Origin of the sequence: Paenibacillus sp. EKM212P, from assembly GCF_011066115.1 — a bacterium.
In the GTDB taxonomy this organism is placed as follows: domain Bacteria; phylum Bacillota; class Bacilli; order Paenibacillales; family Paenibacillaceae; genus Paenibacillus; species Paenibacillus polymyxa_B.
Genome location: NZ_JAAMNR010000001.1, coordinates 399,443 through 457,113, shown reverse-complemented (window position 1 = coordinate 457,113; position 57,671 = coordinate 399,443). Strand labels below are relative to the sequence as shown.

48 protein-coding genes and 2 pseudogenes (2 of these 50 running past the window's edge) are annotated in these 57,671 nt (G+C 45.6%); 33 read left to right on the top strand and 17 right to left on the bottom strand.

Annotation, left to right across the window (positions count from 1 at the left end; translation table 11 throughout):
- The 11 genes and pseudogenes from G9G54_RS02105 to G9G54_RS02055 all read left to right on the top strand — a co-directional run.
- Positions 1 to 704, top strand: the 3' portion of a protein-coding gene (locus G9G54_RS02105; protein WP_013309768.1) for a carbohydrate ABC transporter permease. The gene continues 187 nt to the left of window position 1, outside the view; the window shows 704 of its 891 coding nt (coding positions 188–891); its start codon lies beyond the left edge, outside the window; it ends in the stop codon at positions 702 to 704.
- 27 nt (positions 705 to 731) lie between these two features.
- Positions 732 to 1,574: a carbohydrate ABC transporter permease gene (locus tag G9G54_RS02100; RefSeq protein WP_025723511.1), complete on the top strand. Its 843-nt coding sequence runs from the start codon at positions 732 to 734 to the stop codon at positions 1,572 to 1,574.
- An 80-nt stretch (positions 1,575 to 1,654) separates the two neighbouring features.
- On the top strand, positions 1,655 to 3,040 hold the full coding sequence (locus tag G9G54_RS02095; RefSeq protein ID WP_165176707.1) for an arabinan endo-1,5-alpha-L-arabinosidase: 1,386 nt from the start codon (positions 1,655 to 1,657) through the stop codon (positions 3,038 to 3,040).
- 40 nt (positions 3,041 to 3,080) lie between these two features.
- Positions 3,081 to 4,052, top strand: a complete 972-nt coding sequence (locus G9G54_RS02090; protein WP_076264286.1) for a glycoside hydrolase family 43 protein — start codon at positions 3,081 to 3,083, stop codon at positions 4,050 to 4,052.
- 235 nt (positions 4,053 to 4,287) lie between these two features.
- A complete protein-coding gene (locus G9G54_RS02085) occupies positions 4,288 to 4,632 on the top strand; it encodes a DUF3024 domain-containing protein (RefSeq protein WP_238807630.1) in 345 nt (114 codons plus the stop codon).
- Positions 4,633 to 4,869: 237 nt separating this feature from the next.
- On the top strand, positions 4,870 to 6,402 hold the full coding sequence (locus G9G54_RS02080) for an NAD(P)H-binding protein (protein WP_342355945.1): 1,533 nt from the start codon (positions 4,870 to 4,872) through the stop codon (positions 6,400 to 6,402).
- A 122-nt stretch (positions 6,403 to 6,524) separates the two neighbouring features.
- A complete protein-coding gene (locus tag G9G54_RS02075; protein WP_165175787.1) occupies positions 6,525 to 8,633 on the top strand; it encodes a class I SAM-dependent methyltransferase in 2,109 nt (702 codons plus the stop codon).
- A gap of 90 nt (positions 8,634 to 8,723) precedes the next feature.
- Positions 8,724 to 8,954: pseudogene (locus G9G54_RS25330) on the top strand (GrpB family protein); the annotation flags it as partial.
- A 7-nt stretch (positions 8,955 to 8,961) separates the two neighbouring features.
- The gene (locus tag G9G54_RS02065) at positions 8,962 to 9,357 is read left to right on the top strand and encodes a VOC family protein (RefSeq protein ID WP_238807768.1); all 396 of its coding nucleotides are present in this window, start codon (positions 8,962 to 8,964) and stop codon (positions 9,355 to 9,357) included.
- Between the two features lie 231 nt (positions 9,358 to 9,588).
- On the top strand, positions 9,589 to 10,062 hold the full coding sequence (locus tag G9G54_RS02060; RefSeq protein ID WP_165175785.1) for a MarR family transcriptional regulator: 474 nt from the start codon (positions 9,589 to 9,591) through the stop codon (positions 10,060 to 10,062).
- A gap of 154 nt (positions 10,063 to 10,216) precedes the next feature.
- Positions 10,217 to 11,470: an MFS transporter gene (locus G9G54_RS02055; RefSeq protein ID WP_165175783.1), complete on the top strand. Its 1,254-nt coding sequence runs from the start codon at positions 10,217 to 10,219 to the stop codon at positions 11,468 to 11,470.
- 193 nt (positions 11,471 to 11,663) lie between these two features.
- Here the strand turns inward: G9G54_RS02055 and nrdF are convergent, their stop codons facing one another.
- The 3 genes from nrdF to nrdI all read right to left on the bottom strand — a co-directional run bounded on the left by nrdF (position 11,664) and on the right by nrdI (position 15,278).
- Positions 11,664 to 12,629, bottom strand: a complete 966-nt coding sequence (gene nrdF, locus G9G54_RS02050; RefSeq protein WP_029516760.1) for a class 1b ribonucleoside-diphosphate reductase subunit beta — start codon at positions 12,627 to 12,629, stop codon at positions 11,664 to 11,666.
- Positions 12,630 to 12,847: 218 nt separating this feature from the next.
- Positions 12,848 to 14,932 (bottom strand): class 1b ribonucleoside-diphosphate reductase subunit alpha, encoded by a 2,085-nt coding sequence (gene nrdE, locus G9G54_RS02045; protein WP_165175781.1) that lies wholly within the window; start codon positions 14,930 to 14,932, stop codon positions 12,848 to 12,850.
- Positions 14,919 to 15,278: a class Ib ribonucleoside-diphosphate reductase assembly flavoprotein NrdI gene (gene nrdI, locus G9G54_RS02040; RefSeq protein WP_016819181.1), complete on the bottom strand. Its 360-nt coding sequence runs from the start codon at positions 15,276 to 15,278 to the stop codon at positions 14,919 to 14,921. Before nrdI ends, nrdE begins: the two co-directional genes overlap by 14 nt.
- 366 nt (positions 15,279 to 15,644) lie before the next feature.
- On the opposite strand from nrdI, the gene G9G54_RS26185 reads away from it, so the two are divergent.
- The 3 genes from G9G54_RS26185 to G9G54_RS02030 are packed head-to-tail and all read left to right on the top strand — an operon-like array spanning position 15,645 to position 16,667.
- Positions 15,645 to 15,929, top strand: a complete 285-nt coding sequence (locus G9G54_RS26185) for a DUF2500 domain-containing protein (RefSeq protein ID WP_238807628.1) — start codon at positions 15,645 to 15,647, stop codon at positions 15,927 to 15,929.
- 4 nt (positions 15,930 to 15,933) lie between these two features.
- Entirely contained in the window at positions 15,934 to 16,047 is a 114-nt protein-coding gene (locus G9G54_RS26180) for a DUF2500 family protein (protein WP_238807626.1), read from the top strand.
- A 59-nt stretch (positions 16,048 to 16,106) separates the two neighbouring features.
- The gene (locus G9G54_RS02030; RefSeq protein ID WP_165175779.1) at positions 16,107 to 16,667 is read left to right on the top strand and encodes a GNAT family N-acetyltransferase; all 561 of its coding nucleotides are present in this window, start codon (positions 16,107 to 16,109) and stop codon (positions 16,665 to 16,667) included.
- Between the two features lie 253 nt (positions 16,668 to 16,920).
- On the opposite strand, the gene G9G54_RS02020 is transcribed toward G9G54_RS02030, so the two are convergent.
- Positions 16,921 to 18,612, bottom strand: coding sequence for an ABC transporter substrate-binding protein (locus G9G54_RS02020; protein WP_069080071.1), 1,692 nt, complete (start codon positions 18,610 to 18,612; stop codon positions 16,921 to 16,923).
- Positions 18,613 to 18,892: 280 nt separating this feature from the next.
- Between G9G54_RS02020 and G9G54_RS02015 the strand changes: the two genes are divergently transcribed.
- From G9G54_RS02015 to G9G54_RS01990, 6 genes and pseudogenes are all read left to right on the top strand, one after another.
- A complete protein-coding gene (locus G9G54_RS02015; protein WP_025723495.1) occupies positions 18,893 to 19,960 on the top strand; it encodes a LacI family DNA-binding transcriptional regulator in 1,068 nt (355 codons plus the stop codon).
- Between the two features lie 206 nt (positions 19,961 to 20,166).
- The gene (locus G9G54_RS02010) at positions 20,167 to 22,719 is read left to right on the top strand and encodes a beta-mannosidase (RefSeq protein ID WP_165175777.1); all 2,553 of its coding nucleotides are present in this window, start codon (positions 20,167 to 20,169) and stop codon (positions 22,717 to 22,719) included.
- A gap of 143 nt (positions 22,720 to 22,862) precedes the next feature.
- Positions 22,863 to 23,219 (top strand): annotated as a pseudogene (locus G9G54_RS02005) (sugar phosphate isomerase/epimerase); the annotation flags it as partial.
- Positions 23,220 to 23,532: 313 nt separating this feature from the next.
- Positions 23,533 to 24,273: a DUF1361 domain-containing protein gene (locus tag G9G54_RS02000; RefSeq protein ID WP_165175775.1), complete on the top strand. Its 741-nt coding sequence runs from the start codon at positions 23,533 to 23,535 to the stop codon at positions 24,271 to 24,273.
- A 63-nt stretch (positions 24,274 to 24,336) separates the two neighbouring features.
- Positions 24,337 to 24,540 (top strand): YwbE family protein, encoded by a 204-nt coding sequence (locus tag G9G54_RS01995; RefSeq protein ID WP_039270088.1) that lies wholly within the window; start codon positions 24,337 to 24,339, stop codon positions 24,538 to 24,540.
- Between the two features lie 24 nt (positions 24,541 to 24,564).
- Positions 24,565 to 25,197: a DUF2238 domain-containing protein gene (locus G9G54_RS01990; protein ID WP_165175773.1), complete on the top strand. Its 633-nt coding sequence runs from the start codon at positions 24,565 to 24,567 to the stop codon at positions 25,195 to 25,197.
- Between the two features lie 57 nt (positions 25,198 to 25,254).
- On the opposite strand, the gene G9G54_RS01985 is transcribed toward G9G54_RS01990, so the two are convergent.
- Positions 25,255 to 26,424 carry a glycosyltransferase family 4 protein gene (locus G9G54_RS01985; protein WP_165175771.1) on the bottom strand — a complete coding sequence of 390 codons (1,170 nt, stop codon included), beginning with the start codon at positions 26,422 to 26,424 and terminating at the stop codon, positions 25,255 to 25,257.
- Between the two features lie 93 nt (positions 26,425 to 26,517).
- Positions 26,518 to 27,840, bottom strand: a complete 1,323-nt coding sequence (locus tag G9G54_RS01980; RefSeq protein ID WP_446723011.1) for an MFS transporter — start codon at positions 27,838 to 27,840, stop codon at positions 26,518 to 26,520.
- A gap of 186 nt (positions 27,841 to 28,026) precedes the next feature.
- Between G9G54_RS01980 and G9G54_RS01975 the strand changes: the two genes are divergently transcribed.
- The 5 genes from G9G54_RS01975 to G9G54_RS01955 all read left to right on the top strand — a co-directional run bounded on the left by G9G54_RS01975 (position 28,027) and on the right by G9G54_RS01955 (position 34,918).
- Positions 28,027 to 29,058, top strand: coding sequence for an FUSC family protein (locus tag G9G54_RS01975; RefSeq protein ID WP_172828310.1), 1,032 nt, complete (start codon positions 28,027 to 28,029; stop codon positions 29,056 to 29,058).
- A 355-nt stretch (positions 29,059 to 29,413) separates the two neighbouring features.
- On the top strand, positions 29,414 to 31,792 hold the full coding sequence (gene helD, locus G9G54_RS01970) for an RNA polymerase recycling motor HelD (protein WP_238807622.1): 2,379 nt from the start codon (positions 29,414 to 29,416) through the stop codon (positions 31,790 to 31,792).
- Between the two features lie 153 nt (positions 31,793 to 31,945).
- Positions 31,946 to 33,787 carry an adenine deaminase gene (locus G9G54_RS01965; RefSeq protein ID WP_165175767.1) on the top strand — a complete coding sequence of 614 codons (1,842 nt, stop codon included), beginning with the start codon at positions 31,946 to 31,948 and terminating at the stop codon, positions 33,785 to 33,787.
- A 125-nt stretch (positions 33,788 to 33,912) separates the two neighbouring features.
- Entirely contained in the window at positions 33,913 to 34,494 is a 582-nt protein-coding gene (locus tag G9G54_RS01960; protein ID WP_165175765.1) for a Crp/Fnr family transcriptional regulator, read from the top strand.
- A gap of 82 nt (positions 34,495 to 34,576) precedes the next feature.
- Positions 34,577 to 34,918, top strand: a complete 342-nt coding sequence (locus tag G9G54_RS01955) for a darcynin family protein (protein ID WP_165175763.1) — start codon at positions 34,577 to 34,579, stop codon at positions 34,916 to 34,918.
- 183 nt (positions 34,919 to 35,101) lie between these two features.
- Here G9G54_RS01955 and G9G54_RS01950 read toward each other — a convergent pair whose 3' ends face one another.
- Positions 35,102 to 35,473: a stalk domain-containing protein gene (locus G9G54_RS01950; protein ID WP_165175761.1), complete on the bottom strand. Its 372-nt coding sequence runs from the start codon at positions 35,471 to 35,473 to the stop codon at positions 35,102 to 35,104.
- Positions 35,474 to 35,717: 244 nt separating this feature from the next.
- On the opposite strand from G9G54_RS01950, the gene G9G54_RS01945 reads away from it, so the two are divergent.
- Positions 35,718 to 36,992 carry an ABC transporter substrate-binding protein gene (locus G9G54_RS01945; protein WP_165175759.1) on the top strand — a complete coding sequence of 425 codons (1,275 nt, stop codon included), beginning with the start codon at positions 35,718 to 35,720 and terminating at the stop codon, positions 36,990 to 36,992.
- Between the two features lie 33 nt (positions 36,993 to 37,025).
- Positions 37,026 to 38,729 carry a methyl-accepting chemotaxis protein gene (locus tag G9G54_RS01940; protein ID WP_165175757.1) on the top strand — a complete coding sequence of 568 codons (1,704 nt, stop codon included), beginning with the start codon at positions 37,026 to 37,028 and terminating at the stop codon, positions 38,727 to 38,729.
- Positions 38,730 to 38,824: 95 nt separating this feature from the next.
- Here G9G54_RS01940 and G9G54_RS01935 read toward each other — a convergent pair whose 3' ends face one another.
- On the bottom strand, positions 38,825 to 40,099 hold the full coding sequence (locus G9G54_RS01935) for an oligosaccharide MFS transporter (protein ID WP_165175755.1): 1,275 nt from the start codon (positions 40,097 to 40,099) through the stop codon (positions 38,825 to 38,827).
- A gap of 483 nt (positions 40,100 to 40,582) precedes the next feature.
- Between G9G54_RS01935 and brnQ the strand changes: the two genes are divergently transcribed.
- Positions 40,583 to 41,941 (top strand): branched-chain amino acid transport system II carrier protein, encoded by a 1,359-nt coding sequence (gene brnQ / locus G9G54_RS01930; protein ID WP_165175753.1) that lies wholly within the window; start codon positions 40,583 to 40,585, stop codon positions 41,939 to 41,941.
- Positions 41,942 to 41,957: 16 nt separating this feature from the next.
- Here brnQ and G9G54_RS01925 read toward each other — a convergent pair whose 3' ends face one another.
- Positions 41,958 to 42,878 (bottom strand): AraC family transcriptional regulator, encoded by a 921-nt coding sequence (locus G9G54_RS01925; RefSeq protein WP_165175751.1) that lies wholly within the window; start codon positions 42,876 to 42,878, stop codon positions 41,958 to 41,960.
- 181 nt (positions 42,879 to 43,059) lie between these two features.
- On the opposite strand from G9G54_RS01925, the gene yicI reads away from it, so the two are divergent.
- A complete protein-coding gene (gene yicI / locus G9G54_RS01920) occupies positions 43,060 to 45,384 on the top strand; it encodes an alpha-xylosidase (protein WP_165175749.1) in 2,325 nt (774 codons plus the stop codon).
- Positions 45,385 to 45,528: 144 nt separating this feature from the next.
- Here the strand turns inward: yicI and G9G54_RS01915 are convergent, their stop codons facing one another.
- Entirely contained in the window at positions 45,529 to 46,482 is a 954-nt protein-coding gene (locus G9G54_RS01915; protein WP_165175747.1) for a serine hydrolase domain-containing protein, read from the bottom strand.
- Between the two features lie 271 nt (positions 46,483 to 46,753).
- On the opposite strand from G9G54_RS01915, the gene G9G54_RS01910 reads away from it, so the two are divergent.
- Both G9G54_RS01910 and G9G54_RS01905 read left to right on the top strand, forming a co-directional pair.
- The gene (locus G9G54_RS01910; protein WP_165175745.1) at positions 46,754 to 48,472 is read left to right on the top strand and encodes a methyl-accepting chemotaxis protein; all 1,719 of its coding nucleotides are present in this window, start codon (positions 46,754 to 46,756) and stop codon (positions 48,470 to 48,472) included.
- A 90-nt stretch (positions 48,473 to 48,562) separates the two neighbouring features.
- The gene (locus G9G54_RS01905; protein WP_165175743.1) at positions 48,563 to 49,873 is read left to right on the top strand and encodes an MFS transporter; all 1,311 of its coding nucleotides are present in this window, start codon (positions 48,563 to 48,565) and stop codon (positions 49,871 to 49,873) included.
- Between the two features lie 59 nt (positions 49,874 to 49,932).
- On the opposite strand, the gene G9G54_RS01900 is transcribed toward G9G54_RS01905, so the two are convergent.
- From G9G54_RS01900 to fsa, 5 genes are all read right to left on the bottom strand, one after another.
- Positions 49,933 to 50,817 (bottom strand): IS3 family transposase, encoded by an 885-nt coding sequence (locus G9G54_RS01900; RefSeq protein WP_165175741.1) that lies wholly within the window; start codon positions 50,815 to 50,817, stop codon positions 49,933 to 49,935.
- Entirely contained in the window at positions 50,772 to 51,086 is a 315-nt protein-coding gene (locus G9G54_RS01895) for a helix-turn-helix domain-containing protein (protein ID WP_238807613.1), read from the bottom strand. Before G9G54_RS01895 ends, G9G54_RS01900 begins: the two co-directional genes overlap by 46 nt.
- A gap of 151 nt (positions 51,087 to 51,237) precedes the next feature.
- Positions 51,238 to 52,437 carry an MFS transporter gene (locus tag G9G54_RS01890; protein WP_165175739.1) on the bottom strand — a complete coding sequence of 400 codons (1,200 nt, stop codon included), beginning with the start codon at positions 52,435 to 52,437 and terminating at the stop codon, positions 51,238 to 51,240.
- A gap of 1 nt (position 52,438) precedes the next feature.
- Positions 52,439 to 52,894, bottom strand: coding sequence for a MarR family winged helix-turn-helix transcriptional regulator (locus G9G54_RS01885; RefSeq protein ID WP_165175737.1), 456 nt, complete (start codon positions 52,892 to 52,894; stop codon positions 52,439 to 52,441).
- Positions 52,895 to 53,096: 202 nt separating this feature from the next.
- Entirely contained in the window at positions 53,097 to 53,744 is a 648-nt protein-coding gene (gene fsa / locus G9G54_RS01880) for a fructose-6-phosphate aldolase (RefSeq protein WP_165175735.1), read from the bottom strand.
- Between the two features lie 185 nt (positions 53,745 to 53,929).
- Here fsa and G9G54_RS01875 point away from each other — a divergent pair, with 185 nt between their 5' ends.
- On the top strand, positions 53,930 to 54,640 hold the full coding sequence (locus G9G54_RS01875) for a CBS domain-containing protein (protein ID WP_165175733.1): 711 nt from the start codon (positions 53,930 to 53,932) through the stop codon (positions 54,638 to 54,640).
- Positions 54,641 to 54,663: 23 nt separating this feature from the next.
- Entirely contained in the window at positions 54,664 to 55,284 is a 621-nt protein-coding gene (locus G9G54_RS01870; RefSeq protein WP_165175731.1) for a TraX family protein, read from the top strand.
- Between the two features lie 91 nt (positions 55,285 to 55,375).
- On the opposite strand, the gene G9G54_RS01865 is transcribed toward G9G54_RS01870, so the two are convergent.
- Both G9G54_RS01865 and G9G54_RS01860 read right to left on the bottom strand, forming a co-directional pair.
- Complete coding sequence (locus G9G54_RS01865) at positions 55,376 to 56,374, bottom strand: polysaccharide deacetylase family protein (protein WP_103047942.1); 999 nt, start codon at positions 56,372 to 56,374, stop codon at positions 55,376 to 55,378.
- A 119-nt stretch (positions 56,375 to 56,493) separates the two neighbouring features.
- Positions 56,494 to 57,671 carry the end of a non-ribosomal peptide synthetase family protein gene (locus G9G54_RS01860; protein WP_165175729.1) on the bottom strand. 2,518 nt of this gene lie beyond the right edge of the window, so 1,178 of the gene's 3,696 nt are visible here — the last part of the coding sequence; its start codon lies off the right edge, out of view; its stop codon occupies positions 56,494 to 56,496.

Below are 57,671 nucleotides of genomic sequence, written 5' to 3'. Positions count from 1 at the left end.
TTAGCGATGAGCTCTTTTATAAATCGATGTACAATACTCTTTTCTTAATGCTGGGTATTCCAATCGGTCTTGTACTAGCTTTACTGCTGGCACTAGGTTTGAATCGCAAGATTCCAGGTACGACAACATTTCGTGTGATTTACTATATCCCGGTTATTTCTTCATTGGCTGCCGTTTCTATTATGTGGAACTGGGCGTACAACGGAGATTACGGTTTGGTGAACCAATTCCTCGAAATATTCGGTATTAAGGGTCCTAACTGGCTGATGGATAAGGATACGGTCAAACCAGCCTTGATTCTCATGACCGTCTGGAAGGGTCTCGGATATACGATGTTGCTATATTTGGCAGCCCTGCAAAGCGTGTCTCGCTCTTATTATGAAGCAGCAGAGCTAGATGGAGCGAGCGGATTCCAGATGTTCCGCAATATTACATGGCCAATGGTGAAACCAGTAACCTTCTTCCTAGTCGTAACTAATATCATTGGTGGTTCGCAAATCTTTACTGAAATGAACATTATGACACCTACAGGGGGTCCGGAATACTCATCCGCCTCAATCGTCTTTTATATTTGGGATAAGGCATTTAAAAACCTGCAAATGGGATATGCCTCCGCGATGGCTATGATTCTCGGCATCTTCATTTTTATCGTAACTTTGATTCAATTTAAAATGAATGAAAAATCGTCCTTTGATGGGGATTGATTTTCGCGGAAAGGAGTGAGTCTGATTATGTCCCATAGTCAAAAAACGAAAGTTACCAATATCATTATCTTTATTGTACTAGCGATTGGAGCGATTGTGATGATCGCGCCGCTGCTTTGGATGCTGTCCACTTCGGTGAAAGAAAAGCAGGATGTCTTTGCTCTTCCACCAGTATGGATACCAGAGGTGTTCCAGTTTGGGAAATATAAAGAAATTTGGGAAGCAGGACCTTTGTTAAGCGGGATCAAGAACAGCGTGATTGTGGCTGTAAGTGTTACCGTTGTAGGTACCTTCACATCCAGTGTGGCCGCTTTTGCATTTGCAAAGCTGAGATTCCCTCATAAAAACAAACTGTTTTTGGCACTCATCGCATCTATGATGATTCCATACCCAACGGTTATGATTCCACAGTTTATGATGTTTTCCAAACTTGGCTGGGTCGATACACTTTTGCCTCTGATCGTTCCAGGTTTGTTCGGAAATGTAGTTATGATCTTTTTCCTGCGGCAGTACTTGCTTAGCGTACCGGATGCCATTATCGAAGCTGCGAAAATTGACGGAAGTTCTTATTTCCGACTCTATTCGTCGATTACATTCCCGCTCATTAAGCCGGCAGTTGCGGCACAGCTTATTTTATGGTTCATGGGGATTTGGAACGATTATTTGGCACCGATTATTTACTTGAACTCACCAGAAACGCAGACACTGCAACTGGTTATCGCGAATTTTAATGCGACTTACGCCATTCAGACGGACTATCCGCTTATAATGGCAGCATCCATTATAGCTTTGTTACCTGTACTGATTATATTCTTGATCTTCCAGAAACAAATTATTGAATCGGTTGCCATTTCGGGTGTCAAAGGTTAATTGACACTTGGAGGGTACGGATGAACGATGTAAGGCAGTCACAATATGTAATGGGTAAAGGAAGGAGGAGAATAACAGTTATGGTTATGCTGCTCATGCTGGGTCTATCCGGCTGTGGGGATAACACTCCGGACCCTGTGTATCCGCAGGCTCCGCCTCCCGATCAATTGTATGATCAAAGTACGATTAACGATGAACAGCGCTGGACCATTAACAATGCACATGACCCGGCGATTATCAAAACAGATCAAGGCTATTATGTCTACTCAACGGATGTAAAGACAGGTGGAGAATTGAGACCTGGTGTTATGGTACGCAAATCGACTGATCTGATTCACTGGAACTGGGTTCAGCATGCACTCCCCGGCATTCCAAAGGAAGCGGAGGCGTGGTCCTCAGCAACCAATCTGTGGGCACCGGACATCATCAAGATGGGTGATACCTATCGGATGTATTACTCCGCTTCTACCTTTGGCAGCACACGGTCTGCGATCGGATTGCAGACATCCAGCTCCCCAGAAGGCCCTTGGAAGGATGAGGGGCTGGTCGTTAAAACGGGAGAGGATGACAAGCTGAATGCGATTGATGCCAATCCGGTGCTGGATGCAGAGGGAAATCCATGGATGGTATACGGTTCTTTTTTCGGCGGTATTTATATTACACCGCTTGATCCCCAGACTGGAAAGCTCAAAGAATCTGGCTATGGTAAAAATATCGCTGCCAGAGATCGGGCAACTGAGGACGGTGCTGTAGAAGGGCCTTACATTGTGTACAATCCAATGTTCCGTAAATACTACTTGTTCGTCTCGTATGATTCTTTGTTCGAGGACTACAATGTTCGCGTTGCTCGCTCAGATTCTATCACAGGCCCTTATGTGGACATGAATGGACATGATATGGCAGATACCAGCTATTTGCCTCAATACGAGATCGGAAACAAGGTATTGGGCGGTTATCGGTTCAGCGAAGTAGAAGGCTGGGTTGCGCCAGGTCACAATTCTATCCTGAAGGACGGTGCGGATTATTATATTGTACATCATGCGCGGGGAGAAAGGGACAAGAGCTGGCCGTACCTGCATGTACGCAAAATATTATGGACGGCAGAGGGCTGGCCGGTCGTCTCTCCGGAGCGCTATGCGGGGGAAAAGGAGCAGGATATACCCAAAAGGCTATTATCCGGCAACTGGGAGCGCATCGTGATAAGGCAGGAAGTAGATGGTCAGGTGGAAGCTGAACCGCTCCGTTTGGAAGATGGAGGGCGGGCAACCAGTGGTTCTCTTGAAGGTCACTGGAGCTTTGATGGCAAGCGTACTCTAACAATGGATTGGAGCAATACATCCGAAGGAACAAAGGAAGAACTGTTATTGCTTCCTTCATGGGACTGGGAGCTCGGTCGCCATACTCTAATTTTCACGGGTATGAATGAAAAGGGAATTTCCATTTGGGGAAAGCGTATCAGCGATTAATTGTATGAACTACATACTACACATAGAGGAGAGAAAAACCATGAATCAATCTGTACCCTTTAATAATCCGGTCATTGAGCAACGGGCAGACCCTTGGATTTACAAGCATAGTGACGGATACTATTATTTCACCGGATCTGTGCCAGAGTATGACCGCATTGAGGTTCGACGAGCAAGTACTATTCAAGGCTTGAGTACAGCAGAGCCTGTCGCAGTGTGGCACAAATATGAAACGGGCCCGTTAAGTGCGAACATTTGGGCACCGGAAATTCATTATATTAACGACAAATGGTACATTTATTTTGCAGCAGCTCGTACAACGGAAACGAAGGAAGGCCTGTTCGACCACCGGATGTTCGTGCTGGAAAATGATTCAGCTAATCCTCTGGAAGGGGAATGGGTGGAGAAAGGACAGATCAAAACCCGTTGGGAGACGTTTGCTCTCGATGCGACAACCTTCCAGCATAATGGAGTTCTGTATTATGTGTGGGCTCAGAAGGACCCTGACATCGTCGGTAATTCCAATCTGTATATTTCTGAAATGAGCAATCCATGGACACTGCGCGGTGAGCAGGTCATGATCTCCACTCCTGAATATGATTGGGAAATCATCGGTTTTAAGGTGAATGAGGGAGCAGCAGTTCTAAAACGGAATGGGCGGATCTTTATCAGTTATTCAGCTAGTGCCACTGACCACAATTATTGCATGGGCCTGTTGACAGCAGATGAGAATGCGGATTTACTTGATCCGAAATCATGGACGAAATCACCTGAGCCGGTATTCTGCACCAATGAGGAAACAGGACAATTCGGGCCAGGTCATAACAGTTTTACGGTTGCTGCTGACGGTAGCGATGTAATCGTATATCACGCCCGGAATTACAAGGAAATTACAGGCGACCCGCTGTATGACCCGAATCGTCATACACGTGTTCAGCCGTTCAACTGGAAGGAAGATGGAACACCTGATTTTGGTATTCCAGTACCCGATGGCGTTTCTGTTGATAAATAAGCGAAATCTTTTATAGATGGTTGACGTGTTGCACAGCGGCACTGTAACTTTCTGGAGATCATAGGAAACCATGATTTTGATGCGTATAACAAGGGTAATAAGATATCTTCTGAGCCTTCAGGCTGGAGGATATCTTTTTGCTTTTGGGACGGCAAGGAGGATTCTTTTCAAAAACTTCGATTTCTGCTATATTTAAATCGTAATATTTACGAATTGATCAAGGGGTGGAAATCTCGTGAACGAGCGGATTGATCCGTTTACCGTTAAACAGGTTGAATACCTGCTGAATGGCTATATTGCGCTAAAGGTGCCAGGCTACGTGCGTTCTGACGTGCGGCTTATTTATCAAATAGAGGATAACTGTTTGATCTTGACGGAAGAAAGGCCTTCTAATGAAACTGAGTTGTGGGATCGCACGGATATTGTTCAATTTCGCTGGGAAGAAAATCATTGGCATGTATATGCCCGGCAAGAGGCTGAAAGCTGGCAGCGTGTAAAAGAGATTGCACCTAATCCGTGCTTTGAAGAACAGCTCGAACAGGTAGAAATAGATCCAGCAGGTATTTTTTGGACAGCTTAATGCAGTGCAGAATGATAAGTTCGGAAAATGGAGGTAGTGGGAGTCGATCCGTTAAACTGTATATGGAAGTAAACAGGCTGACCGTAATTCCTTATATGGAAGTTACGGTCATTTGTTTTGTCTGGGGTGGCACTGTCTAGTTTACGTTTCCATGTCTTGTCATGGGGCTTGTTACGGGTACTGTAAATCAGGGTATGTGAAACACAGAGCGTGATAACGAGTGGGGAGCGGTGTGTAGTGAATGAGCAGCAACGTAATGACAGACAAAGTCGTATAGATGAGCAGTATCGACCGGAACCTGAGATAAGACAAGTAGAGCGGGAGTGTGAAGCATTGTATCCAAAAGGCAGATCCCGAATTGCACTGACAGGCGCCAGTGGTTATATCGGGCATAATCTGCTGCAGAGGCTGACTGAGCATGCAGATGTCATTGCCTTATCCCGCAGTGGAGATCAGCGTAAAAATACAGAGCACGTGGAATGGTGCTCGTGTGATTTTTTTTCCATGGAGGATGCAAATCAAGGATTACATGGAGCGGATTATGCCGTATATCTCATTCATTCCATGCTGCCCTCAGCGAAGCTGACACAAGGAACATTTGAGGATATGGATGTGATTTTGGCAGAGCATTTTGCCCGGGCAGCGCGTAATAACGGGGTGAAGCAGATTGTATACTTGAGCGGTATCCTTCCCGAGCATACAAGTGAGGATGAACTATCCCGACATTTACGCAGCCGTCTGGAGGTTGAGCGTGTATTGAAGTCTTTTGGAGTACCTGTAACCACAATTCGTGCAGGCTTGATCGTCGGCCCACAGGGTTCATCGTTTCCAATTTTGGTCAAGCTCGTTCGCAGATTACCAGTCATGATTCTGCCTCGTTGGACCCGAACCAAGACCCACCCGATTGCATTGGAGGATATTTTGAATGCGCTGGATCGGAGCATTGGCAACCGTACTCTTGATGAACAAATTGTAGATGTAGGCGGGCCGGAGGTTATGACATATAGAGAAATGATGCAAAGAACAGCAGAAATAATGGATAAAAAGCGTCGTTTTTTTAATGTGCCGTTGCTGACGATCAAACTGTCCCGCCTTTGGGTTACGCTAGTGACTGGAGCCCCCAAAGAGATGGCTTATCCGCTGATCGAAAGCTTGGCTCATCCGATGGTGGCGCAACGAAAACATAAGGTTCAAGGCATCAGCGATGGGAAGATTTCCTTTGACAAGGCAGCTCGAATCTCACTCGAACAGGAAGAAGAATATCGGCATAAGAAGAATTCCCATAGCAAGTCCAAAAAGCCGTTAAAGTCAGCAATTCGATCATTAAAATCTGATGTACGCTCGGTGCAACGGATCAAACTCCCGCCTGGTAAGGATGCAACATGGGCCGGGGAGCGCTATTTGGCCTGGCTTCCGGTCTTTGCAAAACCTTGGGTGCGTGTCGAGACAGGGGGCGCGGATACCTATCAGTTGTATCTTTTGGGTAGTCGAAAGCCGTTGTTAGAAATGACTTATGACCGTGTGCAGAGCACCTCTGAGTTTGCACTCTATCGAATCACAGGAGGTACTTTTGCTACTGTAAGGGAAGACCATCACGGCAGGCTTGAGTTCCTGCAAATTCCCGGTACAAATATTTGCGTCGTAGCCATTCATGATTATGTGTCATCGCTGCCTTGGTTTATTTATAAATATACACAGGCCAAAGTGCACTTGGGGGTTATGTATGAGTTTGGAAAGTATGTCAAGCGGTTGATTGATACAAATGTTTAATATTTTCCACGAGATGGAAGCTGCAAATGTATGGTAAAGTGTAATATATACAAGGTTTAATCCAAATGTCTTATCCAAAGTCTCCTGTGCATACCGAATCCGAATCACACGAGGTGAGAAAAATGCTGCAATCGTTAAAAGCCATTGCTAATTACAGGAAAGAAAATGATCTGGCCTGGGATACACCGACTTGGTTAAAGCTGCTTGTTTCGGCTGAGGAGCGTATTGTAAATTTGGAACGCATTCGATCCATAGGTGAGTTAAAGGATGCCAATCCTGTATTGGATTACGTGGAGCGTACGTTGCTTATTTTGGACGGACTTCCATTGTCATTCTGGGTTAAAGAGCTACTGGAGGATGTATTGGTATGGTCTGAGACAGCCAAAGGAGGCACAGTCCGCGAACGGCTACGCTGGCAGCATGAGGGCATTAATTTATTTGTACATAATATTGGCTCCTCCCAACTGTATGTCAGACAGGCTCAAGCAGAATCCCCTGCTTACCCGCGCAACAGCATGACCCGGATCCTGATTGAAACGCATGGATTGATTGGGCAATATATACGGGGAGAAATTCCTTTTGCGGAAAATCGACTGCTGCTTGAAATTACTCGTAAGGGCTGGCTGAGCCCTGAGGAACTGGAGCTTGTTTTACGGGCTCTGAATGAGTGTATTATCGCCGGGGTAGAACCTGCATTATGGGACCAAGTACGCAGTGAAGTGGAGCAGCTGATCGGCTGGATTGCATGGGATAACGCACCTGTAGTCTGGAGTGTAAAGGAGCGACTGGAGAGATTACGGTCGGTTTCCATTCATGAAGGGGAGCCGTTCGAGCAGGCTTACGCAGAACTAGAGCGGGAGTTGAATGTAGAGAAGGCGCTGGCTCCCTTGGAGAATCGGACACTTTGGTATGTAGAATCAGCTTTGCAGGATTTTTCACTTCAAGAACTGGTAAAGGTATTTTTACTCACATTGAGGGATGGCACAGGGCAGGAACAGCCTGCAACCGTTCGCCATATCAGTTTCGAATCGCTCATGAATACGATGTATTATGACTATCGTGGTGTCAAGAAAATTAACGTATATAAAAAACGAATGATAGAAAAATATTTAAGTGCACTGTCTTGGCAGGACATCTCAAAAGGAAAACGGAAGCATAATCCTCACTTAAGTGTGATCGTGGAGCATAAAGAGGAGCTGCCGAGTACTGTATTTTTTAATTTTGTATTTTCATCTGCGGCTGAGAAACTAATCGATTTTTGTATTGAAGCAGAAAAAACGCCTCTGTATGACAAAGCAGTCCTGCTGCTGTTCGATCTGTTCGGATTACGGCGTGATGCTTATGATCGCTTTCACAATGAGGAAACGTATCTTACAGATATGAACCAGACCGTAGATTACAAAAGGGTCATTTTGGATTATGTGACTGGAACCCGTATACTGGATATTGGACCCGGCGGGGGCGTGCTGCTGGATCTGATCGAACAGGAAAGACCAGATGCGAAGCCATTAGGTCTTGATATTTCTGTGAATGTCATTGAGGCACTTAAACGTAAAAAGCAATTGGAGCGCCATCGTTGGGATGTCATCAAAGGAGATGCGCTTCGGTTGGAGGAATATGTGGAAACGGGGAGTATGGACACGGTTATATTCTCTTCGATTCTTCACGAGCTCTATTCCTACATCGAACGAGATGGAATTCGGTTCAATCCGCAAACGGTGGAGGCTGCTTTGCAGAGTGCCTATTGTGTGCTTGCACCCGGCGGGCGTATCATCATTCGTGACGGTATTATGACCGAACCAGTAGAGCAGCGCAGACGAATTCGATTCTTGGAGCCGGATGGAATGGAATGGCTGATGCGGTATGCGCAAGATTTTGCGGGCCGCCACATTGAAATAGAGCGTGTGGGGGAGCATGAGGCTGTTTTGCCAGTAAACGATGCGATGGAATTTCTATATACCTATACATGGGGGGCGGAAGCCTATGTGCATGAAGTGCAGGAGCAGTTTGGTTATTTTACCCCGTCACAGTATGAAGAGCGTATTCGTAACACACTTGGACCACAAGCGATTATCAGGGTGAGCCGCCACTATTTACAGGAGGGCTATGCCGAGGCGCTGTCCAGCCGTGTTGAGTTCATGGATGAGCAGGGCCAGCGGGTTCCTTTGCCAGACAGCACCTGTCTGATCGTGATTGAGAAGCCAAATGATAGGGCTGGAATTGCTGAATGATTTTTAATTTGAACAAGAGAATGCCTTCTGATTTGTGCCAAGCACGATTAGAAGGCATTTTTTAGAAAGCTAGTGGAGGTGTGTTCATGTATGTCCTCGCAGGTGGAAATATCCGGGTATGACCCGCAGTGGGCTGAAGAGTATATGCGAGAGAAAAGGAAAATTGTAGAGGCTCTCAGAGATGTATGTGTTGGCATAGAGCATATCGGTAGTACGTCCGTTCCCGATCTGGGAGCCAAGGCTATTATTGATATTATGGTTGGAGTGGAAGAGTTGGCAAGTCTTCAATCCGAACATCGAGAGCGTCTACAGGGTATTCAATATGAATATGTACATAAGCCTGATTTTCCAGAGAGAGCTTTCTTTCGCCGTGGAGAATGGGGAACTGCTTTTTATTCAAACCTTTGGGGAAATGCCGGAAAACCCCGATTTTCCCATTCCCGCAGAGGTCAAGGAACGTGTGGGACATGCTACCCTTAAAGTGGGTGAGACAGAGCTCATGTTTTCTGATACCTTTCCCGGATCACCGTTTAGCAGTGGGAATCAGGTGAGCATCTGTATTACAACCGATAGTGTGGAGCAAGCTCAAAAAATGTTTGATGCTCTACAGCAAGGAGGACAGGTGGGAATGCCTTTGCAGGAAACCCATTTTAGTCCAGCTTATGGGAATGTAACAGACAAGTTTGGTGTCACCTTTCAAATGTTCACAGAGGCTCGGTCTTAAGAAATGGAAAACGGCTTGATTCCGCTACTTTAGCGATCTGGCCGTTTTTTTGCGTGTATGTCCTCGTCTGAAGAATAAATATACATACAGCATGGGGAGTGATATCTTTTTTACCCTGCTTGCCGTTTAGTAGATTAGGTTTATTTACTGCATGCTTAGACGCTTGTTGAAATAGAAACAAAAATATATTATATTATGTTGTTAATGCACCAACGGGTGGGAGGACAGGCCATGAGCAAAGAAGAACAGGTCATAATGGGTTTCAGGGACTTATATAACAAGATGGTGTGGCTTAATAAGGATAAGATGGAAGACAGTCTTAAGGGTTATAAGTCTTCTGAAGTCCATTGCATCGAATACATTGAAAGAAATATAGATTCCAACGTGACAAAACTTGCGGAGTCCCTTTATATGACTAGCGGTGCCATAAGTAAAATAACTAAGAAGCTCATAAAAAAAGGCATTATCGAAAGCTACCAGAAGCCGGATAACAAGAAAGAAATCTATTTTCGGCTTACGGAGCAAGGGAAAGTAATTTATAAAATCCATCAGGACCTTCATAAAGAGTTTCAAGAGCGAGATAAAGCCGTGTTTGAACAGGTAACCGAGGAACAATTTGATAGTATGCTTAGCTTCGTGGAAAAGTATAATAGGCATTTGGATGCAGAAATAAAGAAACAGGGTATAGATATTAAGTCGGAATAAATCTGAATAATGAAAATCAAATCACAGGCAGCCAGGCTCTATTGAGAACAGGCTGCCTTTTTTTTCTATTATTTTGTTGCCGAGGAAGCAAAATTGTGATACGATATTTTTGCTTCCAAGGAAATAAAAACATAGCTTTTGAGGGGAGAATTTAATGTTCAAATTTAGATCACACAATGAACAGAACACAGAACAAACCGTAGATAAACACGCTTTAATATTCGGTCTTATCTCTGTGTTTCTTTGCGGAATAGGCTTCAGTATCATAGCACCTGTCGTCCCATTCTTAGTACAGCCTTATATAAGCAATCCGGGAGAACAAGCTATCGTTGTCACGCTGCTGACCTCTGTTTATGCCTTCTGCGTGTTTTTTGCGGCCCCCGTGCTTGGAGCTCTGAGTGACAAATATGGCCGTCGTCCATTGCTCTTAATATGCCTTTTGGGTTCCGCAATCGGGTACTTGGTTTTTGGCATGGGAGGAGCTCTATGGGTACTATTTGCGGGACGCATAATAGAGGGTATAACAGGTGGGAGCATAAGCACGATCTTCGCCTATTTTGCAGACATCATTCCTCCAGAACAGAGAACCAAATACTTTGGATGGGTGAGTGCGGTTGTAGGTGTAGGCACTGTCATTGGCCCAACTGTAAGCGGATTACTCGCCAAGTTTGGTTATTCTATACCCATGTATTTTGGAGCAATCATAACTTTAGTGAATGTTATATATGGGTTCTTTTTTATGCCTGAGAGCCTTGATAAGAAACATAGACTGAAAGAAATTACTTTTGTAAGACTTAATCCATTCATACAGCTTGCAAACCTGCTTTCCATGAAAAACTTAAACAGGCTACTTATTTCGGCGTTCTTACTTTGGATACCCAACGGATCTTTACAGGCCGTTTTTTCACAATTTACAATGGATACTTTTAGTTGGAAGCCTGCACTAATCGGACTTATGTTCTCAATTATGGGTGTCCAAGACATTATCTCACAAGGTTTCATCATGCCAAAGCTTTTGAGAAAACTTAGTGATAAACAGATAGCCATTCTTGGAATGGTTTCGGAGATTATAGGCTATAGTCTTATTGCAGCATCGGCTTTGTTCTCATTCTATCCTCTTTTTATCGCTGGAATGTTTATATTTGGTTTTGGTGATTCAGTCTTTGGGCCTTCATTCAATGGGATGCTCTCCAAGTCTGTTGATTCTAGTGAACAAGGAAGGATTCAAGGAGGTAGTCAATCTATTCAGGCTTTAGCAAGAATGATGGGGCCTATCATTGGAGGTCAAATCTATGTATCACTTGGTCATGCCGCACCCGCTTTTATGGGTATAATCCTTATAGCAGCGGCAATACCAGTTTTATATAAGCGAACGCAAGTAAATAAGGATTTTGCAAAAATCCCATAAGCGACTTCCAATGAATAAGATATAGATCGAAATGGTTTAGTTCGTCTATATCTTGCACTTCGGAGCGACTGGAATCGAATTTTGCAAAATCCTAAAATATGTATACTATCTACTTTGTTTACAGTCTGAGCCATCCGCATGCGGACGGCTCTTCATAGTATCACCTTGCTAAATTAATTTCACGTATTTGTACTTACACGCCAAAATTAAAATCATCATCTGTCAGCGGCTCTACATTCATCGCCCGCACATAGCCGTTTCCTTTTTTAGAAAAGAAATCATGTTGCTTAGTGTGAGTGCTGATGCCGTTGAATACAATGGGATTAACTTCCTCTTCTTCAAACAGTGGATCAAAGCCCAAGTTCATCATGGCCTTGTTGGCGTTGTAGCGCAAAAAGACTTTCACATCGTCTACGAGTCCAATAGGCGTGTAAATTTGCTCGGTGTATTGTTCCTCATTATTGTGCAAGTAGCGCAACAAGCCTACCAGCGTCTGGTAAAGATCACGTTGTTCTTCCTCATCCAATTCTGCATAAATCTCCTGTGCCAGTACACCTACGTACACACCGTGAATACTTTCGTCCCGTAGGATCAAATCGATAATTTCTCCACTGCATGTTAACTTGCCCTGGCCCGCCAGATAAAGAGGGTAGAAGAAGCCGCTATAAAATAAATAGCTTTCTAACAGCACCGACGCTGCCATCGCGAGATACAGGTCTTTCGGTGTGTGGATATTCATATAATACTGACGAATGGTTTCTGCCTTGGTTTGGAGATGTGGATTTTCTTCCACCCAGCGGAATACACCGTCAATTTCTTCGGTCGAAGCTAGCGTTGTAAAGATGCTACTGTACGACTTGGCATGAATTTGTTCCATCATCGCCATAAAGCTTAGTACGGCTTTGCGTTGCAGTCCGTCCACATGCTCCATAATTTGCGGCATACCCACGCCGCCTTGAATGGTATCCAGTAGCGTCAATCCGCCCAGCACCTTCATGTAGGCTTCTTTTTCGATATCACTGAGGGTTACCCAGGACATTTTATCGTCAGACAACGGGATTTCATCATCCGTCCAAAATTGCATAATGTTCTGGTTCCAGAACATCAGTGTGAAATCATCGTCCGAGCGATTCCAGTTTACAGCTTGTATACCTGTCATTGTTAGCATTCTCCCTTCAGCTTGCGAGATTCCCTGGAAACACACATTGAAATAGTGCAGGCGAATCATCGTATGCTTGACATACGGAAGCTGTATCCGCGAGGGTCTGTCCAGTCCCGTAAAGGTCTGAACCACACGCTGGATACAGCTTCTAATGCAAAGCATCTATATCTATTCAAAATCTAATTTTTATACTACAGCTTGTTACCATTTATGCTTTAGATGGAGCAGGTAAGGCACTCTTCCACAGACAGCTTTTTGGTGCGTGTGTAGTATAACGATTTAAGTCCTTTGTGTGCAGCGTACAGATAGCAACGTGCTAACTGACGCGTAGTCACGTCACTGTTCACATGAAGCACGGTCGAAATTCCTTGGTCCACGTGCGGCTGGATTTCTGCAATCAGATCAAGCACTTTGAACTGGTCCATTTGATAAGCAGATTTATAGAAGAACACGTTATCCTTTTGCAAATAAGGCATTGGATAGTAGGTCGTCGAATTGGCATAGGTACGGGTTTCAATCTGCTCAACAATCGGCATGACGCTGGATGTTGCATTTTGAATGTACGAAATGCTAGCAGTCGGCGCAATCGCCATCCGATAGGCGTGGTACAGACCATTTTTCATCACATCTGCTTTTAATTTGTCCCAGTCCGCTGAAGTCGGAACATAGATGTCTTTGAACAACTCTTGTACACGTGCAGTTGTTGGTCGATAATCTGTGTTCAGGTATCGGTCAAAATATACGCCTGTCGCATAATCCGATTCCTCAAATCCATAAAAGCTTTGTCCAGCTGCTTTCGCGATTTCCATACTTTTTTCGATGGAATGATAGTTCATCGTCATGAAGAAGGTACGGACAAAGTCCTTCGCTTCATTGCTTTCATACGCAATTTTGTTCTTGGCAAGATAGCCGTGCAGATTCATAACACCCAGTCCGACGGAGTGCATTTCACGGTTTGCTTTCGCAACACCCGGTGCATTAGCTACTTGGGTCATATCGCTGACCGAGGTGAGAGCAATCATACCCTCGTGAACGGATTCGCGGATTTTGCCATGTTCCATCACATTTACAATGTTCAGAGAAGCTAGATTACAGCTCACGTCCCGGCGGATGGTATCCTGTTGGCCGTAATCTGTAATTTCGGAAGTTTCCTGCAACTGGAAGATTTCCGTGCATAGGTTCGACATCTTGACTTGACCCACGTTTTTAAGAGCATGTGCCTGGTTCGCGTTACTTTTGTTCATGATATATGGATAACCAGACTCCAACTGAATCATGGCAATTTTCGTCAGCATGTCACGTGCGCTCATCGCTATTTTTTTCTTCACCCGATCGTCAGCGAGCAACGTGTCGTACATTTCATCCAAATCCATGTCGTCCAGATGCGTTCCATAGGTTTTGAACACACTGTAAGGAGCAAATACATGCAGCGGTTCATTATCTTGAGCCAGCTTGTAAAAGCGGTTTGGCACCAGCAATCCAATAGAAAGTGTCTTGAGACGTACTCTTTCGTCAGCATTGATCTTTTTGCTATCCAGGAACTCAAGCACGTCCCATCCGAAAATGTTGTAATAGGCTGCCCCAGAGCCTTTACGTTGCCCCATTTGATCTGCATAGGAGAAACCGTCTTCCATCAGCTTCAGCACAGGCATAATGCCTTTTGCTGCGCCTTCTACGCCTTTAATCGCTTCGCCGCGTGCCCGCAGTTTCGACAGGTTGACCGCAACACCGCCCCCGATTTTGGACAACTGCATGCAGGTGTTCAGCACATAGTTGATTGAGTTCAGGGAGTCGTCCATTTCGAGCAGGAAGCAGGATACCAATTCCCCACGGCGGCTTTTGCCTGCATTCAGGAAGGTTGGTGTTGCTGGCTGGAGGCGTTGCTCCATCATCGAGCGGGACAACAGGCGTGCCGTATCGGCGTTACCGCGTCCTAAATGCAGCGCGACAGCAGCAACCCGGTCAGGGTAATGTTCCAGATAGACTTTCCGGTCGTTACTCTTCATTGCATAGTCGGTGTAAAACTTGGATGCTGCCATATAGGAAGGAAATTTAAAATTATAGCTATGAGTGATATGGAAAATATCATTAATTTCGTCAGCCGTGTAGCTGTTATAGAAATTTTCGTAATAATCATTCTCAATCATATACAGCACTTGAGCGGCTGTGTCAGCAAACTTCAAACTCCGTTCCTGAACTTCCTTCATAAACTCTGCTACAGCCTCTTGGTCTTTTTCCAATTGGAAAAAGCCGTCTGTATCGCGTTTCATCAACATGTTGTTCAATTCAATATGCCGCAACTCGGCTCACCTCCTGTTTAAAACGCTCTACATCTCCGAACGTTCCAGATAATTCAAATTTACTAATCACGGGGACATTATAATGATCGGCAATCAAATCCGCACTTTTGGCAAATTTCTCACCCCAGTTACGGTTGCCGCTTGCAGCTACACCAACAAGGTTTTGAGCATTCTTTTTCAAAAAGGAAGATACCCTCTCAGGTATCTGCCCAAACCCAGTTGTATATGTAATAAGTACGTAAGGTTCTTCTATGGTCATTTGCTCCTCGATCTGAACCGCTGGAAGCTTGAGCTTGTTTATAAATCTTTTTACATTGCCGGTTTTCGAATCATATGCAATCAGCATGGTATGCAACCTCCTTAAACAATTAACGAAAAAAGAAAACGCATTGCCTGGGATCTATTATAGATGGAATCCCTTGCTGGCTGCGCCATTTAAGATTTTGACTCTATATTTACATGTATTTTCATACCTGTATCTTCAAGATATCGGGCATAAATACGTTTTTTACACTATATTTAGAGTACATTCTCTATTTTATATCTATATATAGTTTTGTCAATCGGTCTAGAGGGGATCAGCGGACCCAGATCGGGTATAAGTCCAAGCGGGGTACGGAAAAGAGCGAAAGAACTTTTTTTTCGTAAGTATGTTAAAAAAGTATTGGAGTTTTTGAGGGTGAAGATGTACGATTTGTCAATGGGCAATAGAATGGAAAATTTACATTTTACTGTAGAAAGGATGAAGCAGATGGGAAATGATTTTATGGAATTTCAATCGTTTAATATGATCTTTTTTATCGTATTTGGACTCATTGCTATTGTAATGATTATGGGAATTGTCAAAACGATAGGAGCGGGCCTGTCCAATCAAGCAGCCGAACGGATACAACGTTCATGTAAGGTTGTGGATAAACGGACGAGAGTACGTGGGGGATCAGGCGATTTTTCAGCTTCGACATATTATTATATCACCTTTGAGTTTGACGGGGGGTGAGCGTATGGAGCTGGAGGTGAAGGATACGGACTTTGGTATGATTGTGATCGGGGATCGTGGGGAGCTTCATTATAAAGGTACACGTTTTCTGGAGTTTGTAAGAGTAATGGAAGCATAAAGGTGTTGGCGGGGAGTTAGTATTGCCAAAACAAATACATAGTTGGAGGGAAGATTACGATGCCGCATATCATTGGAAAACGAATTGTATTGAGAGAATACCGTCAAGAAGATGTACCAGCTATCCGAAAATGGGTCAATGACCCGGAAATCACACGTGGTTTAAGCGACGTGTTTATCTACCCGCATTCACAGGTGAATAGCGAATCCTTTGTGCAGATGATGATTGACGGCAACCCCGAGATCAAAGGTTTTGTCATTGCGCATAAAGACACACTGGACTATATCGGACAACTGGATTTATTCAAAATCAGCTGGGTAAATCGGCACGCCACCCTTGGTGTTGTGATCGGGCGTGACGGTGACTTGGGCAAAGGCTACGGACGGGAAGCGATCCGGCTGTTACAAAAATTTGCATTTCATACGCTGAATCTGCATCGGCTGGAGCTGGAGGTCTATGCGTTCAATGAACGTGCACACCGTTGCTATTTGGCATGCGGCTTCAAGGAGGAAGGGCGGCTACGGGAAAAGCTATTCAGGGAAGGGCAATACTATGACATTATTCAGATGGGGATTTTGCGAAGCGAATACGAGGCTGCAGAGCAAGCGACGGAATCCTAAGAGTGCAATCTCATAAGCTATTTTACTCCGTCAGCTTTCTTCAATTTTTTATGAGTGAAATCACGGGGACTACGCTCATCCTTTTTCTATTAGCTAAAGGACTTTCTTTGCAGAGTGCGAACTTCTTACTAGTTGTATTCTTTGTAAGTATTTTTTTGTTTGAGATACCCACAGGGGCTATTACAGATAAGTATGTAGAAGGGCTGAACAGCATTGTCTGTCAGCCCTATAATATTTCATTAAAAGACAAACCCTATTTTTCGCCGTACCACAGTTTCAGGCGATTTTGGATTAGGCCAGTGTAGATTTCTTCAGCTTTTGGCACACCCGCCTGATCCAGCTCTTGGAGCATGCGGTCATACACAGCGTCGAACTGATCTGGCTTGGCGAGTACGGCCTCAGGAATCCGTTTGCGTACAATGTCTTGCGACTTCTGATAAATAACATTATAATTTGTATTGGTCGGAACAGGCATGTTATAGGCAGCACCCCACTCTTTTACCGGAAAATCCTTTTCGTTCGGGAACAGGTCTTTCCACGTCTGGGCTTTGTATGCCTGAAGGGACTCTTTTTCGGCTTGACTATAATTTTCGGTAATCATCTCCGGATAATTGGTTGTGTAATAGTTGCCAGAAGGGTCCTTTACGCTATCGCCGTAATGTGGCCCCCATATCCAGTACAAACCGATACCTGACTCTCTGCTAAAAGAAGCATTATCGGTGTTTTTACGTTGTTGCACATCCGCCGGAATGACTCGTTTGCCGTTCTCTACGTTGTAATGCTGGCCTTCAATTCCCCAATTGCGTAAAATTTGTCCTTCGTCGGAGGCCAGAAAATCCAGAAATTTGATAGCTCGCACCGGATTTTCACATGAGGTTGTAATTCCGATCCCGGATGCGGTATCGAAGCCAATGGGCTGGAGGGAATGATCCTCGTATTTCTCATTTAAAGTGACTGGAAAATGGGCGTAAGTGAATTCATCCTTACCTGCTGCCTTGAGCGCATTTTCGGCATCCTGATAGTTCCATTCCTGATCAATGAGTCCGATGACACGGCCTGCGGCGATTTTGGACTTATACTGATCACTTTTTTGCACAAAAGTATCCTTATCCAACAGTCCTTCATTGTACATATGGTTCAACCAACGGAAATATTCACGTTCTTCTGGGCGCTTGTAGTGAAGAATGGCTTTGTGTGTTTTAGGATCAATATAATATTCGCCATCGTCGGGTCCACCTGTAGCAGTAACAGCCGGGTTAGTCACTGTAATTTGAATTTTCCAGTCTTCGGCATCAAGTGATAGGGGGATGGTTCGCTGGCCATTGGTAGTAGGGTATTTGGCGACATAATCTTTAAGTGCTTTTTCAAAATCTTGAACGGTGCGGATTTTAGGATATCCAAGCTTCTTAAGTGCCTGATGCTGGATTTCGAAGCCGGCTTGTGCATCAAACGCGATGTGATCCACACCCAAATTGGTCGGGATCGTGTAGATGGCTGGATCTTCACTACTATATTTAATACGATTAAAATAGTCTCCATACACTTTCTTAATGTTAGGGCCGTATTTGTCAATGAGGTCGGTTAGGTCAATGAGTGCTCCGGCATCGACCAGCTTGCCAATGTCTGATTTGGGGTACACGAGATCTGGATACTCTCCGCTCGCTGCCATTAAAGCAAACTTTTCCTCGCCTCGGCCATTGACAGCATGTTCAGCATTTAGCGTAACGCCCGTTTTCTTGATAATTTCCTGCCCGACAGCATCCTTCATGTTGTTCCAGTTAGAGCTGGAATCACCGCCAAAGAAAGTAAATGTAATAGGGCTGGTGTCATTAGGATCTTCCTTTTCTGCCTTACTGCTTGTTCCGTTCGCACAGCCCGTTGTAACGAGCAGCAGCAAAGACAGGAGCAGGATGGAGCTCTGACGTACCGACCTGTTCATGAACATTTGCAAATCCCCCTTAATAAGTATGATTTACACAATGTAAGTGCTTTCAATATTAAATTGTAGGAAATAAAAAACCTCACGTCAAGTTATTTATGATTGTTTGTTATGCGGTTTGTTTTTTTATTAAGCAAACATATTTTGGTGGAGGGTGTGGAATTGTACAAATCTATCATTTGATGATCTAAAACAAAGTATGCTACGATGGTACCAGTTTATAGGTACACCCGTGTATTAGAAAGGCTAAGGTAGAAAAAGATTCCGAATAGGGTTGGGTGAGAAGATGCGTGGAAAAGTAACGTTGCAAGAAATTGCGGATGCGGCGGGCGTTTCAAAGTTCGCTGTTTCGCGTGCACTGTCAGGCAAACCCGGTGTAAGTGAAGAGACAAGGGCGGTTCTGGTCAAGCTTGCTGCCCAGATGGGCTATTTTCGCAGTCATCCCAAAATGACAGGGGTAGAGCCTCGGGACACAGATCCCAGAGAATGGTCGGGTACCGTGCTAGTGTTATTTCCGAATATTAGGTACCAGAACAGGGAATCCAGGTACTGGGGGCCTGTATTTGAAGGGATTTCCGAGCGTCTGAACCGTAAGGGTATGGATATGATCACGTTAACGGAGCCCTCGACTGAAGATACGTTTTCTCTACTGAACCCGGAGGCGATTAAAGGGATTATCACAGTAGGAACGATTTCAACTTCGTTGTTGCTGAACATTTATCGGATGGGTATTCCGGTCGTTATGGTAGATCATTGGGATTCTGCATTTTTAAGTGATACGGTGTTTACAGATAATCGCACATGCATGAGTGAATTAATGAAGGACTTGCTGTGCAGGGGCTATACCCGCTTTCAGTTTGTGGGTCATATTGATGACGCTCACAGTTTCTACGAACGCTGGGAAGCTTGTCGTTCCACACTGGAAATGAGCGGAGTAGAATTGCGGCAGAATAAAGCCCTTCTTCACGGAGGAGCGCAGGCGCTTGCTGAGGAAATGGACAAGTTGTCTGAGGACGAACTGCCTGAGGTTTTTGTATGTGCTAATGATGTGACTGCTGCGCAAGTCGTGGATGTGCTGAAAGAAAAGGGGATTGACGTTCCGAGGCGTTGCGGAGTGACCGGGTTTGACGATACGAATGAACAAATGCCGATTTATGCCACGGTGAGAGTGGATAAGGAATTGCTGGGAATGCGTGCAGTGGACCAGTTGTTGTGGCGCATAACGAACCCGGACTCGCCTGTCGAGAAAAAATTGCTACATGCTGAGCTATTCGTACGGGAAGTTCATGCACCCCGGATCAGTCGGGAAAATGATGACCGTGAGCGTTCCATCAGCACAATCACATATAGTTAATGTCCAGGTACGTGTTATGACACCATACACCGTGGAGACGAAGGAGGTCGCTTTTAGCCTGTTTAGGGGCAGAGGGCGACTTTTATTTTGTATTTTGTCATTTGTTCCAAAAAACAATTGACTACTTTGTTAGCTTAATGTTATTTTTGTTATGTTACTGATGAATCCAGATGTTCCCAATCATGCTTATAGGGAGGCTTGTGACGATGGTTAATGTGATAGGGTTGGATGGCTGGAGGTTTAGGGAAGCACAAAGTGATGAGTGGCTCAGCGCGAAAGTGCCGGGTTGTGTGCATACCGATCTTTTACGACATGGCAAAATTCCTGATCCGTTTATCGGTATGAACGAGATGGAGGTACAGTGGATTGATAAGCAGGATTGGGTATATGAAGCCCATTTTGAGATAAATGCAGATCAGCTTCAATGTCAATGTGTAGAGTTGGTGTTGGAAGGTCTGGACACATACGCGGATGTAAAAGTGAATGGTCAATCTGTCTTGTCAGCCAATAATATGTTTCGGGTATGGAGACAAGATGTGAAGGCATTTGTTCAGCAAGGGGGAAATCGGCTGGAAATCAGTTTTCGTTCTCCGATTGCTGAAGATGTACCCAAGCTGGAAAGCTTAGGTTATGGACTCCCTGCACCCAATGATCAGTCCGAGATAGGTGGTTTGTCCGACAAAAAGGTAAGCGTTTTCGCACGTAAGGCTCCCTACCACTATGGTTGGGATTGGGGACCGAGGCTGGTGACGAGCGGTATCTGGAGAGAGGTCCGGATCGAAGCGTGGTCTGGTCTGATCGTGAGAGACTTGTTTATTCGACAGGACGAGGTGAACTCGGTAGGGGCTAAACTCATGGCAGTGGTAGAGATCGAAAATGCAGATGAGATTAGAGATGCCGAGTTGCGTATTTCCGCTGACGGGAAGGTGTGGTCCAAGCCAGTTCGGCTGCTGAAGGGGAAGCAGACGGTGGAGCTGGAGCTGGAGATGAAGAAGCCGAAGCTGTGGTGGTGCCGTGGGCTGGGGGAGCCGCATCTATATACGTTTGTGGCCGAATTGGTGGAACAAGAACAAGGAGCTGTAATCGCGGAAAAATCAGTAAAAACGGGGCTGCGTTCCATCCGTCTTGTACGTGAACGGGATGCAGCAGGAGAGAGCTTTTATTTTGAGCTGAACGGAATTCCAGTGTTTGCAAAAGGGGCTAACCATATTCCGAATGACAGCTTTGTCACTGAAGTTACGATGGAACGATATCGGTATGAAATTGCCAGTGCAGCCGCCTCGAATATGAATATGCTGCGGGTGTGGGGTGGCGGTATTTATGAACAAGACGTATTTTATGAGCTTTGTGATGAATACGGTTTGCTCGTGTGGCAAGATTTTATGTTCGCCTGCAGCATGTACCCAGGGGATGAGGGTTTTATGCACAATGTGGCACAGGAAGCCGAGGACAATATTAAGCGGCTGCGTCATCATCCCTGCATTGCCTTATGGTGCGGCAACAATGAGATCGATTCTGCATGGGCGCATTATGAAGAGAATGGAGGCTGGGGCTGGAAAAAGAACTACACACCTGAGCAACGGGAACGCCTGTGGGATGATTATGAAACGCTCTTTCATCGGATTCTACCGGAGGCGGTACACACCTGGTCTGCGCAGACAGCCTATTGGCCCTCCTCCCCGCTGATTGACCTGACGAGAGATCGGAACCAGCATGCCCATCGGTCTTCAACTGCAGGTGATATTCATTATTGGGGTGTATGGCACGCGTCTGAGCCCTTTGAGAATTATCATGTACATGTGGGCCGTTTTATGAGTGAATATGGTTTTCAGTCCTTTCCTGAATACAAGTCTGTTCGTACTTATGCGGAAGAGAAGGATTTAGAGCTGGAATCTGCGGTGATGCTGGCACATCAGAAGAACGATGCGGGCAATCGTCTGATTAAAGAATATATGGAGCGGTACATGCGAGAACCAAAGGATTTTACAAGTTTTCTTCCCATGAGCCAAATTTTACAGGCAGAAGCAATGAAAGCAGCTATAGAGGCGCATCGTCGTCACATGCCTTATTGCATGGGAACATTATACTGGCAAATGAATGACTGCTGGCCCGTTGCCTCCTGGTCGAGTATGGACTATTTCGGTCGTTGGAAGGCGCTCCAATATACGGCTAAGCGCAGCTTTGCCGATGTGCTGTTGAGTGCAACAGATACAGAACAGGGGAATAAGGCCCTGCATCTGGTCAACGATACACTAGAGCCGATATCAGGAACGCTGCGGCTGACGCTTTTGCATATCCGTAGCAGCCAGGCTATTCGTGAAGAGAACGTTAAGGTAAATCAACCAGCAGGCGGTGCAGGAATTGTACATATACTGCCTATCGACAAATGGCTGAGTGGCCTGAACCGTGCGGAGCATATGCTGGTCGCGTGTCTGACGCAGAATGATGAACAGGTGGCCTCTGGTGAAATTTATTTTGCAGACACAAAAGAAATGGATTTACCGCAGGCAAAAATTGAAGTGACAGAGATTCAGGGAAGCGGGGGCAGCAGATTCATGCTGTGTTCGGATGTACTTGCTAGACACGTGTGGCTATCGGCAGAGCAGGAAGGTATTTTCAGCGACAACCATCTGGATCTGGCTCCTGGTATTCCAAAAACAGTGGAATTTTTGGCTTTGCGCAACGGTGCCTCAGTATTTGAGGCAGCTGCGCCGGGTACATTGACAGTACATTCATTGGTCAATTGGATACAAGGTTAGACAACAGTAAAAGCTTATCCGTCTTTAAGTAGATGATGGATAGGCTTTTTTTGTAATATAAATTTATTTTTTGTGATATGTGGAGCGCTTTCATAATGTTAATATATATAACAAAAGAAGGCTTGGGAGTTAAGTGGTAACAGATCATTTGTAAGAAATCTGTCTATTTAGCAACTAACTGTTGGAATATAAAAAAGCATACGGTTGGTCGAGAACTTGTAAAGGAAATCCGTCAGTTGGGCTTTAGCAGGGTGGAGCTGAACTATAACATTACCCGGGAAATGCTAACGACGATTGAGCCTATGATTGAGCGGGGAGAAATCGGCATATCGAGTGTGCATAATACATTTCCTCATACACCAGATCCGGATTACGGCACGAATTCCGTTCTGCTCGGGTTTGACGTTGAAACCAAGCGACAACGTGCGATAGAGCTGCTGGTGCAATCTGTGGAATATGCGCATCATTATGGAGCAAAAGCGGTAATTGTGCATCCCGGACGCCGGATGGCGAATGGACGGGATTAGTGACGAAATTTATAATGCCGTTAGCGATATTACGCTAATTCATGCTGCCCGAATATTAAAACTACCGGAGCTACGCCTTTACCTGTGAGTGAAGTCTAAAACACAGTAAGCATCTATTTTTCGGGGATGAAGTCCATTCCCGGAGAACGGATGTTTTTTTGTGTTCATTGATGTAGAGGTAGAGCGCTTCCATTGAGCTTGAAGCCATTGTGGTGTACACTGTCCAGAACAGGTGTAAATTGGAACGTCAGGAAGGCAGGACGGTTACAAGGAGGGAAAGACACATATGTATGCCCGTTTAAGATCGTTAAATTATCCACTAAAACTCTATGTTTTTTTAGCACTGGCCTTATGCTCCGTAATCAGTACATTGTGGATCATTAACGTGCGACTGCCCTCAGGGGGCCGCCCTTATCTTTTTATTTGGTGGAATATGATGTTGGCCTGGATTCCTATGCTGTTGACGTTACTGCTTGATGTAATGTACAGCTCGTGGAGGCGGGGAACGAGGACATTTTTACTCTGGGTTATGGGGGCGGCATGGCTTTTCTTTTATCCCAATACACCCTATTTGATCACAGATTTGCTGCATGTATTCGCCAGATATCCATTTCTCGGGGAGCAACGTTTCTGGGGCAATCCGTACTTTTGGAATCATGTACTGGGAATGCTGCTGGTAGCCGTACTTGGCCTGACAATGGGTTTTGTATCGCTCGAATCCGTACGACAGTTGGTACAACGTGCACGTGGTGGGCTTGTTAGTTGGCTGTTTATGCTGGCGGTACTCTTGTTGAGCAGCCTGGGTATTTACATTGGCCGTTTCTTTCGAGGGAACACATGGGATATTGTTTCTGCGCCCTCTCAACTGTATGCACAGGTATCTTCCATATGGGCAGACTCCTTGCAACGTACTCATTTTGTGGAGTTTAGTGGGATGCTATTCGTCATTTTGCTCGTCAGCTATGTATCCACGATGTGCGTAGTCTGGATGGGGAACAACCGCCAGGACGAATGGCGTCGCTGGTGATTTGATTGCAGCTAAGTGGCTGAATATCATCAAAAAATGTAAATCAAAGGAGGAATAGCTACAATGAACGGACAGAATCGATCCGATATCCGCGCTGGTCTTCAGGTGGATATTGTGCTTAAAAAGGATCAGTCTACCGGTAAGCTGACGCGAGGAACGGTGAAAGATATTTTGACCAATTCCCCGCGTCATCCGCATGGAATCAAAGTGCGTTTGGCAGACGGACAGGTTGGGCGTGTCAAACATATCGTAACGAACGAAGGATAGAGCTTTGGGTGAGGAGGAATGAAGATGAATCAGGCAACGGCATGGTCTAAAAATGATCGCTACCCGCTTGTTTTACTTGTATTGCTGGCGCTTGCCCTCATTTGGTCTTTAATTCGCCCGGCGGATTACTTTACATGGGTACTGGAAGTTCTCCCGGCAGTTTTGGGAGCTGTGCTGCTGGCGGCTTTCTACCGTAGATTTCGGTTTACCAATCTGGTATACACCCTAATCTGGCTGCACGCATTGATCCTGATTGTCGGTGGACATTATACCTATGCCGAAATGCCACTGTTCAACTGGATTCGGGATACGTTCGGACTGGAGCGCAATTATTATGATCGACTTGGGCATTTTGTACAAGGTTTTGTACCTGCACTCATTGTCAGGGAAGTGCTGTTGCGTAAAACGGCCTTGGGAAGCGGGAGCTGGCTTACTTTCCTCACGGTTAGTGTGTGTCTTGCGATCAGCGCTGTGTACGAGCTGATTGAGTTTGCTGTAGCCAAGGCAACCGGAACGGCAGCAGAAGCCTTTTTGGGCACACAGGGAGATGTATGGGATACCCAGTGGGATATGCTTCTTGCGTTCATCGGCGCCTTGACCGCAGTGATTTTGTTGAGTGGGGTACATAACAAGCTGCTGAAGCAATTAAGGTATTAGCAGAATTTATTTACCCCGCCATTATCATGCTATCTGAAATTTCGCTGTTTTTGAAGGCTACATTCGCGTCATGGGACGGCTGTCGAGGTGTAGGGTTGCTGCGTCCATGTAGCTGTCCAGTAGCCGTTCAAAAATACGGTCCCATGTCTGCTCCAGGCTGTAGGCTCTACCAGCTCTGGACATAGCATCACGAAGTGAGGCATCCTCGTACAACAGCTGTACAGCTTTGGCAAAGGCAGCGGCGTCCCCAGCAGGACACAATAGCCCTGTATTTCCATGGATTAGATTATCTTTTACCCCGCCTTCATTGGCACCGACCACAGGTGTACCGCTCGCCATAGCCTCCAGTACAACATTGCCGAAGGTTTCCGTGGTGGAAGGGAAGAGAAATACGTCGGCTGCGGCGTAGAGTTCAGCTAATTCCGGCCCTTTCACAAAACCAAGCCAGTGGACTGCATGCTCTGGCACCCCTAGATCCGCTGCAGTTTTGACCTTATACAATGGACCATCTCCTGCAATGACCAGCACAGAGGCTGCGCGGACGTCGTCGGGTAACTGGAGATAGGAATCCAGTAACGTGTCTATCCCCTTTTCCGGTGCAACCCTGCCTACATACAAAATAACAAATGCATCTGCATGAACGCCCCATTTCTTCCAAACTGCATTCCGGTCCACCTTTGGTTGAAATCGGTTAGTATCAATGCCTCTACTCCAGATTTCGAGCTGTCCCATTCCTTTATTGTGCAACAATTCCATGGTTGATTGAGAAGGGACATATACCCTTTCGCAATGTCTGTGAAACCAGAGCATGTATTTCCATAACGCAGGTTCAAGCCAGCGAAGCTTGTAATATTCGAGGTATTTATCAAAGTGGGTGTGATATGAGGCGACGAGTGGAATATGGTGTTTGGCTGCGTAGCTTGTTCCATACAGGCCAAGGTTAAATGGAGTAGCGACATGAATCAGATGTGGGGAAAAGGCTGACAGACGCTCGTTGATCTGTTTGGCGTTGGGGATCGCAAGTCTGCATTCACGGTACAATAAAAAGGGAATACTCCGAAATCGCTCTACACCCGGCCCAGAGGGCAGATGATGGTCTGCCTCCGGTGCGAAGACGAGCGTAGATACTCCATGTGTCTCCAGATAGCCAATCCATCGTTCCAGGGTCAGAGCAGCGCCATTCACGTCAGGCGTATACGTGTCCGTAAATAATGCAACTCGAAGCATGCCTTCATTCCTCCTCCGCCATTCTCATTTATCCTATGACGTTCCAGGGGAGTCCGCTTGGAGGCTCCGGCTTTTATTGTGTCATGATTTTGTTTACGGGCTTGCCGGGTTTTGTAAAAGCTGGCCCGCGGACGGGCGCTTTTCTCGGAACATTCTGTAATAGACGAGGGAGGACAAAATATAGAAAACACCTGTCATGCTAAATGTGATGGCATAGCCCCAGTAGTTGCCATATGTTGTAACCAAATAGGCTTGTACAGGTCCCATACCTGCGGTGCCTAGCATCCAGGTCGTCTGGAGAATGGAGTTGGCAATGCCGCGATTTTTATCTGACACACGTTCGACGAGAATGGCGGTTTGCAGCGGATTGGCTGCATTCATTAGCGCTTGCCTGAATAGAAAGCTGATGGAAGCGATCCATAGCACGTTCGTAAAGCCTGTAATGAGAAGGAACGGTAGCGAAAGCAGTTGGAAGCCAACTACAGCTCTGACCAGTCCAATCCGGCTGCCGAGGGTAGGCCCGATCAACATGGAGAGGATGGTCATGAGCTGGCCGAGTGCAATCAGTAAACTCATTGCGCTGAGCGATACGGAGAAGCGGTTCGTAAAATACAAATTAAGATACGGGATGACCAGACCTGAACCTAACCCAAGAAAAAACTGGGCAAGAACAAATTGTCCAATAACCCGGCGATCAGAAGCAGCAGCAGGCGTCTCCAAGGCAGGGATATCGGATGTACTGTGCGGTGTATGTACTTGTTCTGTTTGAGGTGAAGATTCGGCAGGAGCTGGTGCTTCTAAGGTTGCCGTAGTTTTTGTGATGAACAATAGAGGAATAAAGGCGATCAATGTTGCCATTCCTCCAAGGAACAGAGCAACCCGTAGACTGGATAGCGGTGTGATTCCCCACGTCTGCAGCCCATCTGCGAGTACGCCACCCCCGAAGCTACCCAGAACTTGAGCTGCCAGTACAAGAGCAGAGTAATAGCTGAATATTTTTAAGCGCTGGGATTTACTAATGCTTTCCGCTAAAAAAGGCACAGCCAGCACCTGAATAAAGGCGGCGAATACACCTGAGATTACGGCAAATACCAACATGCTTCCGCTGGTATCTGTAAAGGTACGGGCGAGAAAGGCCAGGCCGCTGAATAATGCGCCGATGACCAGCATATTTTTCCGGCTCGTCCGATCCCCCAAAAATCCGACCGGAATGAACAGCAACGCCGTCGCCAGCGCCTGCATGCTGACCACCCGGCCGTTCATATCATCATCAAAGCCAAGCCCTTGGATATACAGGTTATACAGTACAGAAAACATTCCTGTGCCCATCTGGTACAACAGATTGGCCATAAAAAACAATCGGATATTACGCGGCCACTTTCGGGGCTCTTCTAACATTTTGCTAATCCATGGCACGATGAGTTCCTCCTGTGACGTGTTGCAAATAAGTTAATACTGTTGATATGTATTCTAGCAGGAACTGTACATTTCATAAATATTCCTGATCTCCGATTGTTTTGGGTAATAATAAAGCATGGACTTTACATTGAATTTTCATTATAGTAATTCGGTATGAATAAATTTGAAAGGTAAGCAGGAGGGATGGCTTTGGCTTTTGGAGCACGGGTGTTAAAAACGGGAATCGCAGTGACGCTCGCCCTTTTTCTGAGCACGCTTTTGAACACCCATTCGCCTGTGGGGGCAGCGATAGCCGCTATTTTTGCCATGCAACCGTCGATATATAGGTCGTGGCGTTATTTTCTGGATCAACTCCAAACAAGCACACTCGGTGCAATCATGGCGTTGCTGGGCGGAATGGTATTTTCGAATGAGCCGATTGCAGTTGGACTGGTATGTGTATTGGTACTTATGATATGTCTGAAAATAAATATGGCTGATACGGTTGGATTGACACTCGTGACCGTTGTTTCTGTAATGGAAGCCTCAGGGGACTGGAAATTTGCGGTGACCCGCTTTGCGCTCACTTTGATTGGGATTGTGTCTGCTTTTGTCATCAATGTTAGTGTTTTTCCCCCGAAACCGAAAAGGCAGTTTATTAATCAGATTCAAAATGTATTTAACAGCATGTCCTTGCTGCTGCGTACTGCCATTTCCGATGAGATTAAGGAGTCTGTCTTTAAAGAGGAAAAAGGAAATCTGGAGGGAGCCATTAAATCGCTGTCGGACAAATATCATTTGTTCGAGGAAGAGCAGAAGAAGCTCAAGCGCTCCAAGTTTAGTCAAACGAGACAAATGGTAGTATACAAACAAATGCTCGGAAGTTTACACAAAGGATATGAGGTACTGGATGCAGTGGAAAGACACTACTTCCAGTCTTTACGGCCAAAAGGAACGGATGCTTTTTTTGACAGTCATCTGGAGCTGCTGATTCGTTTTCACGAGCATGCTCTACTGAAATTCGAAGATAAGCTAAAGCCGAATGAGGACGAAAGTGAATTGTTTCAGCAAGCCAACGGCGAATTTATGAAGCATGCGATTACACGTTTTGACCATTGTCAGGAAGGAATGCTGCGGCTGTCCATTGTGGCTGCGGCGATGTACGACTATGGTCATCAGCTGGAGAGGTTGAGCAGACTGGCCGATCATATTCATCCTGTAGAAGAGAGCAGATAGGCGAATTTCCTAAAGAAAAGCGACCGCATTCATCAATCAGATGGACGGTCGCTTTTTTATGTAATGAATTCAAGTATGTAAGAACAGGTTAATAGATGGTTGCCAGAACGCACAAAAAAAGCCCGCTGGTTGCGAACAGGGACTGAACTTGCTACAATAGAGGATGCTCTGTTTTATGGTGAAACCATAAGCGTAAGTTGTGAACTACACTTCTTGTTACATTATAGCATGCTTCAAAGGATTAGTCAATTTTCCCGGATCAGGGGGATGCCGCGAGTATGCCCGGGTCCATAATAGAGCATAGTTTGTACGCAAGGGAGCCCTGCATGGAGCAGGAGGAAACGGAACAGGAGCGATGCCAGTGACTACTGAACAGCAATGGAATGAAGAACAACGAAGAGTAGAAGATGTGACCGCAGTGATTAGCGGGCGTATTCGGAAGCTAGAGACAGAGGTTGGTTCTGTGCGCGGAGATGTCGTCGATATGCGTAAAGACTTCTGGGATGAGGTAACGATCAATTTCAGTGAGGCGGACGATGTGGGCGAGACGTCCACCAGTTTGCGTCAGCAGTCCGAGATTTTGTCTGAGCGGGAACGAAGACACAAGCATTCCACAGAGGCGTTAGGTCGTTTGAAAAAGTTGCTTGATTCACCGTATTTTGCACGAATTGATTTTGCTGAGGAAGGGCAGACTGCGGAACGTGTTTATCTGGGGATTGCCTCCCTACTGGATAATCAAGATGAGGAATTTCTGATCTACGACTGGCGCGCGCCTATTTCCAATCTTTATTACGATAACATGCCGGGGCCCGCCTCATATAAGACCCCGGCCGGGGAGATGGAAGGGGAACTCACGCTTAAGCGCCAATTCTCGATCCGTGATGGACAGATCCGGTTTATGTTCGATACAGGAGTGACGATTGGAGACGAACTTCTTCAAGCAGTATTGAGCCGCAGCTCGGATGCTCAAATGAAAAGTATAGTCGCTACTATCCAAAGGGAGCAAAATCGCATCATCCGTGATGATCGAAGCCGGATGCTCATTGTTCAGGGGGCGGCAGGAAGTGGCAAAACCTCTGCTGCGCTTCAGAGAGTAGCGTATTTGCTGTATAAGTACCGGGATCGCTTACGAGCGGATCAGGTCGTGCTATTTTCGCCTAACCCGATGTTTAACAGTTATGTATCGACAGTATTGCCTGAATTAGGTGAGGAAAATATGCTTCAGGCCACGTTTCAGGAATATTTGGAGCGGCGTTTGGGCCGGGAGTTTCAGTTAGAAGATCCATTTGAACAGCTGGAATATGTGCTTTCAGCGTCGTTACAGCCTGGGTATGAAGCTAGGATGGAGGGTATCCGCTTTAAGTCGTCCAAGACGTTCTTACATGTGATTACAAGCTACAAGACGTATTTGGAACAGGAGGGAATGCGTTTTAAACCCATCCGTTTTCAGGGACGTGAGGTGGTTTCAGTAGAGCAAATGGCACGCAAGTTTTATGAATTCGACTCTACGGTGCGGCTGGCGAATCGATTGGAACTGCTACGGGATTGGATGCTCAAAGAGCTGGCCCGCTTTGGTAAGGAAGAATGCTCCGCCCCATGGGTGGATCAACAGATGGATCTGATGGAGCCGGAGGATTATCAGCGTGCCTATAACCGTATGCGCCGTAAATCCAAGAATAAGGGCGATACCTTCGACGATTTTACGCGTGAAAGAGAAATATTGGCGCGTATGGTGGTCAGTGACCGCTTAAAGCCCCTGCGCAAATGGATTAAGGCGCTTCGCTTCGTAGATACGACCCGGCTCTACAGCGAGCTGTTTATGAATGAGGCATTGTTGAGCCAACTGGCGAATCATGCAGAGCTGCCCGTCAGCTGGGGTGAAATTAGTCGACAAACTCTGGAACGAATTCGGGCTGGGGAGTTAGCGTATGAGGATGTGACACCCTTTTTATATTTGCGTGAGCTGATGCTGGGCTTTCGTTCCAATAGCAACATCCGTCACGTGTTTATTGATGAGGCACAGGACTATTCCCCATTCCAGCTGGCGTTCTTCAAGCGTCTATTTCCACAGGCTAAAATGACGGCACTGGGTGATTTTAATCAGGCCATCTATGCCCATGCTTCGGTGCTTCAGGATGCAGAGCCATTGTATGAGTTGTATGGTGCAGATCAGACCGAGATGATTTCCCTGACACGCAGCTATCGCTCAACACAGGAGATTGTGGAATTTACCCGGGGCATGGTCCCTGGGGGAGAGCACATTGTACCGTTTAACCGTAAGGGTGAGAAACCTCTTGTAACCGAGGTGCGTTCGCTTGAAAAGTTGCATCAATTGATAGTTGGGAATGTCACAGAATTGTTGGCAGAAGGCTATGAATCCATCGCGGTGATCTGTAAAAATGCTGACGAAAGCGCGGCAGCCTACGAAGCGCTGGAAGGACAGCTGTCAGTGAAGCCAAAATTAATTAAGAAAACAACTCCTGCTTTTGAAAAGGGGATTCATATCATTCCGGCCTACCTGGCAAAAGGCGTGGAATTCGATGCGGTCCTGATTTATGACGGATCAGCGAAACAATACCAGCGTGAGAGTGAGCGTAAGCTGTTCTACACCGCCTGTACGCGAGCGATGCATCTGCTGCATATTTATAGCATAGGGGAGATTACGCCATTCGTGAGTTTACGGGATTCGGATACGTATACTCTCAAAATGGAAGAAAGTGATCGTGTTCTATAGAGAGGACATTGGCAATCAGCCGGGGACAAATGCCTTAGAAACCCATGCGATGCCTGAATAGATGTAGAGTTGGCTGGCATTATGGAGCGTATTCCAGTAACATAAGCAAATAAGCAAAACAGGTAAGAAGCATAAACGGAGGTTACAAACGTAATGGACATGAAGAGTGTATTTCAACGCCCACCGCTGGCGGACTGTGTACCCGAGTTGGTAGCTACAGCTAGAGGAGAGCGCAAGGCATCGCTGGTGATCCGCGGAGGAACACTGGTCAATGTGGTATCGGGCGAGTTGCTGCCGGGCATGTCTATTGCTGTGCAAGGTTCTCGTATCGCTTACGTCGGTAGGGACGTCAGTCATACGATTGGAGAGGACACCATAATCATTGAAGCGGAAGGCCGCTATATGGCACCGGGGTTACTGGACGGACATTGTCACATCGAAAGCACGCAGCTGACCGTAACGGAGTTCGCTAAGGCTGTACTGCCACTGGGAGTGACGGGTGGTTTTTTTGACCCGCATGAAATTTCCAATGTACTGGGTCTAAAAGGGCTTCGTCTGATGCTGGATGAAGCACGTACGACACCGCTGGCTGCTTACATGCAGGTGGCTTCTTGCGTCCCATCCACAGGTCCGGAGCTGGAAACGACGGGTGCCTCCTTCGGCCCGGCGGAAGTCGCAGAGGCGTTAAGCTGGGGCCCGGATATGATCGGGCTGGGCGAAGTCATGAATTTCCCTGGTGTCGTCTATGGAGACGATGTGATGATCGGGGAAATTCAGGCCACGCTGCGCGCGGGCAAGGTGGCGGATGGCCATTTTACATGGGCCTCCGATGATTGGCGGCTGCCGGTCTATGCAGCCGCGGGAATTACGGGCGACCACGAGTGTGTCACGCCCGAGGATGTAGCCGAGCGTATCCGGCTCGGCATGTATGCCAAGATGCGGCAAGGCTCCGCATGGCATGATGTGGCCGAGACGATCCGAGCCAGCACGGAAATGGGTCTCGACACGCGCCGCATGATGCTGGTAACGGATGACCGCAGCGCAGAATCCTTGCTCCATGAAGGGCAAATGGATTTCGTCGTGCGTCATGCCATTGCACAGGGCGTCAAGCCCGTAACCGCGTTTCAGATGGCCACGCTGAATACGGCAGAGCGCTTCGGCGTGGCACGGGATATCGGAGCGATCATTCCGGGTGCGATTGCCGACATTATTTTGCTTGATGGCCGATTGGCCGAAGTGAATGTGACGGCTACCATCGCAGCGGGCCAGCTGGTGGCCGAGCACGGTCAAATGGTCGCCGATTGGGACGGCTTCGTTTATCCTGCGGAAGTGATGGACACCGTCCATCTGGGGCGAGAGCTGAGTGCTGCAGATTTCCGCATTGCGGCTCCAGTACAGGAGGGGGATGTACCTGTACGGGTGATTCGTGTTACGGAAAATCACGTGGACACGAAGGAAGTGCGGATGACCGTTCCGGTCCGTAATGGAGAAGTCACGGCAGATCCTGCACAGGATTTGTGCAAAATAGCCGTTTTCGAGCGCCATCATGCCAGTGGCAGTCACGCGGTTGCACTTGTGACAGGTGTCGGCTTCACCGAGCCGGCTGCGATTGCCATGACCGTCGCGCATGATAGCCACAACCTGCTCGTCATTGGTAATGATGACGAGCTCATGACCCAGGCGGCGAAGCAGGCTGTTGCCCTGCGTGGTGGCGTGGTGGTCGTATCCGCCTCGGGTGAGACGCGCTTCCCGCTGCCTATCGCCGGGCTGATGTCCCCAGCTCCGTTTGCGGAGGTAGCTGCGCAGTCCGAAAGTATCAGCCGGGCGCTTCAGCAATCCGGCTGCATGCTGAACAACGCGCTGATGACACTGTCACTGCTCGCACTGGTCGTTATCCCTGAAATCCGTCTGTCGGATCAGGGGCTTGTCGTGATCGGAGCGGATGGCATCCGCAAGGTATCTCTTTTTGTGGAAGAGGATGCTACGGAAGTCTGATAGAACACGTCGCTGGGGGTTGTCCTGCAGGTCTGCTTAGACCTGAGGGATAACCCCTGTTTTTCATACACGAAGTCAAAAAAATATCTTCGATTCCTTTATAAAAGTCAAGGAGCGGTGAGCAGATGCATCCCTATTATCGTTCATTAGAAAAAATGGCTCATCATGCCTCGATTATAGAGCAGGATTGGAACAGGTTTGTAGAGCAAACCCGTGTGAAGCATGTTCAGCAGGGAACGGTTCTCATTGAAACGGGTGAGCCTGTGAAACATGCCTATTTTTGTTCAGAAGGATTATTCCGTTTATTTTATACATTAGCAGATGGCAGAGAATATAATGTTGGTTTTTCGCCAGAAGATGATTACGTAACCTCTTACGGGGCTATGATCCAAGGAGAACCATCCACTTTTTCGATTGAGGCCATGGAAGATTCGGTCGTCATTGAAATTCCATATCACGTATTGAAGGAGCTTATGGATACAAGCCATATGTGGGAAAGATTCGTCCGTAAAAGTGTAGAAAGACTTTATATTCGAAAAGAGGAACGGGAGCGCGAATTATTGTATCTTTCCGCTAAGGAGCGTTATCATGCTTTTCTTCTCAAATACCCCGGATTGGACAAACGAGTTGCCCAATATCATATAGCTTCGTACATAGGCGTCTCCCCTGTATCACTTAGTCGTTTGCTGCGTAGTGATCCGCATTAACCTATGTTAATGAGACTTTGTAGACGAGCAGCGTACAATAATGATAAATCATTCAAGCTTCACCAAAAAAGGAGATAGGCATATGCGTTATATGATGATTGTATTGTTAGAATTCTACCCTTCCTGGTTGGCTTTGCCTCGAGAAGAACGTCGAAAACATGCGAGGGACTTGCAGGCTACCATTCAAAAATATAGCGAACATGTTCAGGTTCGTTTTTTTGATGCAGAAGCACTGCCTGGAAAGGACTACACCGATTTCGTCGTATGCGAAACGGAGGACATGAAGCAATATCACTATATGTGGGAAGAAATTCGCGATTCGGAGCCGTATACCAAAGGATACATGAAGATTAAAGATGTAGTGATGGGTATGGAAAATGCTTTTCAGTCCTATGAGTCAGAAATGCTACAGATGGAAAAATAACCGTCATTCCGCTTTCTATGTAAAATGAAGAGTTCATCTTATATACGGTTAAAAAAGGCGAATTCCTGTGCTGCTTATGTTCAGCTGGGAATTCGCCTTTTATCTTTTGGAGACGAAAAAGTGTAATAAGAAAAAATCACATTATACAACTGTGTTACTTATAATCTTCAGAAAACCGTTCTTTCAAGCGGTATCCATTAACTGATTAATGGATTTTCTTGCGGTATCGTTAAACAAATACCACTCATCTTTCGATACGTCATGAATCAAAATCTCTGGATATTCTGTTGAAAGTTCAGATGGAACAGGACTAATTAAAGAATAAATATCAAAACGAGCTAAGCTTTTCCCTTTTTGGCCTAAAAAATCATATTGTGCATTTTTATAATAAATAACACGTAGAGGTACCATGGCGCGTTTGTTCTTCATTTCGGGCTTTACATCGGATGTAATAGTCACACCGTCAACTTTGATCTGATTTTGTGCTGCATAAGTAGTGGACGATGAAATAAATAAAAAAATTGCAAGAAAAGCCGCAAAGAATGCTTTTTTCATAAATGATTACTCCTTTTTCGGTTAAATTTGTTGCGCAGTAACTTTCCCCCATATGAAGACGCAACTGGATAAAAAAACGTTGCGCTGTCCTGTCCGTTAACTTAACGTAACAACGAGTTTGTACTATTTAATTACCTTCCGATATTTACCAACTAAAAATTACTAATCTTCCTGGAGAATTATGTCGATAACATTGAATATTATTCATAAAATTTATCAAAGTAAATCCTTAGGGGGAAAGTTAATGAGAAAACAGCTAAAAGTTGCGATTTCTCTAGTATGTTTAATGATGTTTATAGGTTGTTCAGCTTCACCAGTATCACAGCAGACGACCAAGATTACACTTTTGAATTCCAAGTCTGAAATAAAAACCCAATTAGAAGAAGTAGCAAAACAGTACAATCAAGAGCACCCTGAAGTATCTTTAGAGATTATAACCGCTCCTGAGGGGTCGTCTGCATATCAAAAGCTGATGTCGATGTACGGCTCAGGAAGTCCAGCAACGATGTCGATGCTTGACCCGGGCGACACGCAGACATTCCTGGATAAAGCCGTTGATTTAAGTAAAGAGAAGTGGGTAGCCGATACGATAGAAAATGGACTTGATGCAGTTAAGAAAAACGATGCTGTGCTGGGATTCCCATTTGCAGTGGAAGGCTACGGATTAATCTATAACAAGAAAGTATTGGACAAGGCAACAGGGGGTTCTTTTGATCCTTCTTCGGTGAAAAGTAGAAGCAACCTGAACTCATTAATGGCTAAGATTCAGAAGACGGGAGTAGCACCGGTCATGCTTTCACCAATGGACTGGTCTCTCGGCTCTCATCTTTTAGCTCTGTCTTATTCTGTTCAACCTGGGGGTTTTCCGGAGTTTGTTAAGGGTATGCAGGATAACTCCATAGACATGTCCCAAAATAATGTAATGTCTGGATGGGTACAAACTTTAGACTTGCTCAAGGATAACAGCATCAATAAGAATTCGCCTTTGGACAGCACGTATGACGATGGAGCCAAAGCATTAGGAGAGGGAAAAGTGGGGCTTTGGTTTATGGGAAACTGGGCTTGGGCTGGGATAAAGAGCAATGATACAGCAAATGAGGAATACGGTTTTTTGCCTCTTCCGTTAAGCGATAATACGGATGACCCTAACAATGCTAAAATTACAGTCGGTGTAACAAAGTATATTTTCATTGACTCCACAGCTACCACACCTCAGGAGCAAGAGGAAGCAAAGAAGTTTCTGAACTGGCTGGTATACGACAAGTCCGGACAAGATTTTCTGGTAAACAAGGCTAATACGGTACCTGCGTTCAAAAATATTGATTTAGAGCCTGCCGATCCTTTGGGACGATCGATCAAGTCGTATATCTCGACCGGAAAGACACTGCCGTTTATGGCAACCCTTCCACCTGATCATGCGGCCATCACAGGAGCATCTATCCAAAGCTACCTCAGTGGAAAGATAGATAAGGCTGAGCTGTTGCGCCAAATACGCATATACTGGAAAGCTCAGCAGTGATGATACGAGACCAGTTACGGGAGGAAGATAAAGATGTTTAAATTAACGTTAAAGAAAAAAATAATTAGTGCAGCGCTCATACTGGTTATCGTACTGTCCCTTTCAAGTGTTATAGGCGTCATTAAGATGTCGGAAATGGGTGAGGCTTCTGATAAGGTAAATAACAGGTCTTTACCCGCGGTTATTCTTCTTCAAGGTATGGATAAGCAGATTACAGAAATTGATAGACTCACCGTTCGATTGATACTTGAAGAGGATGCGGCTGTTCGCAGCACTTATCAAGAAGAATTAACCAAAGCTACAGCTTCAATGGATAAGAGTGTAAATGAATATCAAAGTTTAGCCTCGACAGCAGAGGAAAAAGAACTGTTCACCAATTTTTATGGTCAGTGGGCAATGTATCTTCGCCATCTAAAGGTGGTTTCCGCTGCTATGGAAGAAAACGACAAAGTGATGGCCTACATGATCATTCATGGAAATTCTTCTATTTATAAGGCAGCATTAGACAATGTAAATAAACTGAAGTTACTTAATGAGCAGTACGCTACTGATGCCGCTAATCAATCGAGTCAATCTTACCATTCAGGTAGAATTTTGATGATTTCTCTGACTATCATATGTACGATCCTAGGAATTATCGGTTCTTTTTTACTGGCTCAATCGTTCACTAAGCCCATATTAAAGATTGCGGAACAGATAAAGCTGGTAACGAGGGGGGACCTGCAAGTGGAGCCCCTTAGAGTCCAGTCAAAAGATGAGGTCGGGGAACTGGCATCCGATTTTAATGAAATGTGCGATTCACTGCGCAACCTTTTAAAGGAAGTTGTGGATAATTCCTTACTGGTTGCCTCTACGGCTGAACAGTTAACGGCCAGTGCGGAACAGACAAGCATCGCTACCGAGCAGATAGCTATAAGTGCCACACAAGTCGCAGAGGGATCTCAGACACAGCTTGCAGATATAGCTGAAACGCTGAATTACACGGTAGACGTTTCTAAAAGTGTAGACAACATAACCAATCGCTTTGTTCATGTGGCTAATCTCACAACCCAAGCACAAGAAAAAGCAAACAACGGGAAAACTCAAATGTCTTCGACTGTCTTCCAAATAAGAGATGTGCATACCAAGGTAACTCAATCCGCTGAAGTGGTAAATATTCTAGGCGAAAAGTCGGCAGAGATTAAACAGATCACAGCTATGATCAGTGATATAGCAGCCCGAACCAACTTGCTTTCACTAAATGCGAGTATAGAAGCTGCAAGAGCGGGAGAGCAGGGAAAAGGATTTGCGGTTGTCGCTTATGAAGTACGCAATTTATCGGCACAAGCAAGTGAAGCAACGGGCAAGATTTCTTCGCTGGTCAACGAAATCACCTTAAGAACAGATGAAGTTGTGGTTTCAATGAATGAAGGTGTTCAATCTCTGAATGAAGGCATGATGCTTGTCGAAGGTGTAGGTAACGTTTTTTCTGAGATTGTGGGTGCCGTTGAAGAAGTGGGTAGTGAGGTGGACACGGCGGCTTTAGAAGCAAGATCCGTAAATGAAGGAACCGTTTCTATGGTTGAATCGATGAAGAAAATTGCTGAAATCTCCGAACGTGCTGCAGATTCTACTCAAACAGTCGCAAGCGTAGTCGAGGAAACTACCGCATCCATGCAGGAAGTGTCAGCAGGTGCTAACATGCTTGCCAAGAGAGCGGAAGAGATGAATCAAACGGTGTCGGTATTCAAGATTTAAAATAAGCTTCAAATCAAGTGGAGTTAAGAGCGGCAGCCTTGGACGAGAAAAAAAGTCTTAGACTGCCGCTGTTTTGTTAAGCTCAAACCATTAGATTACGAATGAACGGCTTCAGCTTTTTTGGCTGCTCTTTTCAGATCCTGTTTACGACGTTCCTCCAGATACCGCTCCCCATTCTTCTTGTCTGCTGTCAGTGTAAAGCAGGATATGATGGTGAACAGGCCTGCAATGGAACCCAGAATTACATAAGTTATTGGGAAATTTAATACTTCATACATATGCCCCACAATGGGCGAGAAAATGGAAACCACCAGGGAGCCCATAAACAAATACAGCAGGTACATGGTGGAGGACAAGCGCTGGTCAAAGTTAACGGTAATGTATTTGAAGATGGCTACCAGAATAAGCGGTTTCTCCAGGGAGTGAATCATCTTCATTGCAGCTACCCATATGGAACCGAATGGCAACGAAGAGCCGATAATACGCAAAGACATGATCGACCCGGCAATAATTAATGCCCATTTGGCGGTCGTTTTGTTCACAAACCAAGGGGTAACGAAAAGGAACACAAATTCTAGGAAAACCTGCACAGCGCTCAAATCGCCGAGGAATTGATTTCCTTCCGCTTTGGAACTGAACTGTGATACGAAGTATGTGGCAAACTGTTGGTCATATACCTCATAGATTTGGGTCACGCCAACCATGAATAGCATAAGAAACCAGAACTTTTTGGTACGCACGAGATGCAGCACATCGATTAGCTTCAACGACTCTGTTTTCTGCTGCTCCTGTCCGGACATTTCGACTTTGGTCAGGAAGATGCAGATCATGGCAACAACGGCAGATACCGAGGCAATCCAGAAGGTCAGATTTACATTGATATTGATGACCCGTCCTGCAACAAAAGTAGCCGCCGCCCACCCAAGTGAACCCCACATACGAACCCGCCCGTATTCAAAGCCATATTTACGCGAAACTTTGTCCATATACGAATCGACGACCCCGTTACCTGCATTAAATACCAGGCCGATAAATAGCGCACCAACAATGGCACCAATGACGAACTGCGTTTGAAGTAATGGACCGTACACATAGATAAAAAAGGGTCCGACGAGCAAAAGAATTGTAAAGAGTATGTACAGCAGATGTTTTCTCAGACCCAGCTTGTCGGATAAGTAACCGAACAGGGGTTGCATAATCAAGGCCACGATTGAGTTAGCCGCATATAGAAATCCCGTGTAGGTTTCTGAAATTCCCAGGCTTTGTCCCAGCCAAATGACAAAAAAAGACATGGCGGCAGACCATGTAAACAGATAAGCGAAGTTAAAAATACTCAGAGACCAATAGTTGCGTTTTGCCAAATTCATCATGTTTAAGCACCCCTTCAAATTGTAGCCGCTCAATGTGTTGCCAACGTCAATATGTATTGTCTGTACTATTAATTGTAAGGATTATTCACTCGCTTCCATAGGGCATTTTCCCAAGATTTCCTGTGCTTATTTCAATCAGTTGAGAATTCGGATAAAACAGCAGATCCTGATATGGATTAAATGGGGGCTCAAACTATTTTAAATATGTTGAAGAAGAATAGTACTATATCTACATCTTGTAAGAAATAAGTCCTAAGTGTAAAATTCTCTTATAGTTCATTAAGCTCACTAAGTTCATTCTGCAAGTACAAAGTTACTTGAAATACTGATCGTATATAGAGTATTGTGTAACGATGAGTTAAGACGAAACCCACTCATCCTAAAGGCACGGGTTATCACTAGGCTCTATTAACATATATTTTATAAATTAAAAAGAAAACGAATAAAACAAAATGTTGTGAGTTCGTAGTTGGAGGATTTATTATGTCGAAAAGTGTTTCTTCGTCCTTTATTATCATTATAGGCTCAATGCTATTTGCCTTATTTTTTGGTGCAGGGAATCTAATCTTTCCACCTATGCTTGGGCAAATGGCTGGAAAGAATGTATGGATAGCCAATGCGGGTTTCTTGGTTACCGGAGTTGGCTTACCATTACTAGCCGTCACAGCCTTTGTTTTTTCGGGCAAAAGCAATTTGCAAACTTTAGCGAGTCGTGTACATCCTGTATTCGGCCTTGTCTTTACAACAATCCTTTATCTAGCCATCGGGCCTTTATATGCAATTCCTAGAACCGGTAGTGTGTCATTTGAAATTGGAGTAAAACCTTTTTTTTCAAACAATGCAGATCATCCTGTCGCACTTTTTGTATTTACTATCCTTTTTTTTGCAGTTGCATGTTTGTTATCACTTAATCCTACAAAAATTATTGATGTAATCGGAAAGTTCCTAACACCCATTAAATTGACATTCATTGGATTACTTGTGATTGTAGCTATTATTCACCCAATAGGAAAATTCCAAGAACCTGCGGAAGGTTATACATCGAATGTCTTTTTCAAAGGCTTTCAAGAGGGTTATTTAACATTAGACGCTCTTGTAGCCTTTATTTTTGGAATTATCATTGTGAATGCAATTAAGGATAGAGGGGTTACTACAAAAAAAGAGTTGATGATCATTTGTGCCAAAGCGATAGCAATTGCGGTTATACTCTTAGCTTTTATCTATACGTCTCTTTCATACATGGGAGCTTCTAGCGTTGAAAAATTGGGTGTTTTAGGAAATGGCGCTGAGGTGTTAGCTAAGGTTTCCTCCTATTATTTTGGATCTTACGGTTCTATTTTATTAGGCTTAATGATTACAGTAGCGTGTTTAACGACAAGTGTGGGGCTTATCACTTCCTGCTCTTCCTTTTTTCATGGATTATTTCCAAAAATCTCTTATAAAAGAGTTGCTCTCATGTTATCTATATTTAGTGCTCTTGTAGCCAACATAGGTTTAACACAGCTTATTAAGGTTTCAACGCCAGTATTAATGGCAATATATCCTATTGCTATTTCTCTTATATTTTTAACTTTTTTACATCCCGTATTTAAAGGAAAGCCAGAAGTATATCAAGGCAGTTTGATATTAACCTTTATCGTTAGTTTATTTGATGGCTTGAATGCTGCCGGAATAAAAATTAATGTAATTAATGACTTTTTCAATCATCTTCTTCCATTATATAATGTAGGGTTAGGGTGGTTAATTCCCTCTGTTTTAGGAGGTGTAGCTGGCTACATATTTACTAAGTTAAGAGGAAGAAAAATAATTTTAGTACTTTTGAAGCCCAAAAAAAATAAATGATTTATCCTATGGCATATTAGTCTGTTATATAAGGGACAGCAAGCGCCTGATCTGCTTCGTGCTGCTTACGGTACTGCGAAGGGGTCAGGCCGTTCCATTTTTTAAAGGTCGCAATAAAATAGCTTAAATTGTCAAAACCAACATCCAGCGCAATATCAACCACTTTGCGATCACTTTGCTCCAGCAACCTGCAAGCCTTCTGAATCCGATGATAGTTGATATATTCTACCGGGCTTTTCTGAACCATCTGCTTAAAAAAACGGCAAAAATGCCCCTCACTCATTCCAATCTCATCTGCGATCTCCCGTAAACGTATAGGTTCATGAGCATGACTGTTGATATACGCCAGCGCTTTTTTGATCCGTTCAACTTTGTTGCGTTGACCCGCCATAATCACATCCTTTCCGTTAGCAGGGGTCATGTGTGGATACAGGCAGGCAATCATGCTATAGAGCTGCGCCTTGGTCGCCAATTCACGGGCAGGCGTATTCTGCTCATGGCTGGTGATAATGTGTCGCAATGCAGCCAGCACCTCTTGCTCCCAGGGCTGCACGCCTCGAATGTGAGGGGGAGGGACAAGCTTTTTACTGATAAATGGGTCAATAAACTGCGTCTGCACCGTATCCTGCGTGCGGCTGTACAGCATGTCTGGATGAAACACCACCGCAGAAAATATGCAGCGAGGGCTTTTTTGTAAATAACCGGCGTGAAGCTCGCCGCTGTTGACAAAAAGGGCTTCACCTTCGTTAACCTCCGTATAGACCATATCCGTCTGAAAAATGGCGCTTCCCTGCTCCACTACGATAAACTCCATCTCTTCATGCCAATGAGACTCCAGTATACTATTTCCGTTCAACTGCTCTACGCTCGGATATACGCTGACTGGGTACATGGGATTGCCGTGAATGCGGTTTTCCCGCAACATTTCCCTTTGCATTTCAACGACTCCTCTTCTGCAAACTGATTTATATAGAAAACATCAAAATATTGATACAATACGTCAAAATAAACGAAGTAAACCCTTACATAAATCAATATTATTATAGTAAGGATTTCGAAAAAATCCAACAAGCGATTTGGGATCAAGAAAATAAAGATTGAAGCGGAGGAAGTAACAGATGAAATTTACTGATGGCTATTGGATGGTTCGCAAGGGCTATGAAATACAAAATCCTGCTGATATCCGTGATATTGTGACGGACGATGCTTCCATGACGGTATATGCAGCGACCCACCGGATCGAGCACAAAGGAGATACACTGAACGGAGCGTTGCTGAAAGCGACCTACAGCTCGCCTATGCCGAATGTCATTCAGGTGCGTCTGAACCACCATAAGGGACGGGTGCATCAGGGGCCGAATTTTGAAATTCACACCTTGCCAACAGAGGTAGATATTACAGTGGATGAGGACGCAGCGGTACTGAAAAGCGGCGATCTGAGTGTGCGAGTCGGTCGTGGGAAGAGCTGGGATGTAGGCTTTTATGTCGAGGATCGTAAAGTCACAGGTAGCGGACATAGGGGACCAGGCTATATTACAGACCCGCAGGATCAGCCTTTTTTCCGAGAACAGCTGGAGCTGGGCATCGGTGAGTACGTATATGGACTCGGAGAGCGTTTCACCCCGTTCGTAAAAAATGGCCAAGTGGTCGATATCTGGAATGAAGATGGCGGGACTAGCAGTGAGCAGGCCTATAAAAACATTCCATTTTATCTATCGAATAAAGGGTATGGTGTGTTCGTCAACCATCCGGAAAAGGTATCCTATGAGATTGCATCGGAAAATGTATCAAAGGTTCAGTTTAGCGTCTCCGGCGAATCGTTAGAGTATTTTATTATTGGTGGAGCTAACCCTAAAGAGGTACTGGACAATTACACCAAGCTGACGGGTAAGCCTGCATTACCACCAGCCTGGACCTTTGGTTTGTGGCTGACCACTTCGTTCACAACAGATTATGATGAAGCGACCGTGAACCATTTTGTGGACGGGATGGCTGAGCGGGATCTACCACTCTCGGTATTCCATTTTGACTGTTTCTGGATGAAGGAATACCAATGGTGTGATTTCCAGTGGGATCAAGATATGTTCCCAGATCCAGAAGGCATGCTGCGGAGATTGAAGGCTAAGGGCCTCAAAATCTGCGCATGGATCAACCCGTATATTGCAGAAAAGTCCATTTTGTTCGATGAAGGCATGGAGAATGGCTACTTGGTCAAAACAGCTGATGGCAGCGTTTGGCAATGGGACCTGTGGCAGGCAGGGATGGGTCTGGTTGACTTCACGAATCCGGCTGCTGTCGCATGGTATCAGGATAAGCTGAAGGTGCTGATCGATCAGGGCGTGGACTGTTTCAAAACCGACTTTGGTGAGCGTATTCCAACACATGTAGTTTATCATGATGGTTCTGACCCAATGAAAATGCATAATTATTATACGCATTTGTATAACAAGGCAGTGTTTGAAGTGCTGGAGGAAAAGCTGGGTAAAAATGAAGCAGCGTTATTTGCACGTTCTGCTACGGCCGGGGGGCAACAGTTCCCAGTTCACTGGGGCGGAGACTGCTCGTCGACGTATGAGTCGATGGCAGAATCATTGCGGGGCGGATTATCACTTGGCTTGAGTGGGTTTGGCTTTTGGAGCCATGATATTAGCGGCTTTGAACTAACGGCTGCGCCGGACTTATACAAACGGTGGGTGCAGTTTGGACTTTTATCCTCCCATAGCCGACTACACGGAAACGTGTCGTACCGTGTTCCTTGGCTGTTTGACGAAGAGTCAGTCGACGTGGTACGCAGCTTTACCAAACTCAAATGCTCGCTGATGCCACACCTGTATGCTTCTGCTGTGGAATCCTCGGTGAAGGGACTGCCGATGATGCGGGCTATGGTGTTGGAATTCCCGCAGGACCCAACCTGTGCAACGCTCGATCGACAATACATGCTAGGAGATTCCATTTTGGTAGCTCCGATCTTTAATAAAGAAGGCAGTGTACAGTATTATGTACCAGAGGGTCAGTGGACGAATTTGTTAACAAACAAGAGCATGTCTGGTGGTCGTTGGGTCAACGAGTATCATGATTTTACAACCTTGCCTGTGCTCGTGAAGCCGAACACACTGTTGGCAATTGGTCATGAGGACAGTCGTCCGGACTATGATTATGCAGATCAAGTGGCGCTTCATTTGTTTGAGCTTGGAGAGGGGCAACAAGCTCGAACGGTTATCGTGAATACGTCAGGTGAAGAAGAGCTAACGGTTACTGCCAGCCGCAAGGATTCTGTCATTACGGTGAAGGCTGAAGGTGCTGTTAAACCATGGTCGATAGTCCTGCGCGGTATCCACGAGGCTGTTCAAGTGGAGGAAGGCAGCAGCCAGTCGGGAGAACAGGGTGTAATCATTACACCAGCTTCCAGCGGACAGCAAGAGCTTACGATTCACTTGGACTAAGTAAGGCTCTAGATAGTGGATGAAGCATGTCATAATGTAGCGATTATATGCAAAAAAAGGGCTTGCCTGATCCAACAGGCAAGCCCTTTTTGATGCAGATTTTTGCTAGAGACCAGTTGCAACTTTTAGCTTCGGTATCTATTCCTATCCATTCTGCTGGAGTAGCAGCGGTACAATATACTGCCGGAAAATATCCATAGGAGCCCGTTTCTTTTTGAATTTATCAGCGGTAACGACAACAACCATGTCATACGACGGGACGACAACAATGTACTGCCCACCGAAGCCGAGAGCGTAAAAATACTCCGTTTCAGTTCCTGTCTCTGTTTCATCTGAAAAGGAAGAAGTCCACCAGTGCCAGCCGTAAAATGCTTTTTGTGGTTTGGCAGCAGGAAGAAACGGACGGGTTGAATATCGGACTATCTCTGTTTGGATGATCTGCCTTCCTTCCCAGCCTCCTTCGTTCAGATAAAGCCGCCCGAATTTGAGCATGTCCATCGGCCTGAGATGCAGTCCGAATCCACCCGTATGAGTGCCCTGAGGATCGGTCTCCCAATGGTAGCTTTCGATACCGAGCGGTTGGAATAATTGCTGCTCGGCAAATTCAGCAACTGTTTGTCCAGAAACATTACGTAGTATGGTGGCCAAAAGTTGAGAACAGCCAGAACTGTATTCCATTCGCGTCCCTGGCACATCCGATAATGGCTGTGAAAGCACAAATTGCACCCAGTCTGACGTTTTGCTCATGGTAGGAAAAGAATTTTGCCCGCCAAATTCCGTCCAGTTAAAGCCTGCGGACATCGTCAGCAGATGTTCAATCGTAATATCACGCTTTCGAGAATCACTATCTGTGGCCAACTGGGGAAAGAATTCGAGGATTGGCGTCTCCGGTTTCGGTCCCTGTTGCTGGTCCATAGCGATACTAACTAATGCAGAAATCACGCTTTTGGTACAGGAATTTATTTTATAGAGTTCGTTAGCAATTTGAGGTTCACGATAATAATTCATGATCATGTTACCCTGCTGCTCAATAAGGCAGCTGCGGGTTTCCAACTCGTTAAGCACGTGAATAAGCGGTTTGAGTTCCAGACTTTTCATGCAGATCCTCCTTGAGGCTTATGGCATACCAATACATAGTATATCATTTTAATAGTCTGAAATTCGAAGGGTACAAACTGAAAAGAGTTCATTTACCTAATTTTGAATTTTTTTGTTCTTTGATATTAAAAAAGATATATATGTTCACTGAATAGACATAAATATATTTAAAAATCTATACACTTTTTCTGTTTCATTCAAAAAAACAGTCGAATAAAACGATATATAGTAAGTTGGACATTTTATTCAGAAATAACTGGGGGACCGATTCATGAATTTAACCATTAAGGCCAAAATGATTTTTAGCGCGATACTGATCCCGAGTGTGATTGCAGCCATGCTGCTGACCAATTACATTTTAAGCGTACATAGTGAGAATGAGTACAAGGATATTATGAATCGTGAAGAGGCTATTGCATATAACTCGAAGTCTCTTCAATTTTTGTTAAACGGCATATCTAATGATGAGCGGGCATATTTGCTAACTCGTGACGAACAGTACGGGCGAGAGATCGGAAACAAGCAAAGTGAAGTTGCAAAGTTGCTACAGGAGACAGAAGCTCTGCTTAGTGCAGGTAATGAGGATTCTAAGAAAAAGATGACTGATCTCAAGACGGGAATTAATACCTATATGAATCAAGTTCATCGTTTACTGACTACAGCGGGGTATCAGAGTACAAGAGATGATGCTTTCCCGCCATTTTCTGATCTGCTCGATGATTTTGAAAACGAACGGGTGTTGCGCAAGCAACTGGATATCAAGGTAGTAGCCTTTGTCAAAGCTCAAGAGGATATGGTGACGGTGAAAGTACAGCAAGCGCACCAAACGATGACGAATACATCCTTGATTACGAGTGTTGTAGGACTTCTAGTTATCATTTACAGTATTGTTCAATCCATCGTGCTGATTCGTTCCATTCGTCCATTACACCATATGAATGAGCAGCTGTTGGAAATGTCTGAAGGTGGGGGAGATTTGCGTAGCCGACTGGATATTACGTCCAAAGACGAAATCGGTATGATTGCAAGCTCCTACAACAAGCTTATTGAGGGATTCCGCAGTATTATAGTGGATGCGCAGGATACGGCGCGTACATTAACCGTAACCGCAGAGCGGGTTAGCGTAAGTACAGAGGAAATGAATCAGGCCAATCGTCATACTTCCGGTGTAATGGAAGAGCTAGCGGCGGGTATGGAGCATCAGGTCGATGATATTACACAAACTACAGATACCGTGAAAGAGCTAGCCCACGAACTGGAGCATATTGCAGCTACGAGCCAGCAGGTGTACGAGTTATCTGATACAGCCGCTAAAGATGCAGAAGCAGGAGAACAATCTATAGGTCAGGCAATGCGTCAGATGGAGAAGGTAAGCGAAAGTGTAGACAGCTCTGCACGTGCTGTGCGTTCACTTAGTGAACAGGCCGAACAGATTGGCATGATTGGAGCTGTCATTACCGGAATAGCCAAACAGACAGGAATGCTAGCGCTTAACGCGTCGATTGAAGCGGCAAGAGCCGGAGAGCAGGGGAAAGGATTTGCTGTTGTAGCCTCTGAGGTAAGAAGATTGGCCGAGCAGGTATCAGTTTCAGCAGCAGAAATTACACAATTTGTGCAAAATATTCAGGAGCATGTTGGAAATGTCGCTTCCAGTATGCAGACAGGTACGGTTGAAGTGCAGTCTGGCGTAAAGGTTATGCAATCCGCAGAAACCGCATTTCGTCAGATTGGGAGTTCCATTCAACAGGTCAGCGAACAGATTCACAGTGTAAATCGGTCCGTAGAACAAATGTCCGGCGGATCCGAGCGAATGGTGGAAGCAGTAGAGCGTATTCGTGAAGTAGCAGAGCAGTCGGCAGGGGGAACCCAGAGTGTCAGTGCGGCGGCTGAAGAGCAACTGGCTTCCATGGAGGAAATTGCGTCTTCCATTCATACACTGGCGGATATGTCGCAACTTCTGAATGCAAGGGTCGGTGGATTTAAAGTGTAGCCGCATAAATTCCCACCAATGTAAACACAATAACATCTGTTGAACGAATCAGAACAGCTGTGTTATTACTTTTGCAAAGGTGGTAACGGGATGCAACAAAATAAAGGGAATCTGCTTGCGTTAGGTTCCATCCCGCTGATGATGACGCTGGGTAATTCCATGCTGATTCCAGTTTTACCGGAAATCGGACGTAAGCTACATGTAAGCTCTTTTCGGATTAGTATGTTGATTACAGTATATGCGGTGGTGGCCATTTTACTGATACCGATTGCGGGCTATCTTTCCGACCGATTTGGCCGTAAGGCGGTGATTGTTCCCTGTCTGATTCTGACTGTGATTGGAGGGGGGATTTCTGCGGTGGGAGCATGGCTGCTTCACGATTTGGCAGCTTACTGGACCATTATTGCAGGCCGTCTACTTCAGGGTGCGGGAGCGGCAGGGGCTTTTCCTATAGTCATTCCGCTTGTGGGCGATCTGTACGAAAATGAGGATGAGGCCAGCAAAAACCTAGGGGTAGTTGAGACCTACAACACATTTGGTAAAGTGCTAAGTCCGATACTCGGTGCTGCGTTGGGAGCTGTTCTATGGTTTTTGCCATTGGCGGTGATTCCGGGCCTCTGTCTGATTTCGCTCATTTTAGTGCTTTGGCTGATTCATGTGCCCAAGCGTAAGAACCAACCGATTATGTTTCGAGAATTTGTGGGAAATGTGAAGCAAGTGCTTGCCGAAAAAGGACGCTGGCTCTATGCTATTTTTGCAATGGGCGGTATTTGTATGTTTGTCATTTTTGGCGTCCTGTTTTACTTATCTGACATACTGGAAAGTCGTTACAACCTCCATGGAGTGTGGAAAGGTTTTGTGTTAGCCATTCCGCTGATTTCCCTCTGTCTGTGCTCTTATGTAGGAGGCAAGATCATCGGCAAGCACAAAAAGCGCATGAAGTGGATCGGTTTCAGTGGTTTGGCCGTATTGACGATCAGCTTTGCCATTCTCGGATTTTTCCAAAATATTTATGCGGTGATAGGATTGTTTACGTTAGGGGGCGGCGGGATTGGGCTCGCACTGCCTTGTTTGGATTCCCTCATTACGAAGGGAATTGAAAAAGAGGAGCGCGGAACCATTACTTCGTTGTATAGCAGCATGCGCTTTGTCGGGGTATCGTTAGGCCCTCCGGTTGTTTCATTGCTGCTGGGTCGCAGTGGACATGGTCTGCTTTTTGGCGTGATGGCCGCAGTGGGAGGCATTGCAGCTATGCTGATGCTGTTTGCGGTCAGACCCAAGCAGGATGAACCCACAGATGACAAATCCACTGACCCTATGAATGTGGATAAGGGGCTAACAGATGTGTCCCGAGAAAAGCCTCTTTCTCCCAAGCTAAGACGCAAAGCTCCTGTGAAATAAGAAAAAACACCCGTTGTCCTGTGGTCAAGACCCCATTTTATAGACACTAAAAAAAGACCCTAGGCTATAAGCTGCTTCCGATACTCTTTCGGAGGCAGCTTATTTAACTTTCGTTGTGGTCGACACTGGTTGTAAAATTGGATATATTCTTTTATTCTCCTTTGTGCCTCGTCCATATTTCGGATATCATATGGGTAGAGCCCTTCCGTTTTGAGATGCGAGAAGAAGCTCTCCATCGAGGCATTATCATAACAATTGCCTCGGCGAGACATGCTGATTCGGGCGCCAACCTTTGGCAGCATGTCGTGGTACGCATGGGACGTGTACTGGAATCCCTGGTCGCTGTGAACGATGAGGCCAGTCACGTCTTTTTGCTGTTTCCAGGCTTGTCGAAACGTCTGTAAAACCAGTTCGTTATCATTTCTATGGCTCATCTGGTACGCGATAATTTCGTTATTGAACAAGTCTTTAATCGCAGACAGATATAGCCAGCAATCCCCCACACGATATTGCGTGATATCTGTGACCCATTTTTGGTTAGGTTTGGCCGCCTTGAAATCCTGTTTTAGCAGATTTTTCGCCACACGACCTTCTGTAGAAGAAGCATAGTTACAGCGATGCTTCCGGCGAATTTGTGAGCGGATCCCCAAGACCTGCATGAGCCGGAGTACCTTTTTATGGTTCATCCAGACTCCATGATCGTGCTGCAAAAATAGTTGAATTTGGCGATAGCCGTAGACTCCGTTATACTGCTCATACACTTTCTTCACAAGAGCTTTCGCGTCCTGATCCCGATCAGTTCCTCTCCGTTTTAAGAAGGCGTAATATCCACTTCTAGAGACCTTAAACAGCTTACAGAGTTCGCTAACTGGATACTCTTTAGCGGCCTTCTCAATCGTTACATACTTGTGCTCCTCATCTCCTGCATCCAGATTTCCAAACACTTTTTTAGCATATCATTTTCCCGTTTTAACTTTTGGACGTACCTGTCCTGGTCCATATATTCCTTCCGTCGTCCTCGTTGGTCCATAAGTCCGAATTCACCGAGTTCCTTGTACTTCCGCATCCATTCTTTCAACCGATGTCGATCTGCAATCCCGAACTTCTCCATGAGTTTACGATATGTCCAACCTTCTTCGATATGAAGCCGTATGGCCTCTACTTTGGTTTCAAACGTATATTCTTTAAACTTCTGTCCTTTTTTCGCTGGCATAAAAAATGCACCCCCTAGAAATTCATCGGATAAACCAGGGGTTTATTCCATTGTCTATTCTAAGGGGTGCACTTCATCCATGAAATCATGGCAACGGGTGTTTTTGAAAACTGAGCAAGTATAAACTAATATTCAATTGTAAATCATAGACTTACCCTTCTAGAGGGACATGTGTCTTAGGCTTACGGCTTGCGACGATTTGTATGACATAGATCAGTAAGAACAGTACAATAAACAGCGAGGAGAGACGATACATCCACGCATAATCACTTGCTTTGGCGATAATGCCAAGTATAAGCGCTCCGGCTGCAACCCCAAAATCGAGGGAATTGAGAAACATTCCGTTTGCCATCCCCCTCTGTTTAGGAGACACGACCTGAATCATCCAGGTTTGCAGGGTCGGCTGCATGACACCAAACCCGATACCGTAGCAAAGAGCAGACATATACATGAAGACATCACTGTGCGCGTAGGAAAGCAGGATCAGACCGCCAATTAAAAACAGAGAGCCGGGGATGAGCAGTGCTTTTGCCCCCTTTTTGTCATAAATACGGCCCGAGAAGGGACGCACGATCAGCACGGATACCGCATTAAACAGGAAAAAGTAGGCAGGGTGCGCAAGATTTGCTTCATCCCCGTAAAGCGCCATAAAGCCGAGTAACCCACCATATGTGATAGACATCAGCATGTTCAACAAGGCGGGAATCCACAATTTACGGTTAAATGCCGGTTTTCGCCCTTCTTCCAAAGGAACCATAGGTGGTTCGATGTGCCCCTTAGGTAGTGTACGAATCAGCCAGTAAGCCAACGGGAATATCACAACAATTACAGCTGCTGTCGTATAGGCAAGCAGGTTGAAACTCCCGTATTGCAGCATCGAAATGCCGATGGTTGGCCCAATCGACATCGCTAGACTGGTGGACAGACTAAAGAAACCCATTCCTTCACCGAGACGTTTGGGCGGGATGACATCAGAGGCCATCGTTGGAAAGGCTGTACTACTCATACCGAAGCCGATCCCAAATAACATCCGCATGAGCAGAAGCACTGTAGTCGTCGGTGAAACACTGTACCCCAGCGTTCCTGCCAATGCAAACAGTAGGCCCACGAAGATCAGGGTACTGCGGTGTCCTTTTTCCAGCATACGGGCTGAAAAGAGTCGTGCTGCAATCGCACTTAAGGCGAATAAGGTGGTAACGAGACTCACCTGAACGGAACTAGCGTGGAATGTATTTTTCACATAAGAAGGAATGGAAGATAGGATCATCTGTAATTCCAGAAACAAAAATAAATTGGAAACCGTAAGAACGATAAATTCTTTGGTCCAAAGAGGTTGCTTGCCTTGTTGCATATTAATCGTTCTCTCCTTGTTTCTCTGATTCGGTCATGTTGGCGTGAATTTGTAAAAGAGTCTGGCGGAATTGCTTCAGATCGGCCGAGGAAATTCCTTTTACAAAATCGTGATTGGCATCACGTTCGACAGGAAGAGTCTCCTTTACAAGCTGTCGACCTGCTTCAGTCAAATGAAGCAAATAGGCCCGACGATCCTGTGGGCTATTGACACGCCGTACCCAGCCCTTCTTGTCCAACAAATCAATAATTCGAGTCGTGGTAGGCTGGTCCTTCACGGCCTTAGCTGCAATTTCTTTCTGATTTAAACCCTCAGCCTGATAGATTTGGTACAGAACCGACCATTGCTCTGGGGAAATATCATAAGGTTTGAGGCGCTGCAAGAGCCGCTGACTCATTTTGCGGTGAGTAATCCCGAGCAACATCCCAATGGAACAATCGGGAGGCAAGTTATTCATAGATACTCCTTTCTGTTTCCCGTACATAAATTACTTTTAAATTAATTAGTTGTTATAACAATTATATGAACAACAAGTTATTTTGTCAAAAAAAGTTGTTCAGCGTTTTGGGTTCTGCCATCACTAAAGCCAAAATAAAAAACAGCCCGTAAAATACGGGCTGTTTGGGTTGATATAGTATCGTTTTGCCATGACTGGCGAATTAAGCTTTAGGTACAGTTTCCCAGTCCTTCAGGAAGCGTTCGATACCGCTGTCTGTCAGCGGGTGTTTCCACAGAGAAGGGAGCAAGGAACCTGGAATGGTGGCAATATGTGCACCAGACAGAGCAGCATCTTCTACATGCTTAATATTACGGATGGATGCGGCGATGATTTCGGATTTCAGACCATGAATGTCCAAAATTTGTCTCAGTTCACGAATCAGCTTCATACCATCAACAGCAATATCATCCAGACGTCCTACGAACGGGCTGATAAAAGTAGCGCCAGCTTTGGCTGCCATCAAACCTTGAGCCGCGGAGAAAATCAGTGTTACATTCGTTTTGATTCCGTTCTTGGTCAGCTCGTTACAAGCGTACAAGCCGTCTTCGGTCATAGGAAGCTTGATAACCACGTTCGGTGCCCACTTGGCGATATCATAAGCTTCTCTGAGCATATCCTCAGCCTTCAGACCAATAACCTCAGCACTTACAGGACCTTCAACGATACTGCAAATCTCCTGAATGACTTCCTTGAACACTCGACCTTCTTTAGCGATCAGTGAAGGGTTCGTTGTTACACCATCAACCAGACCCAAACGTTCAATACGTTTGATTTCTTCAATGTTACCAGTATCCAAGAAAAATTTCATTTGATTTCCTCCTCAGGTTTATATAATACATAATACATATTACATGCGATGTACAATAGTTCATTTAAATGTAGCATATTGCACACGTTAAACTTATAATTAGTATGTATTACATTCTTAATTGTGACACATTTTAAATTTGAAAACAAGCTGTGTATGATTAAAATTTGATGAATTGTCGGAAGATGCTGAAATTTATCGATCTATGCTCGTCTATAATGTATACTACCCCACTCCATAAGGAGGTAATCATTATTCAACTGTCTGAAAGACAGCGGGAAATTGTTGATATTGTCCGGCGTCTGGCACCTGTTACGGGGGATAAAATTGCTGAAACACTGGGACTGACGCGTCCGACTCTCCGTTCTGACCTTGCTCTGCTCGTTATGCTCGGGCTGGTGGATGCCAAGCCGAAGGTAGGCTACCTGCCAGGACGTTACCCCAAATATGATAGTCATATCGGCAACATGCTCAAAAAGCTGACTGTGGCAGATATACTTAGCGATCCGATTTTGATTTCCGGTGACACGACCGCCTATGATGCGGTGCTGATGCTGTTTCAGCAAAATACAGGCGCGCTGATGGTCACAGGGGAGGAGCAGGAGTTCATTGGGATTGTTACCCGCAAGGATTTGCTGAAGGTCATGCTGGGGCATACCGATCTTCACACCGTCCCGGTGACCATGGCAATGACGCGCCGGGCCCAAATGACGACGCTTGCTCCAGAAGACACTTTACTGGAAGCGATATCGAGACTGATTCGGCATCAGGTCAATTGTCTTCCAGTTTTGGACGAGCAATGTAGCTCCTCAACTTCAATTCGGGGGTTGGTAGGACGGGTTACGAAAACGGATATCATGAACGCCATTCTGAGCTTGACAGAAGAAAAAACGTAAAACATTGAATAAGGGGGCCTTGTATGTACTGGTTGGCCATGCTGACGATGCTGATTGACCATGTCGGGCTTGTGTTTTTTCCGACGGATCCGGCTTGGAGAATTGCCGGCAGGCTTGCTTTTCCAATCTACGCGTTCGCGCTGTATTTGGGATATACTCATACCCGTGACATACGGAGCTATATGCTCCGTCTACTCGGACTGGCTCTGATTTCTCAAGTTCCCTATATGCTAGCGTTTGATGTGCTTAGACCGAATGTAATCTGGACGCTATTGGCCTCATTGCTCGCGCTGGCTGCTGCATCCCGCTTGAAGCATTGGACAGCTGTAACGGTTCTGTACGTCCTTTCAGCTCTGGTTATGGAGCTCAGCCAGATGGATTACGGAGCCTATGGACTGCTGTTGGTTCTCATTTATCGATACACCCGTACATATATGATGATTGCAGCCCATTTTATTTTGAACGTAGTGTATGATATGGTGCATCACGCGAATCTCCAACACTTTAGTCTGCTGTCCAGCATTCTGATCGCATGTTTTGCAACTGGAGAAAGCGGATTTTATAATAGGGTACCGCGCTGGTTGTGGCGCAGCTTTTACCCGGTACATCTGGCTGTTATCGCTGCAATTCGTATCTGGCCCTAATCTAACATCTTATACAGCAAAAGAACCTTTAAAACCAGGACATAAATGGTTTTAAAGGTTCTTTTGTTTTCTTTATTAAGCTAGCCAATGTTTAGGATACCTTGTTGGGACCTTGGGCAAAAGGAAGTGGGCGAAGGGGAGCACCTTCCTTCATGTATTGCACCAATACTTCTGGAATATTGTGTATTCCACCTGCATTGACGCGATAGCCGTTCGTTTGCCCTGGCGAGTTAATCCCCCGCTTCACCGTGAACGTAACGTCAATTCCCAAGGAACGGCAAATTTCCAGCGTCTCCTTGGTATACCCACCATAAGGGAAGGCAAGTACATTCTGATCATTGTGTAGATGCTTGAACAGCTTCTTGTCAGCCATGCCCAAGTCGGTATAAATCCGCTGTTTGAACTCATTCTCGGTTTCCATTCGCCCCAGCTTTTTCGAATACACCGGACCCATCAGAAGTGGCTTTTGTTGGGTGCGCGCTGTGTTGGAGTATCCGTAAGCATGCTGGTCATTGGTATGGTTGTAAAAATCAATACCCTCGGCATGCATCTGATGAATTTGATCCCATGTCAGCTTAGGAATTCCAATATGTTTGGGATTGCTGATCGTGGACGTGATGAGAAAATTGGTTGCCGGTACCTGGTACTTTTTCAACACAGGAAAAGTGTCCGTATAAAAGGACTCATAGCCGTCGTCGAATGTCATAAGTACTGCATTATCAGGAACCTTGGCTTTATGTAAAATAAAGTCCGTATACTCTTTCATCGTGATCCAGTGGAAGCCGTTAGCTTTCATTTCGTCCAACTGCCTCGTTAAATTACTAAGCTTGAGAGCGCCGGGATCAGGTGGAGTCTTGGTCACCTCATGATACATCAGGACAATTACTTTGTTTTGGTAATATACTTTATCTGGTGTAGGCGTCAGTGAGAATAAATGGCGTACCAGTCGATCTGCATGAGCTGTACGTGTACGATGAGTCCCTTTAACTGTAGGGGTGTGGTATATGCTACGTGCTTCATACACCAAAATCCCTAAAATAGCCAACAAACTTATGATTAGCAACGTTCTTTTAAAAAAAGTGTGTTTCATTGAATGACATCCCCCGCATGCAAAAAAATTCTGAAAGTATAGAGGTTTATACTAAATATGAAACTAGCAAAATCTAGTCTATCATACCGAAAACATGCGGGGGAAATATCACAACTTTGTTACCTCTGTGTTGCTTTTACAGATACCGATGGAGAGGTCGGGAAGTAACCGATCTCGACGGCATGCTGGATCATGTTCCGAATAAAGTTAAGGTCGGTTGCCGGGCATTGAACGCCAGCTTGTTCCAGCAGAGCTGCGGTTACAGAGCATCCGTAACGGTAAGCTGAATCCTTGGCTCCGTCACCTTCCAGTTGTCCCATAGCAAGGTGAAGGGCATCCTCCTGAATGCCGGAAGACGGATTCAGCAGCCAAGCGCTGTAATCGTCAAAAGGCAGAGTTTCTACTGCGTAACCGAGTTGGTTTACCATAGCGATCAATTCATCATATGGCAGTGGGTTCGGATTGCAGATATGGAAAATGCGGTTTGCGCTTTTTTGATGAACGGACAGCTCTACGATAGCACGGCTGGCGTAATCAATCGGTGTGAAGTCCGTATGCCAATCGGCTTGTGGCGCTTTGCCCAGCAGCAGCATCGCCTTCATCATACGATAATAAGCATTGCTGTCGATATTTCGCTGGAAGCGTCCGTTGGCCGAATGGGCTGTCAAATTACCCGCGCGATAGATCGAGACAGGCGTACCCGCTTGAGCTGCTTGGAACAACAGCTTCTCCGCCGCGAGTTTACTGTTCGTGTACAGGTTGTCCACGTTCAATTCGTCTGGGAAGGCAGAAAGCTCCAATGCAGACTCCCATTTTCCTTCGTTAGCAAGATCCTCCGGTATTCCCATAGTAGAGACATGATGGAAGGATACTCCTGGCTTGGCTTGAGCGATTTTCAGCAGTTCCAGTGTTCCGGTCACATTCGTGCGATCGAAGGCTGCCGAATCACCAAAATGGCGAACGTCAGCGGCGCTGTGAATGATGCCGTCGATTTGGTGCTCCAGCATATGGCGGTCGACGGAAGAGAGACCAAGATCAGCTTGCTCCAGATCCCCATAGACAGCTTTTACCCGTCCTTCGATCAAGCTGGAGATATCTTGTCCAAAATATCCCGTCAATACGGACTGAATACGCTCGATACCGGATGGACCGTCCTGAGAAGGGCGTACCATCGCGTATACTTTGGCTTCTGTCCGTTGAAGTAGGTCATACAGAATGTGCGAGCCCAGATAGCCTGTAGCACCGGTTAACAAAATCACGCGCAAGTCGCGGACTTCAGCTAAGTCAGAAGCACCAG

Coding starts and splice junctions, on each gene's coding strand:
- G9G54_RS01875 (WP_165175733.1), top strand. CDS start 53,930: ATGCTGAAATTTATCGATCTATGCTCGTCTATAATGTATACTACCCCA.
- G9G54_RS02055 (WP_165175783.1), top strand. CDS start 10,217: ATGTTCAAATTTAGATCACACAATGAACAGAACACAGAACAAACCGTA.
- G9G54_RS01985 (WP_165175771.1), bottom strand. CDS start 26,424: ATGCTTCGAGTTGCATTATTTACGGACACGTATACGCCTGACGTGAAT.
- G9G54_RS01870 (WP_165175731.1), top strand. CDS start 54,664: ATGTACTGGTTGGCCATGCTGACGATGCTGATTGACCATGTCGGGCTT.
- G9G54_RS02100 (WP_025723511.1), top strand. CDS start 732: ATGTCCCATAGTCAAAAAACGAAAGTTACCAATATCATTATCTTTATT.
- G9G54_RS01950 (WP_165175761.1), bottom strand. CDS start 35,473: ATGAAAAAAGCATTCTTTGCGGCTTTTCTTGCAATTTTTTTATTTATT.
- G9G54_RS01910 (WP_165175745.1), top strand. CDS start 46,754: ATGAATTTAACCATTAAGGCCAAAATGATTTTTAGCGCGATACTGATC.
- G9G54_RS02095 (WP_165176707.1), top strand. CDS start 1,655: ATGGTTATGCTGCTCATGCTGGGTCTATCCGGCTGTGGGGATAACACT.
- G9G54_RS02060 (WP_165175785.1), top strand. CDS start 9,589: ATGAGCAAAGAAGAACAGGTCATAATGGGTTTCAGGGACTTATATAAC.
- G9G54_RS02000 (WP_165175775.1), top strand. CDS start 23,533: ATGTATGCCCGTTTAAGATCGTTAAATTATCCACTAAAACTCTATGTT.
- G9G54_RS01925 (WP_165175751.1), bottom strand. CDS start 42,878: ATGCAAAGGGAAATGTTGCGGGAAAACCGCATTCACGGCAATCCCATG.
- G9G54_RS02090 (WP_076264286.1), top strand. CDS start 3,081: ATGAATCAATCTGTACCCTTTAATAATCCGGTCATTGAGCAACGGGCA.
- G9G54_RS01960 (WP_165175765.1), top strand. CDS start 33,913: ATGCATCCCTATTATCGTTCATTAGAAAAAATGGCTCATCATGCCTCG.
- G9G54_RS01935 (WP_165175755.1), bottom strand. CDS start 40,099: ATGATGAATTTGGCAAAACGCAACTATTGGTCTCTGAGTATTTTTAAC.
- yicI (WP_165175749.1), top strand. CDS start 43,060: ATGAAATTTACTGATGGCTATTGGATGGTTCGCAAGGGCTATGAAATA.
- G9G54_RS02020 (WP_069080071.1), bottom strand. CDS start 18,612: ATGTTCATGAACAGGTCGGTACGTCAGAGCTCCATCCTGCTCCTGTCT.
- G9G54_RS01940 (WP_165175757.1), top strand. CDS start 37,026: ATGTTTAAATTAACGTTAAAGAAAAAAATAATTAGTGCAGCGCTCATA.
- G9G54_RS01955 (WP_165175763.1), top strand. CDS start 34,577: ATGCGTTATATGATGATTGTATTGTTAGAATTCTACCCTTCCTGGTTG.
- fsa (WP_165175735.1), bottom strand. CDS start 53,744: ATGAAATTTTTCTTGGATACTGGTAACATTGAAGAAATCAAACGTATT.
- G9G54_RS01990 (WP_165175773.1), top strand. CDS start 24,565: ATGAATCAGGCAACGGCATGGTCTAAAAATGATCGCTACCCGCTTGTT.
- G9G54_RS02010 (WP_165175777.1), top strand. CDS start 20,167: ATGGTTAATGTGATAGGGTTGGATGGCTGGAGGTTTAGGGAAGCACAA.
- brnQ (WP_165175753.1), top strand. CDS start 40,583: ATGTCGAAAAGTGTTTCTTCGTCCTTTATTATCATTATAGGCTCAATG.
- nrdI (WP_016819181.1), bottom strand. CDS start 15,278: ATGCTGATTGCATATGATTCGAAAACCGGCAATGTAAAAAGATTTATA.
- G9G54_RS01975 (WP_172828310.1), top strand. CDS start 28,027: ATGGCTTTGGCTTTTGGAGCACGGGTGTTAAAAACGGGAATCGCAGTG.
- G9G54_RS01945 (WP_165175759.1), top strand. CDS start 35,718: ATGAGAAAACAGCTAAAAGTTGCGATTTCTCTAGTATGTTTAATGATG.
- G9G54_RS01885 (WP_165175737.1), bottom strand. CDS start 52,894: ATGAATAACTTGCCTCCCGATTGTTCCATTGGGATGTTGCTCGGGATT.
- G9G54_RS01890 (WP_165175739.1), bottom strand. CDS start 52,437: ATGCAACAAGGCAAGCAACCTCTTTGGACCAAAGAATTTATCGTTCTT.
- nrdF (WP_029516760.1), bottom strand. CDS start 12,629: ATGACAGGTATACAAGCTGTAAACTGGAATCGCTCGGACGATGATTTC.
- G9G54_RS26185 (WP_238807628.1), top strand. CDS start 15,645: ATGGAAAATTTACATTTTACTGTAGAAAGGATGAAGCAGATGGGAAAT.
- G9G54_RS01865 (WP_103047942.1), bottom strand. CDS start 56,374: ATGAAACACACTTTTTTTAAAAGAACGTTGCTAATCATAAGTTTGTTG.
- G9G54_RS01965 (WP_165175767.1), top strand. CDS start 31,946: ATGGACATGAAGAGTGTATTTCAACGCCCACCGCTGGCGGACTGTGTA.
- G9G54_RS02075 (WP_165175787.1), top strand. CDS start 6,525: ATGCTGCAATCGTTAAAAGCCATTGCTAATTACAGGAAAGAAAATGAT.
- helD (WP_238807622.1), top strand. CDS start 29,414: ATGCCAGTGACTACTGAACAGCAATGGAATGAAGAACAACGAAGAGTA.
- G9G54_RS02030 (WP_165175779.1), top strand. CDS start 16,107: ATGCCGCATATCATTGGAAAACGAATTGTATTGAGAGAATACCGTCAA.
- G9G54_RS02015 (WP_025723495.1), top strand. CDS start 18,893: ATGCGTGGAAAAGTAACGTTGCAAGAAATTGCGGATGCGGCGGGCGTT.
- G9G54_RS01895 (WP_238807613.1), bottom strand. CDS start 51,086: ATGCCAGCGAAAAAAGGACAGAAGTTTAAAGAATATACGTTTGAAACC.
- G9G54_RS02065 (WP_238807768.1), top strand. CDS start 8,962: ATGTACATAAGCCTGATTTTCCAGAGAGAGCTTTCTTTCGCCGTGGAG.
- G9G54_RS01905 (WP_165175743.1), top strand. CDS start 48,563: ATGCAACAAAATAAAGGGAATCTGCTTGCGTTAGGTTCCATCCCGCTG.
- G9G54_RS01915 (WP_165175747.1), bottom strand. CDS start 46,482: ATGAAAAGTCTGGAACTCAAACCGCTTATTCACGTGCTTAACGAGTTG.
- G9G54_RS01995 (WP_039270088.1), top strand. CDS start 24,337: ATGAACGGACAGAATCGATCCGATATCCGCGCTGGTCTTCAGGTGGAT.
- G9G54_RS26180 (WP_238807626.1), top strand. CDS start 15,934: ATGGAGCTGGAGGTGAAGGATACGGACTTTGGTATGATTGTGATCGGG.